66 protein-coding genes are annotated in these 48,060 nt (G+C 68.8%); 40 read left to right on the forward strand and 26 right to left on the reverse strand.

The window, feature by feature from the left end:
• Positions 1-96 precede the first annotated feature (96 nt).
• The 4 genes from ACZ6YV_RS42070 to ACZ6YV_RS42085 all read left to right on the forward strand — a co-directional run bounded on the left by ACZ6YV_RS42070 (position 97) and on the right by ACZ6YV_RS42085 (position 3,600).
• Positions 97-606 (forward strand): hypothetical protein, encoded by a 510-nt coding sequence (locus ACZ6YV_RS42070; RefSeq protein WP_465514980.1) that lies wholly within the window; start codon positions 97-99, stop codon positions 604-606.
• 311 nt (positions 607-917) lie between these two features.
• Positions 918-1,361: a hypothetical protein gene (locus tag ACZ6YV_RS42075; protein WP_465514981.1), complete on the forward strand. Its 444-nt coding sequence runs from the start codon at positions 918-920 to the stop codon at positions 1,359-1,361.
• Positions 1,358-2,866, forward strand: a complete 1,509-nt coding sequence (locus tag ACZ6YV_RS42080) for a relaxase/mobilization nuclease domain-containing protein (RefSeq protein ID WP_465514982.1) — start codon at positions 1,358-1,360, stop codon at positions 2,864-2,866. The genes ACZ6YV_RS42075 and ACZ6YV_RS42080 overlap by 4 nt, the downstream gene beginning before the upstream one ends.
• Before the next feature lie 134 nt (positions 2,867-3,000).
• Positions 3,001-3,600: a GNAT family N-acetyltransferase gene (locus ACZ6YV_RS42085; RefSeq protein ID WP_465514983.1), complete on the forward strand. Its 600-nt coding sequence runs from the start codon at positions 3,001-3,003 to the stop codon at positions 3,598-3,600.
• 13 nt (positions 3,601-3,613) lie between these two features.
• Here the strand turns inward: ACZ6YV_RS42085 and ACZ6YV_RS42090 are convergent, their stop codons facing one another.
• Positions 3,614-4,138: a DUF4158 domain-containing protein gene (locus tag ACZ6YV_RS42090; protein WP_465514984.1), complete on the reverse strand. Its 525-nt coding sequence runs from the start codon at positions 4,136-4,138 to the stop codon at positions 3,614-3,616.
• A 225-nt stretch (positions 4,139-4,363) separates the two neighbouring features.
• A complete protein-coding gene (locus ACZ6YV_RS42095; RefSeq protein WP_465514985.1) occupies positions 4,364-5,188 on the reverse strand; it encodes a hypothetical protein in 825 nt (274 codons plus the stop codon).
• 166 nt (positions 5,189-5,354) lie between these two features.
• Here ACZ6YV_RS42095 and ACZ6YV_RS42100 point away from each other — a divergent pair, with 166 nt between their 5' ends.
• The 3 genes from ACZ6YV_RS42100 to ACZ6YV_RS42110 all read left to right on the forward strand — a co-directional run bounded on the left by ACZ6YV_RS42100 (position 5,355) and on the right by ACZ6YV_RS42110 (position 7,473).
• Positions 5,355-6,335: an endonuclease/exonuclease/phosphatase family protein gene (locus tag ACZ6YV_RS42100; RefSeq protein ID WP_465514986.1), complete on the forward strand. Its 981-nt coding sequence runs from the start codon at positions 5,355-5,357 to the stop codon at positions 6,333-6,335.
• A 73-nt stretch (positions 6,336-6,408) separates the two neighbouring features.
• Positions 6,409-6,618: a hypothetical protein gene (locus tag ACZ6YV_RS42105; protein ID WP_465514987.1), complete on the forward strand. Its 210-nt coding sequence runs from the start codon at positions 6,409-6,411 to the stop codon at positions 6,616-6,618.
• Positions 6,619-6,687: 69 nt separating this feature from the next.
• Entirely contained in the window at positions 6,688-7,473 is a 786-nt protein-coding gene (locus ACZ6YV_RS42110) for a hypothetical protein (protein WP_465514988.1), read from the forward strand.
• A 206-nt stretch (positions 7,474-7,679) separates the two neighbouring features.
• Here the strand turns inward: ACZ6YV_RS42110 and ACZ6YV_RS42115 are convergent, their stop codons facing one another.
• From ACZ6YV_RS42115 to ACZ6YV_RS42135, 5 genes are read right to left on the reverse strand one after another with little or no spacing between them, the layout of a single operon-like run.
• Positions 7,680-8,495, reverse strand: a complete 816-nt coding sequence (locus ACZ6YV_RS42115; protein WP_465514989.1) for a hypothetical protein — start codon at positions 8,493-8,495, stop codon at positions 7,680-7,682.
• Positions 8,492-8,686, reverse strand: coding sequence for a hypothetical protein (locus ACZ6YV_RS42120; RefSeq protein ID WP_465514990.1), 195 nt, complete (start codon positions 8,684-8,686; stop codon positions 8,492-8,494). The genes ACZ6YV_RS42115 and ACZ6YV_RS42120 overlap by 4 nt, the downstream gene beginning before the upstream one ends.
• A gap of 43 nt (positions 8,687-8,729) precedes the next feature.
• Positions 8,730-9,530, reverse strand: a complete 801-nt coding sequence (locus ACZ6YV_RS42125) for a hypothetical protein (protein ID WP_465514991.1) — start codon at positions 9,528-9,530, stop codon at positions 8,730-8,732.
• On the reverse strand, positions 9,523-10,284 hold the full coding sequence (locus ACZ6YV_RS42130) for a hypothetical protein (RefSeq protein WP_465514992.1): 762 nt from the start codon (positions 10,282-10,284) through the stop codon (positions 9,523-9,525). Before ACZ6YV_RS42130 ends, ACZ6YV_RS42125 begins: the two co-directional genes overlap by 8 nt.
• Positions 10,284-11,078, reverse strand: coding sequence for a hypothetical protein (locus tag ACZ6YV_RS42135; protein ID WP_465514993.1), 795 nt, complete (start codon positions 11,076-11,078; stop codon positions 10,284-10,286). The genes ACZ6YV_RS42130 and ACZ6YV_RS42135 overlap by 1 nt, the downstream gene beginning before the upstream one ends.
• Positions 11,079-11,359: 281 nt before the next feature.
• On the opposite strand from ACZ6YV_RS42135, the gene ACZ6YV_RS42140 reads away from it, so the two are divergent.
• The 3 genes from ACZ6YV_RS42140 (at position 11,360) to ACZ6YV_RS42150 (ending at position 13,724) form a co-directional block, all read left to right on the forward strand.
• Positions 11,360-12,901: a DUF6292 family protein gene (locus ACZ6YV_RS42140; protein ID WP_465514994.1), complete on the forward strand. Its 1,542-nt coding sequence runs from the start codon at positions 11,360-11,362 to the stop codon at positions 12,899-12,901.
• 262 nt (positions 12,902-13,163) lie between these two features.
• Positions 13,164-13,355 carry a hypothetical protein gene (locus ACZ6YV_RS42145; RefSeq protein ID WP_465514995.1) on the forward strand — a complete coding sequence of 64 codons (192 nt, stop codon included), beginning with the start codon at positions 13,164-13,166 and terminating at the stop codon, positions 13,353-13,355.
• Between the two features lie 228 nt (positions 13,356-13,583).
• Complete coding sequence (locus ACZ6YV_RS42150; RefSeq protein WP_465514996.1) at positions 13,584-13,724, forward strand: hypothetical protein; 141 nt, start codon at positions 13,584-13,586, stop codon at positions 13,722-13,724.
• A gap of 139 nt (positions 13,725-13,863) precedes the next feature.
• Here the strand turns inward: ACZ6YV_RS42150 and ACZ6YV_RS42155 are convergent, their stop codons facing one another.
• The 3 genes from ACZ6YV_RS42155 to ACZ6YV_RS42165 form a co-directional block, all read right to left on the reverse strand.
• Positions 13,864-14,592 (reverse strand): hypothetical protein, encoded by a 729-nt coding sequence (locus ACZ6YV_RS42155; protein ID WP_465514997.1) that lies wholly within the window; start codon positions 14,590-14,592, stop codon positions 13,864-13,866.
• Positions 14,589-14,870 carry a hypothetical protein gene (locus tag ACZ6YV_RS42160; protein ID WP_465514998.1) on the reverse strand — a complete coding sequence of 94 codons (282 nt, stop codon included), beginning with the start codon at positions 14,868-14,870 and terminating at the stop codon, positions 14,589-14,591. The genes ACZ6YV_RS42155 and ACZ6YV_RS42160 overlap by 4 nt, the downstream gene beginning before the upstream one ends.
• A 108-nt stretch (positions 14,871-14,978) precedes the next feature.
• The gene (locus ACZ6YV_RS42165) at positions 14,979-16,100 is read right to left on the reverse strand and encodes a DUF4158 domain-containing protein (protein ID WP_465514999.1); all 1,122 of its coding nucleotides are present in this window, start codon (positions 16,098-16,100) and stop codon (positions 14,979-14,981) included.
• 129 nt (positions 16,101-16,229) lie between these two features.
• On the opposite strand from ACZ6YV_RS42165, the gene ACZ6YV_RS42170 reads away from it, so the two are divergent.
• From ACZ6YV_RS42170 to ACZ6YV_RS42190, 5 genes are all read left to right on the forward strand, one after another.
• Positions 16,230-16,667 (forward strand): hypothetical protein, encoded by a 438-nt coding sequence (locus tag ACZ6YV_RS42170; protein WP_465515000.1) that lies wholly within the window; start codon positions 16,230-16,232, stop codon positions 16,665-16,667.
• A 284-nt stretch (positions 16,668-16,951) separates the two neighbouring features.
• Positions 16,952-17,659: a hypothetical protein gene (locus tag ACZ6YV_RS42175; protein WP_465515001.1), complete on the forward strand. Its 708-nt coding sequence runs from the start codon at positions 16,952-16,954 to the stop codon at positions 17,657-17,659.
• A 4-nt stretch (positions 17,660-17,663) separates the two neighbouring features.
• A complete protein-coding gene (locus tag ACZ6YV_RS42180) occupies positions 17,664-18,071 on the forward strand; it encodes a hypothetical protein (protein WP_465515002.1) in 408 nt (135 codons plus the stop codon).
• 256 nt (positions 18,072-18,327) lie between these two features.
• Positions 18,328-18,540, forward strand: coding sequence for a hypothetical protein (locus ACZ6YV_RS42185; protein WP_465515003.1), 213 nt, complete (start codon positions 18,328-18,330; stop codon positions 18,538-18,540).
• Positions 18,540-19,112, forward strand: coding sequence for a recombinase family protein (locus ACZ6YV_RS42190; RefSeq protein WP_465515004.1), 573 nt, complete (start codon positions 18,540-18,542; stop codon positions 19,110-19,112). Before ACZ6YV_RS42185 ends, ACZ6YV_RS42190 begins: the two co-directional genes overlap by 1 nt.
• Positions 19,113-19,182: 70 nt before the next feature.
• Here the strand turns inward: ACZ6YV_RS42190 and ACZ6YV_RS42195 are convergent, their stop codons facing one another.
• Complete coding sequence (locus ACZ6YV_RS42195; RefSeq protein ID WP_465515005.1) at positions 19,183-20,448, reverse strand: hypothetical protein; 1,266 nt, start codon at positions 20,446-20,448, stop codon at positions 19,183-19,185.
• Between the two features lie 175 nt (positions 20,449-20,623).
• On the opposite strand from ACZ6YV_RS42195, the gene ACZ6YV_RS42200 reads away from it, so the two are divergent.
• Positions 20,624-20,932: an AbrB/MazE/SpoVT family DNA-binding domain-containing protein gene (locus ACZ6YV_RS42200; RefSeq protein WP_465515006.1), complete on the forward strand. Its 309-nt coding sequence runs from the start codon at positions 20,624-20,626 to the stop codon at positions 20,930-20,932.
• 9 nt (positions 20,933-20,941) lie between these two features.
• Positions 20,942-21,235: a hypothetical protein gene (locus ACZ6YV_RS42205; protein WP_465515007.1), complete on the forward strand. Its 294-nt coding sequence runs from the start codon at positions 20,942-20,944 to the stop codon at positions 21,233-21,235.
• 11 nt (positions 21,236-21,246) lie between these two features.
• On the opposite strand, the gene ACZ6YV_RS42210 is transcribed toward ACZ6YV_RS42205, so the two are convergent.
• Complete coding sequence (locus ACZ6YV_RS42210; RefSeq protein WP_465515008.1) at positions 21,247-22,650, reverse strand: P-loop NTPase family protein; 1,404 nt, start codon at positions 22,648-22,650, stop codon at positions 21,247-21,249.
• A gap of 197 nt (positions 22,651-22,847) precedes the next feature.
• On the opposite strand from ACZ6YV_RS42210, the gene ACZ6YV_RS42215 reads away from it, so the two are divergent.
• Positions 22,848-23,975 carry a type IV toxin-antitoxin system AbiEi family antitoxin domain-containing protein gene (locus tag ACZ6YV_RS42215; RefSeq protein ID WP_465515009.1) on the forward strand — a complete coding sequence of 376 codons (1,128 nt, stop codon included), beginning with the start codon at positions 22,848-22,850 and terminating at the stop codon, positions 23,973-23,975.
• The gene (locus ACZ6YV_RS42220) at positions 23,944-24,807 is read left to right on the forward strand and encodes a nucleotidyl transferase AbiEii/AbiGii toxin family protein (RefSeq protein ID WP_465515010.1); all 864 of its coding nucleotides are present in this window, start codon (positions 23,944-23,946) and stop codon (positions 24,805-24,807) included. The genes ACZ6YV_RS42215 and ACZ6YV_RS42220 overlap by 32 nt, the downstream gene beginning before the upstream one ends.
• 149 nt (positions 24,808-24,956) lie before the next feature.
• On the opposite strand, the gene ACZ6YV_RS42225 is transcribed toward ACZ6YV_RS42220, so the two are convergent.
• Positions 24,957-25,175 carry a hypothetical protein gene (locus tag ACZ6YV_RS42225; RefSeq protein WP_465515011.1) on the reverse strand — a complete coding sequence of 73 codons (219 nt, stop codon included), beginning with the start codon at positions 25,173-25,175 and terminating at the stop codon, positions 24,957-24,959.
• Between the two features lie 97 nt (positions 25,176-25,272).
• Here ACZ6YV_RS42225 and ACZ6YV_RS42230 point away from each other — a divergent pair, with 97 nt between their 5' ends.
• The 3 genes from ACZ6YV_RS42230 (at position 25,273) to ACZ6YV_RS42240 (ending at position 27,002) form a co-directional block, all read left to right on the forward strand.
• Positions 25,273-25,401 (forward strand): hypothetical protein, encoded by a 129-nt coding sequence (locus ACZ6YV_RS42230; RefSeq protein ID WP_465515012.1) that lies wholly within the window; start codon positions 25,273-25,275, stop codon positions 25,399-25,401.
• Between the two features lie 247 nt (positions 25,402-25,648).
• Positions 25,649-26,815, forward strand: coding sequence for an NUDIX domain-containing protein (locus tag ACZ6YV_RS42235; protein ID WP_465515013.1), 1,167 nt, complete (start codon positions 25,649-25,651; stop codon positions 26,813-26,815).
• A gap of 37 nt (positions 26,816-26,852) precedes the next feature.
• Complete coding sequence (locus ACZ6YV_RS42240; RefSeq protein WP_465515014.1) at positions 26,853-27,002, forward strand: hypothetical protein; 150 nt, start codon at positions 26,853-26,855, stop codon at positions 27,000-27,002.
• A gap of 150 nt (positions 27,003-27,152) precedes the next feature.
• Here the strand turns inward: ACZ6YV_RS42240 and ACZ6YV_RS42245 are convergent, their stop codons facing one another.
• Entirely contained in the window at positions 27,153-27,455 is a 303-nt protein-coding gene (locus ACZ6YV_RS42245) for a hypothetical protein (protein ID WP_465515015.1), read from the reverse strand.
• An 82-nt stretch (positions 27,456-27,537) separates the two neighbouring features.
• Here ACZ6YV_RS42245 and ACZ6YV_RS42250 point away from each other — a divergent pair, with 82 nt between their 5' ends.
• The gene (locus ACZ6YV_RS42250; RefSeq protein ID WP_465515016.1) at positions 27,538-27,804 is read left to right on the forward strand and encodes a helix-turn-helix domain-containing protein; all 267 of its coding nucleotides are present in this window, start codon (positions 27,538-27,540) and stop codon (positions 27,802-27,804) included.
• A 75-nt stretch (positions 27,805-27,879) separates the two neighbouring features.
• Here ACZ6YV_RS42250 and ACZ6YV_RS42255 read toward each other — a convergent pair whose 3' ends face one another.
• The 12 genes from ACZ6YV_RS42255 to ACZ6YV_RS42310 all read right to left on the reverse strand — a co-directional run bounded on the left by ACZ6YV_RS42255 (position 27,880) and on the right by ACZ6YV_RS42310 (position 36,551).
• A complete protein-coding gene (locus ACZ6YV_RS42255) occupies positions 27,880-28,290 on the reverse strand; it encodes a hypothetical protein (RefSeq protein ID WP_465515017.1) in 411 nt (136 codons plus the stop codon).
• A complete protein-coding gene (locus ACZ6YV_RS42260) occupies positions 28,290-29,132 on the reverse strand; it encodes a ParA family protein (RefSeq protein WP_465515018.1) in 843 nt (280 codons plus the stop codon). Before ACZ6YV_RS42260 ends, ACZ6YV_RS42255 begins: the two co-directional genes overlap by 1 nt.
• 170 nt (positions 29,133-29,302) lie before the next feature.
• A complete protein-coding gene (locus ACZ6YV_RS42265) occupies positions 29,303-29,875 on the reverse strand; it encodes a hypothetical protein (protein WP_465515019.1) in 573 nt (190 codons plus the stop codon).
• A 373-nt stretch (positions 29,876-30,248) separates the two neighbouring features.
• On the reverse strand, positions 30,249-32,852 hold the full coding sequence (locus ACZ6YV_RS42270) for a DNA translocase FtsK (protein ID WP_465515020.1): 2,604 nt from the start codon (positions 32,850-32,852) through the stop codon (positions 30,249-30,251).
• Positions 32,853-32,943: 91 nt separating this feature from the next.
• Positions 32,944-34,110 (reverse strand): hypothetical protein, encoded by a 1,167-nt coding sequence (locus ACZ6YV_RS42275; protein ID WP_465515021.1) that lies wholly within the window; start codon positions 34,108-34,110, stop codon positions 32,944-32,946.
• Positions 34,107-34,325 carry a hypothetical protein gene (locus ACZ6YV_RS42280; protein ID WP_465515022.1) on the reverse strand — a complete coding sequence of 73 codons (219 nt, stop codon included), beginning with the start codon at positions 34,323-34,325 and terminating at the stop codon, positions 34,107-34,109. Before ACZ6YV_RS42280 ends, ACZ6YV_RS42275 begins: the two co-directional genes overlap by 4 nt.
• Entirely contained in the window at positions 34,322-34,726 is a 405-nt protein-coding gene (locus ACZ6YV_RS42285) for a hypothetical protein (protein ID WP_465515023.1), read from the reverse strand. Before ACZ6YV_RS42285 ends, ACZ6YV_RS42280 begins: the two co-directional genes overlap by 4 nt.
• A 13-nt stretch (positions 34,727-34,739) precedes the next feature.
• Positions 34,740-34,982, reverse strand: coding sequence for a hypothetical protein (locus ACZ6YV_RS42290; RefSeq protein ID WP_465515024.1), 243 nt, complete (start codon positions 34,980-34,982; stop codon positions 34,740-34,742).
• Positions 34,983-34,988: 6 nt separating this feature from the next.
• Positions 34,989-35,240: a hypothetical protein gene (locus ACZ6YV_RS42295; protein WP_465515025.1), complete on the reverse strand. Its 252-nt coding sequence runs from the start codon at positions 35,238-35,240 to the stop codon at positions 34,989-34,991.
• Entirely contained in the window at positions 35,237-35,839 is a 603-nt protein-coding gene (locus ACZ6YV_RS42300; RefSeq protein ID WP_465515026.1) for an RRQRL motif-containing zinc-binding protein, read from the reverse strand. Before ACZ6YV_RS42300 ends, ACZ6YV_RS42295 begins: the two co-directional genes overlap by 4 nt.
• Positions 35,839-36,132, reverse strand: coding sequence for a WhiB family transcriptional regulator (locus tag ACZ6YV_RS42305; RefSeq protein ID WP_465515027.1), 294 nt, complete (start codon positions 36,130-36,132; stop codon positions 35,839-35,841). Before ACZ6YV_RS42305 ends, ACZ6YV_RS42300 begins: the two co-directional genes overlap by 1 nt.
• Positions 36,129-36,551, reverse strand: coding sequence for a hypothetical protein (locus ACZ6YV_RS42310; protein WP_465515028.1), 423 nt, complete (start codon positions 36,549-36,551; stop codon positions 36,129-36,131). Before ACZ6YV_RS42310 ends, ACZ6YV_RS42305 begins: the two co-directional genes overlap by 4 nt.
• Before the next feature lie 203 nt (positions 36,552-36,754).
• Here ACZ6YV_RS42310 and ACZ6YV_RS42315 point away from each other — a divergent pair, with 203 nt between their 5' ends.
• From ACZ6YV_RS42315 to ACZ6YV_RS42395, 17 genes are all read left to right on the forward strand, one after another.
• A complete protein-coding gene (locus ACZ6YV_RS42315; RefSeq protein WP_465515029.1) occupies positions 36,755-37,597 on the forward strand; it encodes a sigma-70 family RNA polymerase sigma factor in 843 nt (280 codons plus the stop codon).
• A gap of 9 nt (positions 37,598-37,606) precedes the next feature.
• Positions 37,607-38,449, forward strand: coding sequence for a protein phosphatase 2C domain-containing protein (locus ACZ6YV_RS42320; protein WP_465515030.1), 843 nt, complete (start codon positions 37,607-37,609; stop codon positions 38,447-38,449).
• 62 nt (positions 38,450-38,511) lie between these two features.
• On the forward strand, positions 38,512-38,709 hold the full coding sequence (locus ACZ6YV_RS42325; protein ID WP_465515031.1) for a hypothetical protein: 198 nt from the start codon (positions 38,512-38,514) through the stop codon (positions 38,707-38,709).
• A gap of 358 nt (positions 38,710-39,067) precedes the next feature.
• On the forward strand, positions 39,068-40,489 hold the full coding sequence (locus tag ACZ6YV_RS42330; RefSeq protein ID WP_465515032.1) for a hypothetical protein: 1,422 nt from the start codon (positions 39,068-39,070) through the stop codon (positions 40,487-40,489).
• A 159-nt stretch (positions 40,490-40,648) separates the two neighbouring features.
• Positions 40,649-40,840 carry a hypothetical protein gene (locus tag ACZ6YV_RS42335; protein WP_465515033.1) on the forward strand — a complete coding sequence of 64 codons (192 nt, stop codon included), beginning with the start codon at positions 40,649-40,651 and terminating at the stop codon, positions 40,838-40,840.
• 26 nt (positions 40,841-40,866) lie between these two features.
• Complete coding sequence (locus tag ACZ6YV_RS42340) at positions 40,867-41,190, forward strand: hypothetical protein (RefSeq protein ID WP_465515034.1); 324 nt, start codon at positions 40,867-40,869, stop codon at positions 41,188-41,190.
• Positions 41,190-41,354 carry a hypothetical protein gene (locus ACZ6YV_RS42345; protein ID WP_465515035.1) on the forward strand — a complete coding sequence of 55 codons (165 nt, stop codon included), beginning with the start codon at positions 41,190-41,192 and terminating at the stop codon, positions 41,352-41,354. Before ACZ6YV_RS42340 ends, ACZ6YV_RS42345 begins: the two co-directional genes overlap by 1 nt.
• 5 nt (positions 41,355-41,359) lie before the next feature.
• Positions 41,360-41,809, forward strand: a complete 450-nt coding sequence (locus tag ACZ6YV_RS42350) for a hypothetical protein (RefSeq protein ID WP_465515036.1) — start codon at positions 41,360-41,362, stop codon at positions 41,807-41,809.
• Positions 41,810-41,890: 81 nt separating this feature from the next.
• Complete coding sequence (locus tag ACZ6YV_RS42355; protein ID WP_465515037.1) at positions 41,891-42,076, forward strand: hypothetical protein; 186 nt, start codon at positions 41,891-41,893, stop codon at positions 42,074-42,076.
• Positions 42,077-42,192: 116 nt separating this feature from the next.
• Entirely contained in the window at positions 42,193-42,675 is a 483-nt protein-coding gene (locus ACZ6YV_RS42360) for a hypothetical protein (RefSeq protein WP_465515038.1), read from the forward strand.
• Positions 42,672-43,334: a RapZ C-terminal domain-containing protein gene (locus ACZ6YV_RS42365; RefSeq protein ID WP_465515039.1), complete on the forward strand. Its 663-nt coding sequence runs from the start codon at positions 42,672-42,674 to the stop codon at positions 43,332-43,334. Before ACZ6YV_RS42360 ends, ACZ6YV_RS42365 begins: the two co-directional genes overlap by 4 nt.
• Complete coding sequence (locus tag ACZ6YV_RS42370; RefSeq protein WP_465515040.1) at positions 43,331-44,311, forward strand: DUF6919 domain-containing protein; 981 nt, start codon at positions 43,331-43,333, stop codon at positions 44,309-44,311. Before ACZ6YV_RS42365 ends, ACZ6YV_RS42370 begins: the two co-directional genes overlap by 4 nt.
• Positions 44,290-44,820 (forward strand): AAA family ATPase, encoded by a 531-nt coding sequence (locus ACZ6YV_RS42375; RefSeq protein WP_465515041.1) that lies wholly within the window; start codon positions 44,290-44,292, stop codon positions 44,818-44,820. Before ACZ6YV_RS42370 ends, ACZ6YV_RS42375 begins: the two co-directional genes overlap by 22 nt.
• Positions 44,817-45,584, forward strand: coding sequence for a GmrSD restriction endonuclease domain-containing protein (locus tag ACZ6YV_RS42380; RefSeq protein WP_465515042.1), 768 nt, complete (start codon positions 44,817-44,819; stop codon positions 45,582-45,584). Before ACZ6YV_RS42375 ends, ACZ6YV_RS42380 begins: the two co-directional genes overlap by 4 nt.
• A gap of 5 nt (positions 45,585-45,589) precedes the next feature.
• Positions 45,590-46,033, forward strand: a complete 444-nt coding sequence (locus tag ACZ6YV_RS42385) for a hypothetical protein (protein WP_465515043.1) — start codon at positions 45,590-45,592, stop codon at positions 46,031-46,033.
• Between the two features lie 60 nt (positions 46,034-46,093).
• Positions 46,094-46,267 (forward strand): hypothetical protein, encoded by a 174-nt coding sequence (locus tag ACZ6YV_RS42390; RefSeq protein WP_465515044.1) that lies wholly within the window; start codon positions 46,094-46,096, stop codon positions 46,265-46,267.
• 558 nt (positions 46,268-46,825) lie between these two features.
• Positions 46,826-47,320, forward strand: coding sequence for a hypothetical protein (locus ACZ6YV_RS42395; RefSeq protein WP_465515045.1), 495 nt, complete (start codon positions 46,826-46,828; stop codon positions 47,318-47,320).
• Positions 47,321-48,060: the final 740 nt, after the last annotated feature.

A 48,060-nucleotide genomic window follows, 5' to 3' on the forward strand; every position in this document is an offset into this window, starting at 1 on the left:
AGGTCCGGACAACCCGAACGATCATCGTCCGGACCTACTTTTCGGACCGCAGCTCAGCGCGGTGAAGCTCCGCAAAGTTCGGGCGGACAGGACAGTATGGACGAGGAAGACCCGCGGATTCGTGAGCGCCTGGTGAGCATCGAGTGCGCGCATTGCGGCACCGAGGTCAGGTACTCGGGGACGGGACGGCGGCCTACGTTCTGCTCGGCGTCGTGCCGGAGCCGCGCGTGGGAACTGCGCCGGGCGGCCGACAAGCTCGGCCGGGAGAGCCCGATGCCGACCGTGGTGCGCGAGGTCGTCGAACGCGAGCGACCAGCTCCGGCTCCGATGGCGCCGCGGGTGGTCGAGGACTGGGTGCTGCTGCTGGAGCAGCTGGAGCGCCAGGTGCGCGACAGTCCGCTGTCGCTGGTGCGCAGCAGGGAGGAGTTCGAGGAGCTTGCGGGCGCGGTGAAGGGCTTGCATGACGCGTTCTCGTGGCGGGATCCCGAGCTGAGGAACACCGCGCCGCCGGTGCGCGAGCAGTCCGCTCCGATCGTTTCGGCCGGCGGGACGTTGTCGCGGCAGCAGCGTCGCGCGCTCGAACGCGAGCAGCGCAAGCACCGCTGAGCCGTCACAACAGAACGACTTCTGGTCCAAGGTATCGCCGTCACCTTGGACTAAGGTATCGCCGTCATCGCGGGTTCCAACCGCCCTGATCCACCCCCAGCGCCCCGCTTGAAGCGTGCAGCGAGATAGGCGCTATCCAGGGTTTAGCGCTCAGGCCGCGCGGCCGCTGGCATGATCGAGGACGACGCCCGGCCGTGCCTACCCCCTTCGACCTGACGTCGTCCGGCCGCTGCGTGCCGGGACGGAGTCCCCCTCTCCGTTCGTCGCGCGGATCCGCGGCCGGTTCGGCTCGAACACAGGGGGTGGGGCGGATGCCCGATTACGTACGTCATCACGGACGCCAGCCGCGAGTGCCCGGCGGCTATCCGCACGCGCTGGAGATCCGGCTCACGTTCAACGACATGACGCTGCTCGCCGTGGCGGCCGCGCGGGCGGAGCTCGCCGACGGCGCCTTCGCCAGCCAGGTCGTGCACCGGCACCTGGCCACTGAGTACAACCTCGTCCCGGCAGACTGGCGTGAGGTGATGGCGCAGCTGCTGGAGCACCGTGCCGCCCTCGCCGGTCTGCGCGGCGACGTCGCCGCAGTCGGGCGGCTGGTCAACCAGATTGCCCGCGCGGTCAACACCGGCGGCTCGACACCGGCGGAGGTGGTGCTGACCCGGATGTCCAACCGGGTGGCCACCGTCCTCGCGGCCGCCGACGAGGGCCTGGCCGACCTCGACCGGCTGACCGCCGAGGCGCGGACCCGGTTGTGATCGGCCGCGTCGTACGCGGGTGGCGCACGCACGGCCTGATCGCCTACCTGTTCGGGCCCGGCCGCCATCACGAGCACGAGAACCCGCACACGATTGCCTCGTGGGACGGCTGCCCGCACCTGCACCAGCCACCGCAAAGCGCCGCGGGTCGGTTCGACGTCGGCGAGCTGGTGGCCGCGCTGACCGCACCGGCGGCCGCGGCCGGAGTCCCGCAACGGCCACCGGACGACCACGACGGCGCGCGGCGCGCCCAGGGCCCGGTGTGGCACTGCTCGATCCGGGCCGCGCCGGAAGACCGCGAGCTCTCCGATACCGAGTGGTCGGAGGTGGTCGCGCATCTGCTGCACCGGACCGGCATCGCCCGCCGCGGCGATCCGGGCGCGTGCCGGTGGGTGGCCGTGCGGCACGCGGCCGATCACGTGCACGTGGCCGCGGTCCTGGTCCGCCAGGACACGCTGCGCCGGGTGCATCCGCGCCGGGACTACCACCGTGTCCGCGAGACCTGCCTCGCCGCCGAACAGCGTTTCGGGCTGCGCCCGACCAGCCCGGCCGACCACACCGCGCCCCGGGCCGCCACCCGCGCCGAGAAAGAGAAGGCCACCCGGCACCATCTGCCCGAGGCCCGCCGGGACTGGCTGCGCCGCCTCGTGCGCGGCGTGGCAGCCCGCACCACGAGCCCGGAGGAGTTCCTCGAGGAGCTGGTCTCCAGCGGGGTGCGGGTGCGGGCCCGGCAGGACGTCCATGGGCGGCTGCTCGGCTACGCGGTGGCCGTGCCCGCCGACTACGCCAACTCGCGATCAGACGAACTGGTGTGGTTCGGCGGCCGCTCCCTGGCCGCTGACCTGTCCGCGACACGGCTGACCGAACGGTGGGCCAGCGCACCACCCGGAGGCCGGGAGCCGCTCAGCAGAGCCGAGAAACACCAGGCCTGGAACTCGGCGGCCGACGTCATCGAGCGGGCCCGCGCCGAAGTGGCCCGCGGTCACGGCGTCGACGGCGTCGCGCACGCCGCCGGCGACCTGCTGCTGAACCTGGCCCACCTCGGCGACGGTCGCCAGAGCATGGTGAGCGCGGCCGAGGAGTTCGAGCGCGCCGCCCGCACACCAGGCCGGGGACAACCCGCGCACTGGAGCCAGACCGCGATCGAGCTGCGCGTCGTGTCCTGGCGGCTGGCCCGCGCCGGAACAGATCGCGGCCACGCCACCGCGGTGCTTGTGCTCGTGCTCGCCCTCGCGGGCCTGGTCGCCGAGATCGCCGCCTGGCGAGCACAGCGGCACCAGATGGCCGCCGCGGCCGCCGCGCACCGTGCCAGCCAGGCCTTGACCACCCGGGCCGCCGACCTGACCGAGCGGTTCCCGCGGTTGAAAGCGGAACCTCGATCGACAGACCCAGTCGTGGACCGGGAACACGAGGAGAAACCCGCACACAAAGGAGCGCCGCCGGCGCATCGCCGCCGTCCCGCCGTCAGCACCGTGCCCACCAGCAGCCGCGGGCCGACCCGCTGACATCGAATACCTGCCCGCACCTGGGTATAGGCAGGTATTCGGTGCGTGGAGGTTCCGTGTGCCGGTCAGAAGTGTCCGGTACCGAACACCCTGTAGCCCGAACGGGCGTTCGACTGGGGGCGCATACTGCGGTCATGTCCGCGCAGCCGTCTCATCACGCACCCGGCGCCGAGGAGTTCGTGCTCCGGCCCATAGGGCGGCACGCGCGGTGCCTAAACGGGCACAACCTCGACGTCGCCGGGCGGGACCGCAGCTGGGACCACGCGCTGTATCTGCCGACGGGGAGCTGCGGTCTGTGCCTGCGTCTGCGGTTACCGCGTGCGGAGTGGCTGGAAGTGGATCATCTCCGGTTTGTCCACGAGGCGCCGGTGACGTCGGCCGCGCTGGTGCTGGCCGCGCGGCCGCCGATGGTGCGCGGCGGGGTCGGGCAGATCCTGATGCGGCTGCGCGGTGTCACCATCGCGGATCTGGACGTCCAGATGTGCGGTGTGTGCCAGGCCGGGGTTGTCGATCAGATCCGGGTCGACCCTCCGTATCTGCGGCGGGGGATCGGGACCGTGCTGCTCGCCGCGGCGCTGGCCCGGGGCCGCGGCTACCGGTGGTCGACCACGGCGATCGCCGACACCGCGATCGCGAAGGCCTTCTGGGCGGCCCAGTACCTGCCGGATGACATGGCTCTGGGGGAGCCGTCGCGGTGTTCGCACATGCTTCTGGCGGTTGGCGAACACGTCTGAGTCCGGGCGGGAGTCATCCGTGTCCGGTGGGGGTTTTGAGTCGGTAGGCGGTGGTCGTGCCCTTGATGGCGGTGGTCACGAACCGGTCTTGTCCCCACGCCAGCCGGAACAGCAGCGTGGGCGAGTCGTGCTCCATCGCCCGCGCGAGCAGGAACTCGTCGAGCTCCTTGAGCTCAATCGTCGTCGGCGGACGCCAGCTGAGGTACTGGGCTACCAGCCGCAGATGCTCGGTGCGGGTCTTCGCCCGGCGGCCATAGGAGCGCAGCTCGCCGGGATCGATCTTCAGCTGGTCTGCGAGCCGGGCCACCGCCACCGGCGGCGCCGTCGATACCGCGTCCGGGACGAATCCCAGCCACGGCAGAGTGCACAGCGCCACTGCCAGGCCCAACCGGTCCGCCGGCCCTCGGCCCCGGCCAGGATCGACGAAGGCGACGTCCGCCGGGGTGAGGGTGAAGAACCGGAACAGCTCGTCCCGGCCGATCTCGGGGAAGCCCCGCAGATGCTCCAGCTCTTCCTCAGCGAACACCTGCGCCGCCACCCACGCCTCCAGCCAGCATCCGAAGATTCCCAGCTCAGAAGCCTACTCAGGCATATCCGCCCGAAATTTCTTGAGTACTACGGGGACCCCGGATACTACGGCGACCCCTTCTGGCCTTGCACAGAGGAACGCGCCTTCAGCGAGCCCCGGTCGGGTCGTCGCAGGCGGCTGCGGAACGTGGGCTATTCCAGGCCCGGCATCGCCTGCGCCTAAAAAGGGGGCGGGTCAGGCCGTCATGAGCTGGGGTCCGAGAAGGTCACGGACCTGGCGGGGAAGGTCGTTGAGCGCGGCACGGGTGTTGGCGCGAGCGACACGGGCGATCTCGGCACCCGGGTGGTCGATCATGCCGCGGGGCGAGTTTCCGCCCAGCCACGACGTGATCGGCGCGAACTGCCAGGGGGTGACGATCTGGCAGGACGCGCGCAGCGCGGCCAGCGCGGCCCGGTAACTGCCATTCCACCCTGCGTAGCGAAGGTTCCAGCGCAGTCTGCCGGTCGCGATCCGCCGGTCGTCCGGAGTGGTTTCCAGGTGCATTTCGCCGCGGGTCTGTGTGTAGAGCAGGAAGTCCTCGACGGCGAGGTTGCCGTAGATGGTCAGCGACCATGGCCGGTGGTCATCGGCGAGCCCTTGTTCCAGGAAGACCTCGGCGAACAGACCATCCTCGCTGAGGAGGAAGATGTGCCGGTCTCCCATGATCTCGCGGTTGTCGACCACGGTGAAGCCTTCTTCGGCGCAGATCCTGAGCACGTCGTCCAGCGGAAGCCCGGCGGTCAGGTCGTCCAGCGCTCGTAGCTCGTCCTGGGTGGTCCACCAATTGGTCATCCCCGACAGCCACACCAGCGTCTCCCGCCGTTGCATGCCGGTGAGCACCTCGGTCCCGAACGGCACATAGCGGTCGTCGACGAGCTGGCCGACATGCTCGGCATCCCTCGCCCGGCGATCCACTCCGATCTGGCCAGGCCGAGTTTCGGCCGGGGGAGTCGCTGGCGCCGGGGCCAGTGTCTGCAGGTGACGCAGCCTCACCAACGCCTGTTCCCGTTCTATGGCCATGTCCGCAGCCTAGCGCCTGGGCCAGCACGAACACCCGGTCCGAAACCCGGCGTCGGGGAAGATCTGCACATGGGGCGTGTGCGGGAGCGTCGCTGGTGATCGTGTCGCTACGGTGGCGCCGAGGCCTGCCCGGTGTGCGCGGCCGGAGTCAGTGAAGGGGCCGTGGATGATCACCTTGTTGTCGGTGAACACCTGGAATCTGTATGGCAGTGACAGCGCGGAGGAGCAGCAGCGGTTCCGGGCGCTGGAGGAGCTGATCCGGTCGCGGGACGCGGACATCATCGCCGTGCAGGAGATCATCTCGACCGGCGAGGCCGAGGCCGCCGCGGCGGGCCGGCGGACCCCGACCACGCAGGACAAGACGCCGGGGGCGATCGCGGGGCTGCGTCGCCTGGCCGAGGCGACCGGCCGCCACTGCGAGGTCGCCGGTGATCCGGCGGTCGCGGTGGGCGGGATCATCCACCACACCGGCCTGTTGTGGCGGGACGGCATTGACCCGGTGCCCGGCACTGTGCAGCTGCTCCAGCGGGACGTCGCGGGGATGTGGCATTGCGCGACCGCGTGCGTGTTCGACGTCGGCGGCCCGAAACTGCGGGCCGGATCGACGCAGCTGTCCCCGTTCGACCAGGCCTGGGCGGCGATGGATGTCAGCCAGCTGATGCGGGTGCTCAACAGCGACGACATCCCCGGTTTCCTCGCCGGCGACTTCAACGGCATCGGCGCCCAGAAGATCATCCACGGAGACGGCTACGCCTGGTACGACGCGAATCCGTACTTCCACGGCGGCGCCCGGGGCGAGTTCGGCACACCATGGCATCCCGATCACGCCTACCAGCTCGACGGCGACGGCCTGCTCGACCGCCAGGCCGCGATCCGGCTCGAGCACCCCCGCATCGGCGGCATGCGCGACTGCGCGCTCATCACCGGCACCCCCTGGACACCCACCGCCGGGTTCCACTCCCAGGACAACCACCCGCGCCGGCGCGTCGATCGCTGGTACGCCACCCGCACCGTCCCCGAGACCGCGGTGACCGGCTTCCGCGTGGTGCCCGTCGACGAGCACCGTGTCCTCATCGACGGCCGCCAGGTCGAGCTGACCGACCACACGCTGATCGAGATCGACGTCGACGAACACGCACTCGCCTGACCCCGCCGATCCGCCCGTGAGGCGAGCACGGAACGCGACCTGGGCCGCGGGTCGCTGACGTACCGTGGCAGGCATGACACGCAAGGAGATGTCACTGCCGCTGGAGTCGGTGTTCAGCGGCCCGGATCGGTCGAAGCCCGATCACGACGTCGAGTTCTTCCTGGCCCAGCATCACGCCGAGCACCTCTGCGGTGCGGAGCCGGACCAAGCCCACGACATGGCGGTCGACTACGTCAACCGCATGAACAGGTACCGCGACGAGACACGCGCCTGGACGCTGTGATCGTCGCCGGACGGGCTGATCGGGCCCGGGAGCACAACCGGAGCTGGCGGAGGCCGGGCAAGAGTGGTCATGCGTAACCACTTCACCCGGGAGGCCTGGGGACGGGATGAACCGCGGCTGTTCGCGATCGTCGTTCCGCCCAGCCAGCCGGAGCAGCCGAGCGGCGGGGTGTACTCGCGGGCGCAGTCCCTGGCCCGCAAAGCACAGAAAGAGCTGGCCACGGCCGCGCCCGCGTTCATCTCGTGCGTGCCCGAGCAGTGGCTGCACATCCCGCTGCTGGACCTGGGCTGGTCCAGCGAGATCTCCGCGGCCGGTTACGACCGGCTGCTGCGCGCGATGGGGGACCGGCTCTACCGGCTGCCGGCGATCGAGCCCTTCACGATCAGAGTCGGCGCGCCCCAGGTCCGGACCGACTCGATCGCCCTGGCCATCGAGGAAGCCGAGCTTCCCGGGGTCGGATGGTGCCTCGCCCAAGGAGCGACCGAAGCACTCGGCGGCGGCCGCCCAGCCGAATTCGACTTCTACGTCGAGGGCGACCCCGGCGACTGGCGCCGGCGGCGAGACCAGCTGCCCGACCCGCACACGACCTTCACCGCGTTCAGCAAGCGGCGACGGCTGCACCTGCCCATCGCCTACGGCACCGCCGAGGACGAGACCGGCGCCGAGGTCGCCGTGCTCGACACGACCCCGCGTCTGCACGGGTATGCCGGGGACTGGGACGAAGCCCGACTCGACATCACGGAGATCCACCTGGTCGACCTCCGCCAGGACCCCGAGGCCGGCCACTACACCTGGACACCACGAGACGTCCTCACCCTGGGCCTCGACGGAGCGCTCCGCGCCCTGCTCACCTAACCCGCGGTTGAGGGCGACAGCCAGCGGAGCCAGGACTCGCGACCCGGACTCAACCCAGGGACGGCTACGCCGAGCTCGTGACCAGCTACAACGCTCTGCTTTGCACCTGGCCGTAGCTTCGGGGAGTCCTGGGCCGTTGTGCGACCTGCCGCGCTGGGTCGCCGCCCGGGACGCGTGACCAGCGGCTGACACCTCCGCGCGACGGGTCAGCTGTCGAGCATCCGGTAGCCGCAGGCGCGCATCCACACGAGAGTCTGGTCGTGGCCGGGGGCGTCCGGGGCGAGCGGCCAGATCCGCTGCCAGGTCGCGTCGCCGTCGACGAGCACGACAAGGTTGAGGGTGTCGCCATCGTCGGGCAGGTTCGCGGAAGCGGGGTAGTGCTCCAGCAGCCACAGCGGCGAACCGAACCGGTCGGCCACGGCTCGGTGGACGTGTTCGGCTGCGTTGGTGATCGAGGTGCCGAGGCCTTGGTCGGTGACGAGGACGAGGTGCCCGCCGGTGGGCACGGTCCAGGCCCGCAGGTGCGCGATCCCGCCGGTCAGTGTCCCGGACGGGTAGGTCCAGAGCGGGTCCTCGACAAGGAGGTACCCGGCCTCGGGCAGCGGGAGCACGGTGGCGGCGGCGTCGAGTTGTGCGGCCAGGCCGTCGGTGTTGTCGGGTGTCCGGTAGCGCGGCTCCTCCGGCCAGGTGGTGTGGAAGATGTGCCGGTCGACCAGCGAGACCATCTCCGCGGTCCTCGGCACCAGCTCGACGCCGATGTGCACCGCCCACAGGACGGAGTCGGGGTCGGCGGGGTCGATCGGTCCGTAGCGCCAGCCGCTGGTCTCACCCCATTCCAGGCGGATGGGGGTGGCGTAGCCGCTGTCCGCGCACTGGCCGGGGTCGAGGTCGAGCGCGATCGCGGCCGGGGAGACCGTGGTCTCGGGGTCGGCGGCCCGGACACCGGCGGCGCGCAGAGCGTCGACCACGGCGCGGGCGTAGGGCCCGGGGTCCGGGGACACCGGGCGGGGTGCGGGGTTCACGGCGCGGCGGGAATGAGCCCGGCGTTGATCGCGGACTCCAGGTAGTTGCGGGCGTCGGGCAGCGAGTCCCGTTGCTCCTGCGCGCTCAGTTCATCCCACGTGGGCGCAAACGTGCAGTCGTGGGCGAGTTGCTGGCGGGCCCGGGCCAGGATCAGGACACGCGGGTCATCGAGCGGGATCTGCGGCAGCATGGCGTGTTCCTCATGATTTCGGAGACTGTTAGGTCAAAGCTGGTCAGTACAGGAACGAGGACAGGATCGCGTTGCCGGTGGTGGAACGGTCGCCGTAGATGGCGGTGTGCCATTCGGTCTGCAGGCGGCGCAGCGCGTCCGTGGCGGCGGTGTCGAGGGTGATGTCGCGGCCGCCGGTGGCGTCGATGAGGTCGAGCAGCAGGGCGGTGTCGGCGGCGGGGGAGGTCCCGGCCGGGTCCGGTTGGCGGATGAGTTTCCCGCGGGTGTCGAGCAGCCGGCCGGGGCGGTGTTCGGTGGCCGGGGTGTCGGTGGTGGCGAGTTCGAACAGCCGCACCATCAGGAACCAGCTGGAGATGGAGGCCTCGATCTCCTCGTTCTCCCTGGCTTCGGCCATCGTCTCGGCGAAGGAGGCGATCTCGGACTGTTCGGCGGTGCGGGATCGGTACGGGGAGGCTTTCGCGTCGGCGATCAGGTCCCGGGCCGCGGCGAGCAGGTCGAGCTGGTCGCGGGTGGCGGTGGCGATGAAGACGCCCATGTGGCCCAGGCCGCCGCCGGTGACGCCGGCGGCGGTGAGGTTCGCCGTGGACAACGAGATCACCGCACGGTCGGGGATGTCGTCGGCGTCGATCTGCCGGATCCAGGGATGCAGCAGGATCGCATCCAGCGCCGTCTCCAGCGCGGGGTCGACCAGCCGCGCGGGCAGCCGCCAGGGCTCCTCGTCGGGAAACTCCGGGTCGTTGGCGCGGCGCATCGCGCCGCCGAAGTCCAGGGCGCTGCCGGGCTGACCGGCCAGGTCGGGGTGGTCCGGGATCAGGATCCGCACTACGTCACGGGGTTCAGGCATTCTGCTGGTCCTTTCCGGACTTGGTCGCGCGGGCGCGGGTTTCGGTGGCGCGGGTGCGTGCCTTGGCCGCGAGGTCGCGGTAGGTGTCGTGGCCGGCGGCGGCCATCGCGTCGGCGAGGACGGCCTCGCGTTCGTAGATCGGGGCCAGCAGCGCCGGTGTCGGAGCCAGGTTCCCGGAACGGAGCTGGTCACGCAGCCGGGACTGGTGGGCGAGCTCGGCGAAGGCCTCCATCTTCTGCATCCGGTCCGACACCAGCCCTGGGCCGGGCCCGCCCGGCTCCTCGCGGCGGCGGGTGATCCAGGCGTCCAGGTGCCGGATCCAGTAGTCGGGGTCGAGCAGCTCGTCCGGGATCCCGACGACGCTGGTCCGGCCAGGGAACGAGGCCCGCCGCTGGGCGGATTCCCAGTCGGTTTCGAGGTGGCTCCAGCGTTTCTCGGCCTCGTCGGCGGTGATCTGCTCGCCGGTGTCGGCGGTGATCGTCTCGGCGATGATGTCCCAGCCGGTGCCCTGCACCCGCTCGGCCAGGACCGCCGCCTCCAGCACGTCCCGCGCCCGGGACATGAACGTGAGAGCGTCGGACAGGCCGAGACCGTCCAGGCGGTTCCGGCCGGGCGGGCCGGTGGGGATCAGCCCGGCGGCGGCATCGGCGGCCTCGGCCGCGGTACGGGCCAGGCGCAGCGCGGTCAGCGACTGCTCCGTGTACGGGGCGCCCTCGACCGGACCGGGCCACGACGTCGGATCGGTGCCGGTCATCAGCTTCTCCCGGTGGTGGGTTCGGCGGAGGGCGCGGTGTCGAGCTGCGCTTGAAGCTCGGCCACGGAGCGGCGAGCGGCGGCCAGGCCGTCGCGGGTCGCTGCGCTGACCCGGGTCTGACCGGCGGCGATCCGCTCCCACGCGCCCAGCATCGCCTCGGCGACCTCGAGGCGATCCTCGACCGACGGCACAGCCGCCACGTCGTGAGCGGCGTCCAGCCACAGCTGATGGGCGCGGGCGCCGTGCCAGCGCTGCTCGGCGTAGGGGTCCATCCGCGTCAGCCCGCCCGACACCGGCGCCACCTTGGGCTCGTCGGCGACGTCGTGCGGATCACGGTGCCGTCGGACCCACTCGTCCAGGTCCCGCGCCGCTTCCTCGGGTTCACGCGCGGCCGGGTGCAGCCGCCACCGCAGCTCGCCGAACTTGCCGGTGTAGCCCGGATACTCCGGGGACAGCAGCTCCTCGCGGAAACCGTCGACGGCCTCGTCGAACCGCTCCTGCGCGGACTGGCGCGTCACGTCCAGCGCGTTCCCGACCTCTTCCCAGGTGAGCCTGCCCAGCCGCGCGTACACCACGGCGGTCTCCAGCACCCGGCGCGCCATCGACGAGAGCCGGTTCGCCTCGTCGACGGTCGACCCGGCCCACGGCGCGGACCCGTCCTCGCGCAGCTCGTGCTCGCCGATCGACACGAAACCCCGCAGGTAGTCGGCCATCTCGGCGGCCTCGGCCGCGAGCACCAGCCGCGCCCGCGTCGCCTCCGTCATCGGCGGAAGCCGCCCTCCCTCTTCACTCATGATTGTCAGGCTAGACCTGCATTTCACTAAAATGCAGGCTCATCCTGACAATCACCCGTTTAGCGGGTCGCGGAAATGTCGGTGCGTGGCGCTACAGTGACCCAGTGCTTCACGGGGCCACCGCACGCTGGCCTCTCTCCGAGCCGATCCCCGCCCACGCCGGGACCCGGTGACCGAGGACAAGTAGCCCCGCTACCGTGCCGCAGCTCGTGGTTTCCGTGGCCGATCGACGTCCGCGGCGAGATGCGTGGGATCACCGCCGCAGGAAACGAGCGATCACCATGCCCAGCACCGAACTCAAGCGCGCCGCCCGCGCCTATGCCGCCGAGCACGGCGTCAAATACACCGACGCGCTGCGCGCCGTCCAGGCCGCCGACGAGCAACCCGCCCACGACCAGGGCCGGATTCGTGCCCGGGTCACCGTGACCGCGGACCCGGACGGGACCAGCCCGTCGCGGCGGTGGGAGATCGTCGTTGACGACCCGCGCCAGGAGAAACCGTTCGCCGAGTGGATCCACCCCGCCCACGAACAGGTCCGGGTCGACGAGCTCGCCGACGTCCACGGCTGGCGCCGCGCCCCGGGCGCCGAGTGGCCAGCCGAGCCGACCCTCGAACCGGTCGAGATCGCCCTGGAGCGCAGCGCGGTCGGGCAGCGCGTCGACGAGGTCGAGCAGATCCTCACCGACGCCGGGGTGAGCTGGCACGAGGCCTGCGAGCCGTACATGGCCGCCGTCGGGCACGAACTCGCCCGGTCAGGGATCGGCGTGAAGGAGTCCTTCGCGTGCGGCAACGAACCCCGCGACGGCGCGATCGACCTTGCCCATGCGCTGCCCGACTACGACTCCACACAGCTGGCCTGGCGCGAGGACCAGGGCTGGTACTACCTGTCCTTCCAACACGGCCAGACCGCCGACGGCGTCATCGACCTGCCGGTCGGGCACCTCGCCGAGCCCTACGACGTCGTCGCCGCGTTCTGCGAGGCCATCGATCATCCCGTCCGGTCCGAGCGGCCGGACTGGCGCCCGCCCGCCGGATACGACTTCGACGCCGTCGCGCCGGACGACTGGTGGGACGTCTCGCCCGCGCTGGAACGAGCGCTGACCTGCTACACCACCTACCCCGGCTGGACACCCGCCAACCCGGTGCCCACGCCCGCTCCGGAGCCGGTTCGTCCTCATCCACTGCGCGATTCCTTCGACCGGGCCGCGTACGACGTGGTCATCGTGGACCCCTTCACCGGCTGCTGGCGGGCCTGGTCCCGCGCCGAGGACACCGTCGTCCGACCAGAGCCCGAGCTGGCAGACGACGGCGAATGGATCTACGACGACGTCCGCGTCGCCGGCGAGCTCTTCGCCAACTACGACGGCGCGCTGCCGGTCCGGACCGGGCGCGCGGACGTCTCGTCGTGGCTGGCGAACCGGCCCACGCCGACCGGGTCGAAACACGACGACATCAACGACTGCCGGGTCTGCCACGACTTCCACAACTACGAGATCCCGACGACGCGGGAGACGCTGGAGCACCGGGGACACCAGATCCGCGCCGTCTACGAGCGGCTGAACGTCCTTGCCCCCGGTAGCGGAGCCCGGGTTCTGGCCGAGCACGACGGCGACGTCCTGGTCCTCACCCTGCGGCTGATCGACCCGGCCACCCGCCTGCTCGGCCTGCACTGGCGATCCGACAGCGACGACTGGAAAGCCATCGTGCAGACCGACGACGCCCCCAGCGAGGAGCACCAGGTCGGGACCCTGCTCGGCCGGGCGGACTGGGAACCGCACAACATCGCCATGACGATGAAGCGGCACGTCAGCTACCACCGCTGACCCCGCTTGCACGACAAGGAAGGGGGCTGCGCGGCGGATGTTCGCCGCGCAGCCCCCTTTTTCGTGTACTGGTCTGTCAGCCGTCGCGGTTCGCCATCCGGATCAACCTCCCTCGAATGCTGCTGGACCCTCCAATGTTGGTCACGACATCGACGGCGGCCCAGAGCCCGAATGGGGGAAGCTCGGACGAGCGCCGCGCCCGCCCGAACGCCACAGCGCTCGGTCCCCCGGTTCGTCGCTGGTGCGTGCCAGGATCGACGTCATGTCCACCACGCCGACTCCGGCCAGCATCGCCCGCAACGCGCTCTACGCCCTCCATCGCAAGCTTGGTGAGAACGCCACGCCGGAGCAGTTGGTGCAGCTCGGCATGCTGGCCGCACAGGTCGAGATCGCCGATCGTCTTGAAGGCATCGAGAGGACGCTCGACCTTGGACTGCTGATCCGCTCCGAGTAGCCGCGCTACCGTGAGACCACGGCCGACACCCGGTCGCCATGCGTGGCCAGCCACTCCAGCGGCCTCGGCCGGAGACCACGCACGCGGCGTCAGCAGGGCGGCCCGGCCCGAGCCCGGACCGTGGCGCCGACGTATCCCCCGAGGCACTTCACCGTCCGTGCTGCTCACGAACCGGTGCGCCTGGCCCCGTGCGTAATCGGGGCGCCGATGACGGGGAGGTTCACCGTCATGTCCACACCCATGGATCGCGACGCCGCCGACCGGATCAGCGCGGCCGCCGAACGCGACCCGGACTCGCCGACCGCGACCAGCGGCTTCGACGACCGGGCCCAGGCCGTCGCCGCCCGCAACGACCCGGACGAGGACTGAGTCTCCACGCGGGGCGGACGAAGCTTCGTCCGCCCCGCGTGGAGACCATCTGGGTTCGGCCAGAGGCGTTCGGAAAACGGCCTGGACATCGAGCGGCCCGGCAGCGCACCGGCTGCCGGGCCGCTCCACCTTTCCGGGTCTAGTTGTCGGTCTTCTTCGGTTTCCGGGTGTTCTTGCGGAGGGCGAGCAGCAGCGGGGAGAGCAGCCCGGCCACGACCAACGGCGCGGCGGTGGGCATCTTGACCGCGAGGAACACCAGCGCGCACACCACACCGAGCAGCAGCAGCGTGACCGGGATCAGCAGCATGACCGCGTGCCGGGCCCGGTTCGGATCACCCAGGACGTAGCGCAGCAACTCGGTCCAGCTGGTGTTCCTGCGCGAGAACGACGACGTGCGGTCGGGAGCCGTCGCCCACCGTTCGGAGGTGGGCAGCCAACGAGTGCCACCAGCGAAGAGAGCGGGGTCATTGTTCTTGACCAAGAGCTCGAACTCGCGGATGACCTTGGCTGCCTCCACTGCGTTCGCCGGCGAGGAGGCTGCGGTGTCGACGACCTTCTCGTTGCTGGAGTGGATGTTCTCCGCCTCCTGATGCAGCTTCTTCCACAGATCCATCACCAGATCGACCTGGGTGGGGGTCAGGCCGCAGGCCTTGACGAAGGCCTCGACCTGGCCGGGGTTGCTGGGCAGACCAGGGCGTTTGGTGTCGGGCAGGCTGTAGGCGGTGGAACGCGGCATGCCCGTCTTGATCGCGATCTGGCCGCAGCTCAGCGGCGAAGTGCCGAGGATCCGGCCCATCAGGGCCCGGAACCCGGCGGCGTCGTCTGCGTCGAACACGAGCTGCTGCGTGCCGGGGATGGTCATGGTCATCGCCGGTCCTCCCGCTCGTGGTGCAGGCGGGCGAGTTCGTCGGCCGCCGAGCGCAGGAACCGCAGGTTCTTGACGATCTCGCCGATGCCGCGCGGGACCGCGAGGACGGCGACGAATACGACCAGCACGCCGGCGGTGATGCCCGCGGCCGCGACGACCGGCGTGTTGTCGTGCAGGTTGAGGTAGATGGTCAGGCCGACGGCCAGCGTGATCACGAAGGCCTCCGGCCAGGTCAGTCTGACCGCGGCCGGAACGGCGCCGCCGGTTGGCGGGCTCACCGCTTTCAACATCATGTTGGTGCCCTTCTGCGAGGAAACGCGCCTGCCCGCCCCGAAAACTCTGGAGAAAAGGGGCGGGCGAGGATGGTGCGTTCCGTGGTTGCGGATTTACGAGCACTCACCGGTCGGGCTGATGCGGCTGGAACCACGGCCCTGTCGGCGACATCCCGGGGTGGGACCGGAACAAGAAAAGCGTCCCGCACGCGCACGCACATGAGAAGACCCCGCGACGCAAACGGTGTCTACCGGTCGCCGGGCGGAGTCCCGTAGACACGACGAAGGCCCCGAGCGGAAATTACGCTCGAGGCCTCGCCTGAGTGCGCGGCTAGTTCCAGCTAGACCGCAAGTCCCTGCTCCACCGCAACCACGCAGAAGGGCTTCAGGACCCTCACCGCCCCACTCCCGGGCGGAGAAGACACAGCACACGCACGGTACGACACGGACCGGGGCAAGCGACGCGATGGCCGCGGGAGGACGTACGTGGTCATGATGCCTCCAACCCTGGTCGAATCTTTCCCAATGCGGTTGCTCGACCAGCTTGTAGCTACTGCGGCGCGACGACAACGGCCCGTGGACACCTGGACACCACTTTCCGGAAGTGGGCAGGTCAACAGTGGTGTGGAGCCGTCCACAACGACCGCGTGGACACCACTGAACACGCATCGGTGAACGCCCCGCGCCCATCTCGCCGACCAAGTCGCCCGCCCTCCGGAGGGCCACCAGCAGAAACCGCGTGCAGACGCGGCGCCACGGCGACTCCGGTGTTACCGGGCACACTGGCGGGATGGTCACTGACGCCGGCGACCGCGCCATCCGCGTGTATTTCTGATCTGGGGCACCGCCGCCAGCGCCGGCGGACTCGCCGCGATCGCGATCCGCCATAGCGGACGTGGTGCTGAGTGCCACGGCGGCGGCCTGGTCGGCCACCGAGCACTCGGTGAACCCGAAGAACTCGCGGATCTCCGCGCGGTGGCGCTCGTGGGTCCGGCCAGTCCAGCCGTAGGACGCGAGTTCCGCAGCGTCGACCTTGACCTGCTTCGCGACGAACTCCACCACCTGGTCCGGCAGCTCAAGCCGACCATGCGGAAACCGGCCCTGCCGGGCGTAGAACCGCACCAGCAACCCGAACGCGAGCGCGTTCCGGCCCCGCTTCCCCTCGACCAAGGCAATCTCGTCGCCGAAAAGGGTCCAGTGCTCGATCAGCTCGTCCTGCTCCAAGGCACGCGGCACGCGCGGAGGCTATCGCTACCACAAGAATCGGCCCTGACCAGCCCACTCAGCCCAAATGGCGGTTTATGACACCGTCCTTAACGACAGGCCGACCTGGAGCAGCACCGCGAGGCCACCCGGCTCGGCCACGTGATCCAGGAGCGCGAACGCGAGATTGAGCTGCTCGGCCTGCAAGTCACCACGCCGACACCGGAGTGGCCCGGCGGCTGGCTCATCGGCTCGGCGGCCGGGACCGGCGCCGACGCCTGGATCGTGCCGTTCGACCTGCGCTCCACACCGGACCCGGTATGGCGGGACCGCGCCTCCGCAGACGCCGCCCTCGACCAGCTTCGCGGTGACGACCCGCCGCCGCTACGCGGGACCCGCTCACCGGCCAGGTTCACCCCGGCCCGGCCCAGTACCTGGATGCCGCCCGCCATCGACGGCGACACTGGCGACTACCAGGTCTGCTGGGTCGGCGCCACCCGCAACCACATCGAACCCGGCGGACTCGCCCACGAAATCCCGCTTGACCTCATCGGCTGGACACAGTTCCCGCCCCGCTCGGCTCCCGACACGGCACGGTGATCCACCGCTCTGGTCTCGTTGGCCACGCACCCGGCGTAACGAGCCGCGGCCGGACGACGACTTCGAGGAACCTGGTCCCCTGGCCGCTCCTCCCCCTCGCTGCCAGGGGACCAGCTCGCCGCTCCCGCGCGCCGCCCGCGTGACGAAAGGGGCTCTACGTCCTGCATTTCACTCACCGCAACGAGATTCATTCGATGGAGCAGAGGGTGCGACAACCGTTCATTGTCGTCCCAAGTCGACAACGAACGGTTGTCAACGTCCTTGTGACAACTTATCGTTGCCGTATGAGTGATGTGTCTGTACCTGGTGCCGGCGAGCGGCCCGTTCCAGAGCCCGCCTCGGCAGAGGTTCAGCTCTCCCGGTTCATCCTGGCCAAGTCCGATGCTGGGCTGGGCGTCGATTCTGCGGAGCTGCTGCGCGGAGTCACGCTCGCGATCAAGGACTCCGGACCCCAGCGGGGTCCCGACCTGCCCGGCGCCGCCACAGTCACCGCCGCCGACGCGTTGGCCGCGCTCCGGCTCGTGCCCGAACAGCACGCGGAACTCGACCGGTACGAGGTTCTGCTCACCGAAGCCGCCTTGGACCGCGGAGAGGACTTCGGGAGCGTCGGTGCCCTGTTCAATCTCTCCCGCCAGGGGATGCGCCAGCGCTACCTCCGGTTGGGCGGCACCCGCTCCTGGGCCCGCCAGGCTCCCGAGCAGCTCCGCGTCAAACTGCTGGGCGAGCTACGTCGCGCCGTCGACCGGCTCAGGGCAGCGAAAGGCGAAGACGAACGCCTGCGGACGGGCACGCTGCTGGTGGCGACCCTCGGCATGAGCCTCAACAGCGACGCCTTCTCCGACGCGGAACTCCAAGCCCTGACCGGTGTTCCCGACACCCTCATGGAGCGCGCCCGCGAATTCGCTGCCACGCACAAGCACCTTCCCCCCGAAGGCAAGCGGGCGCCCAGAGCCGGGCGAGCCGACCGGCAACGGCAGGGGAAGGCACAGTGACGTCATGAACGGTTGGCTCCAAAGCGGTGCCTGGATCGGCACGATCCTCGGCGGGTTCTCCGTCCTGGCCGGGGTGGTCGTGTGGATCGGGAAGCAAATTGACGAACGGCGCGATCGCCGCCGTGCCCGGCGGCACCGTGACTGGCATGGCTACATCGACATCGGCGGGGTGTCGAGCTGGTACGTCCGGCTCGCGGAAACACCCGGCGAACCCACAGGCCGGGTCGTGCTGGAGGTCCTCGCCGCGCCCGACGGCGCACCGGACGCCAACCGCGCCCATTCCCTGCGCCAGCAGATCGCAGCCGACGGCATGCTCGCCCGGATACCCACCCCGGCCGAAGACGACTTCCTCAAATCACTGGGCCGCCAGCGCGGCCGCGGGAACGACCCCCAGGGCTTCCCTGTCCGCTGACCACATCAGCCAGCCCTATTTGACGGGGCAACGAGGGATGGCGAGCCCCTTGACCCCATCGTCGTCTCCAGCAACAGCGACGACTCAGATCGACCTGCCTGATATGACTGTTCGGAAAACGATCGTCTGCCGAACACGAACACCCGGCACGAAGCGCAGGGTGTTTCGCCAGTTCGAACTGTTCGGAAACCCGTTCGTTTACTGGTAGGCTCGATCCAGGCTTACGAACACGTTTTCCGAACGAATCGAGGCGGAGATGAGCACGAAGAAGGGCGGCCGCGGCGACGTGGCCGTCGAGACGGCGCGGCTCGGCGCGATGCTGGCGGGCAAGGGGCTGACGCCCGACGAGGTCGCGACGTTCATGCGGGACGAGGTCGAGCCGGTCCTGGGCGACGCCGCGCAGCGGGTCGGGAACGGCACGCCGGTCGACGAGATCCAGTTCGACGTCCAGCACCGCGGCCGGCCCTGATGGCGCTCGTCGGACTCGTGCGGGTCAGCACGAGCAAGCAGGAGACCCAGCGGCAGCACGACGCCCTCGACGGCATCTGCGAGCGGGTTTTCGAGGAGAAGATCAGCGGCAAGCTCGCCGTCGACGCCCGGCCCGGCCTGCGGGCCGCGCTCGACTTCATGCGCACTGGTGACCTGCTCGTCGTCCAGGACGTCGCCCGGCTCGGCCGCAACCTCCTCGAGGGCCTGATCGTGCTCAACGACCTCTTCCAGAAGAAGATCGCGGTGAAGGTCCTGGAGGGCATCGCCGCCGGCGAGCACACCGAACGGAACTTCATCCTGGACATGGCGCTCGCCCTGGCCGAAGACCGCCGCCGCGACATCTCCCGCCAGACCAAGAACGGTCTCGACGCCGCCGCCCGCCGCGGCCGCACCGGCGGCCGCCCCACTGTCGTCGACGACGACAAACGCCGCGCCATTCTCGCCCGCCGCGCGGAAGGCCAGTCCCTGCGCGAGATCTCCAGCGGTGTCGGTATCAGCCTCGCCGTCGTCCACGGCGTCGTCTCGGCGGATTCCATCGCGAACTCGTCCTGAACCATCGGTGTCCAGCATCCTGCCTGCTTGGGCGTTGGCGTCGCCTAGCCGTTCCGCATTGGCTCCACCACTACTTCGGTCCTCCGGTTCCTCGGAGGGTGACGAACCCAGGTGTGCCGGTGCCGGGGTCAGGCGACCAGCCGATGATGCGTACTTTTCCGAGGACCCGTGAGGCGTCGGTCGCCCAGTCGACGGCTTCGTCGTCGGGCATGGTCTTGCCCATCGTCTGGGAGAACAGTTTGACCAGCTGCCAGCCGTCGGCGGTGAATCGCAGCGCAAAGCTTCCGACGGTCAATGCGTGCGTGGTGTGCCAGACAGCTGGATCCTTGCCGCGGCGCCAGCCGATCAATCGCTCGACGACGGTAGGGTCGTCCAGCAGTACCGCCAGCTGGGCTTCAGCCCAACCGCGTGCCTGTTCGAACGAGACGATCTGGGCGGGCGCGGTGTCCAGCAACTCGCCGACGGTCGCTTCTCCTGGTCCGTAGTGCAGCAGGTAGCTGCTGACCAGGTCGGGGACGGCCAGGTCGTCTGACAGGGCTGGCGGGGTGGCGCCGCGCAGGCCGATCCACCCCATCATGACCTGTCCTGTTCGCATGAGATCGATGAACTCGGTGAACGGGCGCTGCTGCAGTTCGCTCGGTACCACGGCCGTGGTCACCGCCAGCAGGACACCGCCGAGGTCGCGTGCCGCCTCGCGCCAGGGCACGTCAGCGCCGCAGGACCAGCTCAGAGGGACATCGCGGAACATCACGGTGATGTCCCCGCCGGAGGCCAGATCCGCTTCCACGTCCGGCACCGGGCGGTCGACCTGCAGGTCCTTAAAGGGGGTCTGCAGTCCCTGCTCGCGGTACAACCAGGTGGTGGTGGCTACCCAGACACCGTTGTCCCACCGGATCATCAGCGATTCGAGGTTCGGATTGACCAGCAGCATCGGCCGGTCGTCCCGGACCTTGGTGCCGTCTTCGCCGACGACGACGCCGGGAAACATCACCGTGGTGCAGTCGTAGGAAACCAGTGCCGCTTTGGTCAGGCTGATCTGCGTGCACAGCTGCGCCGGACGGCAGCGCTGGTGGTGCAGGTGAGCCTGAGCCATCACGATCATGTCGTCCACGACCAGCGATGGCCGGTCCGCCGGATCGCTCGACAGCTCGTAGCCGCAGGTCTGGCAGTCGCGAAGCCACAGGTTCGCCGCCAGCATGTCCAGGCCGTCCGCGCCGAGCTTGCCCGCGGTCTCCGGATCTACCACGAACGGGTAACCCGTGACATCGATCCCGCCCGCAGGAGGCCGGGGCGGGCTGCCAGCACGCCGATCCCGGGTCCGCTTGCCCTTCCCCATCTCACACTCCATTTCGCCTTGCGTGATCACGTACGGCGTTTGACTAGTTACGGAGACGATAGCGAGGTTCTTGGTTCCTGTGGCGTGAATTTCCTACTGTTGGATTTTCCAACCGGCGCGAGCATGATGGAATCACTGGAAACAAACTTTCCAGGACAGCGGAGGTGAGTACGCGATGGACGACGACTACGCCGGGCGGGGGGACAGTGTGGTCGAGCGCGCCCAGCTGCGGAAGAAGTCTCAGCTGACCTTGCCGGGCGCGGTCCGCGACGCGCTGCACTTGTCCGAGGGCGACGAGGTCGAGTTCACCGTGCTGCCCGACGGCGATGTGGTGCTGCGGGGCATGACCACGATCCCCGCCGACCAGAAGTGGTTCTGGGAGGAGTCGTGGCAGGCCGGGGAACGCCAGGCCAGCGAGGACATCGCCACCGGCAATGTGCGGACCTTCGACGACCTCGATGACATGTTCGCCGCGCTGGACTGAGCCGGGACGATGCCACGCTGGGATATCACGTCGCAGTTCGAACGCGACCTGAAGAAACTCTCCCCGGAGAACCGATCCCGGTTCCAGAAGGTCGTCAAGACCGAGTTCGTGCCCGACCTGCGCACTGGCACGTTCCGCCGCGGACTCGGCGTGAAAGGCGTAGTCGCCGCACGCGGGGTGTTCGAGATGCGCTGGGCACCCGATGGCCGATGCACGTTCGAATACGGCCCGGAGAGCGTGCCTGGCAACCCGCACATCATCTGGCGCCGGATCGGCACCCACGACATCTACAAGAGCCCCTGACCCGGGCTCACTCAATCTCGCGACGTGTACTTCCGCAGCGCCTCGTAGTAGGACCTGCTCAGCGGGAAGCAGTTGGTGCGGCACAGAGCACGCAGCAGATTCACCCGGCCGCCGAACGCCTCAAGGTCGGGGGAATCGGTGGCCACAACGAGCCCGACGCTCAGCCGCGGTCCCTGCAGTGCGATCGTCTCCGCCGCGGCCGCGATCGCCGGATCGCGCAGCACCAGCTGCGCGTCGTCGATCACGAGGATCAGCCCCGGATCCTCGGAGGTCGGAGTGAGGTTCGTCTGCCCAGCACCCCCACGGCGCAGCACCTGCTCGGCAACCGCGTGCACCATGGCGACGGTGTGTTCCTCGGTCCGCGCCGCATTCCGGACCCATCGGCTGAACGGCCGTGCGAGACCGTTGCGGTCGGCCGGGTCGGCGATCGCGATTCCGAACAGGCCGCTGCCCAACGCCTCCATCACGACAAGGCGCAGCGAGTTCGTCTTGCCGGACTCCGGCGGCCCGGTGATCAGGCCGTGCTCACCGCCGACACCGGGGGTGTGCAGCTGCCAGTGATACGGGCCGTCCATCCCCAGGCCCGCCTCGAACCGGCCGGTCTCCGCCGAGTAGGTCAGCGACCGGAAGGGGACAAGATCCGGCAGCCAATCAGCGTCATCGGTTTCGCCGGCGGCCGCGATCTCGCTGTCCGTCAGCGCGGCATGCCCGGTCACCGTCGGCGGCGGAACCCTGGTCTCCAGCGGAACCTCGGCCACCGCGATGTCGCCGGTGCGGATCACGCGCTTGATCTGCTCAGGGTTCTCCATGCGGCTGGGATCGAGAGCACTGGAGATTGCCAGCACCACCGATCCCGTTCGCTCGATCTCCACGGCCAGATCCGGATGGAACGTCTCAGCCGCGCAGTACCAGATCCGGATCCCGCAGCGCACGATCAGCCCGCCAGCAGTGAGCCAGGCGGCCACCTGATCGGGATGTCCAGCCGCGATCGTGCTGCCGTCCGGTCGCGCCAGGCCAAGCGGCGACAACTCGGCGATCGTGGTCGCCCGGTAACCCCCGTGCTCGTTCGCTAGCTTCACCACCTCATGCGATGGATTGACCAGCACAGTCGGCCGGAACGGATCTCGAGACGGGTTGCCGAAGGGAACACTGATCAGCCGGGCGGACGTCGTGACATAGCGGAGATCGAGGTCCTTCGGCTGTGTCGTCCAACGTGGGCGCTGGCACGCACGGTGGTGCAGCGAGGCGGTGATCTCCACGAAATCGGTGACCACCACGACGGGTACTTCGCCCTCGAGCGGACTCCCGCAGGTCTGGCACATATCCGGCCACAGGTTCCGCGAAAGCTCCTCCAGACCCGTTCGGCCAAGTGTGGCCTGGGTATAGAAGTCGGTGCCCATTCTCGGCACGGCCATGAGCCGAATCCCCTCCCCGGTTTCACGCGCTCTACGACGTCACACAGTAGCCGGGATGTATGCCGATTCCGTTCGGAGGAGCTAGCCGTGCCTTGACAGCGAGCATCGCATCGTCAAGCAGCGATTATTTCGAGAATTGCAGCGCTTCTCGCACCTAGAGGGCGAGAAGCGCTGCAAACTGGCGTAAGCTTTGCTGCATGGAGATGCGACAGGCGCTGGATCTGATCAGTGGTTTCACCGCTGATCAGTGGGGCTTGGTCACGTCTCGGCAGGCCAAAGGGCTCGGCGTGGACGACTCCACGCTGCACAGGATGGAGAAGGTCGGCTACCTCGACCGGGTCCGTCGCGGCGTGTACGCGTCCACCACCGCCGCGGTTCCTGCCATGCGCGAGGAGCAGGCCGCGTGGCTCGCCCTGAACCCCGCCGTGGCCAGTTGGGAGCGGCCGCGGGTGGATCCGGACGGGGGCGTGGTGTCTCACCAGTCCGCCACCCGGATGTACGGCATCGGCGAGCTGGTCAACGACCGGATCACCTTCACCACACCGCGGCGACGGACCAGTCGCGATCCGGATCTGTGGTTCAAGCGCGCCGAACTGCCCGAGGAGGACGTGACGCTCGTCGACGGACTCCCGGTCACCACCGCGGCACGCACGATCTGCGACCTGCTCGACCAGCACCTCGACGGCAGCCACATCGGCACAATCATCCGCGAAGCCGTGCAGGCCAACCTGGTCGAGCTCGACGTCCTGGCGGCCCGGATCGGCCCTTACGCCCTGCGCTACAACATCCGCCGGCCCGGCGACGGCGAAGCGCTCCTGGAACACCTGCTCGCACAAATCGGCGAAAGCATCGAGCGGCTCACGCACCGCCCGGCGCCGCCGCGGGCCGCCTCGCGGGACGACATGACCTGGTTGGCGAAGCTGGTCCAGCTGAACCTCGGCGACATGAGCGGCGTCGCGAAGAGCCTCCCCACGCCTCTCAACGCGAAGATCGCATCCCTTGTCCTGGACCAGCAGCCTGCCCTGGGCGAGATCGCGAAGATGGCGTTGCCGGGCATTGATGACATCGCCCTAGGCCCGAAAATCGCTGCCCTTGGACCGGACTTCTTCAACGGCTTGCTGCCGAAGAGTTTGGCGAAGGGGGGCACGTTCGAGGCCGCTGCCCGGATCGCCGCCGGGGGTGCCGTGGCCAGCGGACGGTCGGGCACCGGCGAAGATGATGCGCATGGCAGCACCGAAGCGCCCGATGACGCCCAGGGCCTACCTCAATTCCCAGAAAAGCCGGGCCGCGAACATGGCGAAGGAAACCGGCGGCAGAGCGAATGAGCTGCTGGACCTGCACTTCCACCGCCGCCTGATCGCGCGGGTCTTCGACGGTGACGACGCCGGGAACTGGGTTCTCAAGGGCGGCCAGGCCCTGCTCGTGCGCTGGCCGACCGCCCGCTACTCCGCCGACGTCGACCTGCTCAGCGCCGAAGACACCACCGACGACGCGGTCGAGGCGTTGACGATCGCTGCGGCCCGGCGCCTGGACGACTACATCTGGTTCGAGCACCGCTCCACCTCACCGCAGACCCACGTCGAACGTCCGACCCGCAAGGTCAAATTCATGGCGATGTTCGGCAACCAGGCACTCAACCACCAGGTCAGCGTCGACGTCGTGGTGTCCGGCCACGTCCCGCGCGGCGAGATCACCACCGAACCGCTCGAACCGCCGTTCAACACCGACTGCGCTCCCTGGCCGCTGGCCCGTGTCTTCCCGTTCGAGGACCACGTCGCCGAAAAGATCTGCGCGATGTACGAGCTCTACCGGGCCAACGCTGCCCCCTCGACTCGCTACAAGGACCTCGTCGACCTGATCCTCTTCGCACTCAAAGTCCCGCTCCCCGGTCCCGAAACTCACCGGATCCTGCAAGACGAAGTCGACCGGCGACGGAAACGTGGCATGGTCCTCGACCTGCCTGACCGATTCCGCGTTCCCGACGAAACGACCTGGACCCCCGGCTACGCCACAGTCGCCGCCGGCGTCCTCGAACTCCCCGAGAACCTGCGAACCCTCGCCGACGCGGCCCTGCTCGCCGACGTCTTCCTCACCCCGCTCCTTCAGCCCGACTCCCCCGCCGGCCGGTGGAACCCGGACGAACGTGTGTGGCGATAGCCGGAGAACGGGCAGCACCGCGGCCGCGAGCACGTAGAAGTCCTCGGTCGTGTCCTCGTGAAACGACTCGTCGGCGAAGGCCTGCGGCAAGGGGCATCCGTTAAGCGCTGAAGGGGGGCTCCGACAGGTTGCTTCCACGGCCACCCAGGTCACGCTTCGCGCTCGGCGGCTTGGGCTTCGCGCTCGGCGGTTCGGAGGATCGAGTCCACCGTGGGCCCCTTGACCTTGAGTACGGCGGCGATGCGGTATTTCGACCAGCCGGCAGCCCGTGCCGCAACGACGGCTTCTTGCCGTCGGGTCCGGGCTTTCTTGGCGTTGTCGACGTCTGCCTGGGCGGCGACCAGTTCTGCCTCTATGACTTCGTCCATTATCGAAGCCTATACCACTGTGCCTACACCACTTGTCTTACGCACACTGGTGTGCTTACACTGGTGTGGACAGTAAGAGTGATCGAGGAGGAACCAAATGGCCGACAGCATCCGCGACGCCGCAGCCGAAGAGCTGAAGGGTCGTTCCAGCGACGAGTTGAAGGACATGAAGGCCGACGACTACACCGGCCTGGTGGAACAGGAGCTGCAGCGCCGCAACGGCTAAGTAGCGCGGCTATCGAACCCCGCCTCCGGCTTCGGCTAGGGGCGGGGTTCGACGTACACATCTGGTCCACATCCGATCCACGTCCCACCGGCACGCTTCTCGTCGATGGAGTGTCGTGGTGTCCACTTTTTGTCCAGTGCGCCGGTGGTCGATGAGGCCAACTGGGTGACAGGTGGCAATCCCGCTTGCCTGACTGTATGGACTCTCGTACAGTCAACTGTACGAAATTCGATACAGAGGGGTTGTCATGCTGAGGACTCAGGACGGTGTCCAGGCTCGTCGCGGCGGGCTGGACCTGACCATTTCGCTCACCGCCGACCAGGCCGAAGCGCTGGGCGTGTCCGCTGGCGAACTGGCCGAGGCGCTGGACACGGTGCTGGTCGCGATGGCGGCCTGGCGCTCGGGCAAGGACCCCATCCCGGCCGGTGGGGTGTCGATGAAGGATCGCCCGGTCACCGCGGGCGTGGACTGGCAGGACTGGGTACTCATGGACACCGCCGCGCTGCTGGCCCGGCTGGAAGGTGTCCAGGCGGCGGCGATCCGGGCACATGCCGAGCTGGGCGGCAGCTACGGCAAGCTCGCCGCGAACCTCGGGGTCCCGCGCGCGACCGCGCAGTCCCGCCGCGGCGAGGTACTGGACAGGAAACACACTCCCGCCGAGTTGTGGGCGACCGGTGGCTACGGACCGGTCGACCACCCCGGTGCGAAGGTGCCGATGAACATGCGGTCCTGGTCGGTGCCGTGGCACAGCTACCTGCCGGTCGACATCACCCCGCCCGAACTGCGTCCCGAGGGCCTGGTCGCCAGTGTCGCCGACGGCTGGGCCGAACCCTTCGAGACCCCCGACGACGTCCCGGACATGCGGGCACGTTGTGCCGCCGCGTTAGTGCCGTTCGACCTCGACGATCGCCACTGGCCGTTGAACCCCAACGGCCGGACCGGCCGGGCCGGCCGCAACCTCGGCAAGTGGGGCGAAAACCAGGCCGCCGATCCCATCGTGGTCGCCGGCGACGGCACCGACCGGAAGATCCTGCTCATCCGCCGCGACGACATCGGCGTGTGGGCCGTCCCCGGTGGCATGGTCGATCCCGGCGAGACCGCCCCCAAGGCCCTCGTCCGCGAACTGCGCGAGGAAACAGGCGTCGACCTCACCGACACCACCCCGGTCATCCTCGGCCGTTTCGTCGTCGACGACTGGCGCAACACCGACCACGCCTGGGTCGCGAGCACAGCCGCGCTGTTCCAGCTGCCCGGCGTCGTCACCGCCACCGCCGGCGACGACGCCGCCGATGCCCGCTGGTTCCGCTTTATCGACGTCGACCAGCTCGCCGACCAGCTCGCCGACGACGGTGGTCTCTACGAAGCCCACCTGCCCCTGCTCACCCAGGCCGCGAACTACCTCGCCACCCGCTGACCCGGATCCCGAAACCCAACCCCTGAAAGGACACCCAGTGGTCAAGGTCGAGAGCTGGACCCGCAACGGCGACAAGCTCACCGAGCACAACCTCACCGACGATGAAGCCCGCCAGCGCGAAGATGCCGCGTTCGTCGATTCCAGCAACATCGCGATCGTCTCGATCACCCCGGATCAGGAGGACTGACCAGACATGGACGCGCACACCTGCCCCGTCTGCGGAGGCGGAGGCGGCACGGACGGATGGCCGTCAAAGAACTGCTACCGCTGCGGCGGGTCCGGCCAGGTCGAGTACTGAAACAACCACCTCGCCGACAGCCACAAGCGGCTCCCGCGCTCAAGGCGCGGGAGCCGTTGGGTTCTCAGGACCAGGCGAGCGCAGCAGGCACACCGTGCACGGCATGCCCGACATCCCCTCGAGGAGATCGACCGTTCCCGGCCGGATCATCAGATCGCAGAACGTGACCAGCTGAACGGGTCCGTCGACGCCGGCGGGCAAAGGCGCGAGATGCACCTGGCGATCGCTCTCCCCCGCCACCCTGCCGGTCGGCATGATCGCCCCCGGGCGCAGCCGGACGCGAACGATCGGCGCACCGGATACGGGCTGCTGACCTGCTGGTTCCGGGGAAGACTCGCGCATTTTATGACTATAGACATAAGGCTCATCACCTTGTGGTGATCGTCTCTGGCTCCATCGCCATTAGGTCGATAGTCATTGGCCCGTGCCCAGCCCGCCCGCCTCCGACTTCGCCGTAGCACTCGGCGAGCGCCTGCGCGCCGCCCGGCAAGCCCGGACACCGAAGTGGAGCCTGGAACGCCTCGGCCGCCGCAGCCGCGTCCACTGGACCTACATCGGCCAGATCGAACGCGGCGAAGTCCACCCATCCGTCCTGGTGCTCGCCCGCCTCGCCCACGCCCTGGAGATCGACCTCGGCGAACTGATGGCCGGCCTTCCCACGCCGCCACCCGGCAAAGACCCCGACGAGTAGGTCCGGCCCGTGCAGCACAAAGCCGGGGCCGATGCTCGAGTGACGAGCGCCGACCCCGGCCCAGGCGGTGAAGACTCAGTTGTTCTGGGTCTTGGTGAAGAAATCCAAGTCGATCGCGGGGCCGACCTGGTTCGCGACGTACTCGTCGAGGGCGAACCGGTTCTGCACGAGGAACTGGATGATCAGCTCGCCGACCTGCCGCTGGTCGAGCCGGTAGCGGGTCGCGAGCACGTTAGTCATCGTGCGCGCGGTGTCGTAATGGCTCTCCGAGACCCGCAGCCCCCACACCTTCGGCTCGGGCAGCTTCTGCTTCGCCGTCATCTCCAGATCGCCCTCGGCGGCCGGCGTCGGGCCCGTGAACAACGGAGGTGTTTCGGTCCTGCCCTCCTCCCCGCCCGGCAGCGCACCGCGTCGCCGGGTGCGGGTTTGCTCCTGCTTTTCGCCGCCCGGGAGCGGGCCGTTGCCGGGCGGGTATTCGTCTGCCACTAGATCTCCTCGTTGATGGTGGTGGTGGCGAGCGTGTGGATGCGCTGCACGATCGGCTTGTAGTGCGCCTTGAGCGCTTCCTTCTCGGCGGAGTCATCCATGAACTCGACCGGCTTGAGCTGGTCATCGAGCCGGGAGAGCGTGGCGCGCAACGGCACGGTGCCCCAGTGCCGGTCCTCGCCGAGCTCGCTGATGATCCGCTTCGTCCAGTGCTGGTGGTTCTTCGTCTGATCGCGGGCACCGTTGATGACGTACCCGACGACGTCGAGGTCTGGCACCAGCAGTTTCGACTTCACGTAGTGCAGCTGCGCCTGGGTACGACGCAGGCCGCGGTACGAGCGGAACGACGGCTGGGTCACGAGCATGACGTCATCGGAATCAGCCCACGCCATCTGCGGAAGCACGCCCAGGGAAGGCGGACAGTCGTAGATGGTCACGTCGACGTCGTCGTCGGTGCCTTCGAGCGCCGCGCGCAGCCGCAGGTAGTAGTCGAGATTCGGCGCGACCTGGTTCGCCTCTTCGAGATCGAAGCGCGACGGGATGAACGTCAGCTTGTCTTTCCACGGAACCTTCCAGCGGCACTCCTGGATGGCGCGGGCCGCCGTTCCGGTCACCAGGCGCTGACGTGCGTACGCGTCGGTGATCGCGTCGTAGATCGAAGGCTCATCCTCTTCCGTGTCGACCTCGAAACCCAAGGCGGCGGAAGAGTCGGCCTGGGGATCCAGATCGATCACGCGGACTCGAAGCCCATACATGACGATCAGGAAGACGGCGACGTTGATGACCTCATTCGTCTTCCCCACGCCACCCTTGTTGTTGCACACAGCCAGCTTGTAACTCACACGTCTTCTCCTCCGACTCGCCCGATCCCTACATGCTTAAGTTCTTAAGCCCGTAACGATAGCCCTTAAGAACTTAACTCCTTAACTCCCGCACGTGACATCGGCCTGTCGCGAACATGAAGACGGCCCGCCAGCGAGTACCGGCGGACCGTCTGTTCGGTGTCTGCGGATCAGGTGAAGTAGCGCCTCCGGAACGCGAGCAGGGACAACAGGCACCAGATCAGCCCGGCCATACCGGCCGCCACAGGTCGATGAACGTCCAGTGAGCCGTCCCATGCCATCGCGACGGTCGCGAGACCAAAACCGGGCCATCCGAGGAAGCGTGCGGCCCGGACGCGCAGTGCGGACATGAGGAACAGTGCTCCGCCGGAGATGGCCCATGTCAGCGCAAGACCGGTCGCACCGACAGCGAGGCCTTCGCCGTGCGAAGTGATCCAGTTGCGGACCGGGTCAACCGCGATGTCGACGACCGGCGAGGTCGCGACCGACGAGGCGAACTCGGCGGCCTTCTTCATCCCCAGGCTGACGAGGTCCACGAGTGCGACGATCGCGGCGATGATCAAGGCGATCAGTCCGACACCGGCGACCGCACCGAATCCGATGCCGATGATGCGACGCCACAGCGGCAGATCGGCTCGCTGGGCATGTCCGGCGAGCGCGTAGCGGAGATCGTCGAGCCGGATGACGAGCCTGCTGTTGAGAGCGTTCACTCGGGTCCGGAATGACGGGGTCTGCTGGTCCATGCTGGAGTCCTTCTGGGAGTCGGGAATCTGGCTGAGGTTGGGTCGCGACGCGATGGCAAAGCCCCTTCTGGATAGGCGTTCATCTTGCGCGCAAGATAACTCTTGGTGATCATCTTGCGAGTTCGGTCGGACAGTTGGCCTTCGTGGAAAAAAGGTGCCCCTGAAAAGGGGGCGACCTGCGGATTTAGAGGCTCTGCCGTTGAGCCGCAGGCTTCGCTCCGGAACCGTCGGACAGTTCGATCGACGCAGATCAGATGCTTTGGGCAACCGTCCGCGCGAACCGTCTGAGCCCCTCAAACCGTCTGCGGCCGGAAGACGGTTCCGCAGACGGTTTCGACGCCTCTCGAACTGCGCCAACGAGTGGCAGGCACGGTTACTCGCTGTGCTGGTTTGCGGGGTTTTCTGGGTAGACAGGTCCGCCGTTCGTGATGCGCTCGGCGGCGGCGTGAATGTCGGGGACCCGCCTGCCGACAGGGCTGCCCCGGCCTGGACCGGTGGCTTTCGCGATGCCGAGCTTGGTCATCTCCCGGCCGAATGCGGTCATGGTGATGTTGGCTCGCGTCTGCTCGCTGAGTGCCTGTTCGTACAGCTCCTGCGAAGGCACGAGTTCGCGCTCTTCGCCGGTGACGTACTGGTGGATCTCGGCCAGCACCGCGGGCAGCGCGACCGGCTCGGCCGGGGGAAGTGCCAGGGCAGAAGCCAGCCGCAGCAGTGCCTCGTCCAGCTGGGCCTCAGGGACCAGGACGTCCCGCTGCCCCTCGGCGTTGGTGACCGGTCCGACGATGCCGTGCTGGGCCAGGTGGTCCATCAGCTGCTGGGCGTCGTGCCAGCCGATCCGGAGCTTGCGCTGCAGCATCGACGGCGACCCAAACTGGCTGGTCACGACCAGGTCCACGGCCTGAGCCGCGACCGCGGCCGCGTTCTCACCCAGCTCCGGCAACGCCGCCTCGACCTCGGCCTGCTGTGCCTGGACGTCGTCCTCGTCGACGTCGGGCACGACCAGCTCGTTCTCCGGCACCCAGGCCAGGGCCTCACCGCGCAGCAAGCCGAGACGCTGCCGCTCCGCCCGGCCCCGTTCGGCGATCTCGCCCGCCTGAGCTGCGGAAATGTAGTCCCACTTGGCCTTGAGCAGCGGGGCCTCGCCGGGCTGGGGCATGCCGCGGCGCAGGATGCCGATCCCCTGCCGCATCATCGAGTCGGCCGAGCAGTCCCAGCCTTGCGAGGCCTTGCCCTGCCCGAGGATCGAGTTCGATTCCTGCGGCCCGTCCAGGTAGAGCCCGATCCGGGAGTTCATGACCTTGGTGATCGCGCGCGGCAGGCCGCCGGTGGACTCGTTCACGTCCTGCGTGGCCAGGATCATCGGGATCCCCCCGGCGCGACCAGGGGTTTTGATGATCCGCACGATTTCTTCGGTGATCAGCTGACCGACGGTGGCCTCCCTACCGTCCGCGCCCATCCACGGGCCCGTCTGCCGGTTGGAGGTGAACAGGTGCACCTCGTCGATGAACACGCAGGTCAGCGCCAGGTCAGGATCGGCGGTGTTCTCGTGGATCCGGCGATTGAGCTTGTCCTCACCGAGGCGCCGGATCTTGCCGAACCGGCGCTGGCCCTCGAGGAACAGCTTCCGCAGCAGGTGCAGCAGCTCCAGCGCGATCTCGTCGTCGTCGCCCTGCCGGAACGTTTCCGCGATCTGCGCGTACGGGGTGTTGTCGGCGTTGTCGGGCTTGCCGTCGAACACCGCCAGCCGCGTGTACGGATCGAGCACGGCCGGGGTGAGCGCGACCCGGATGACCGACGTCTTCCCGTAGCCGGGCATGCTCGCGACCAGCAGGTTTCCCTGGAACAGCGACAGAGTGACGTCTTCACCGGTCGGGGTGGCGCCGAGCCGGTTGTGCTCGTACGGGCTCAGCGTCCCGGCGGCCTTGTTGACCAGCGGCGACGCCACCGGGTGCCCATCGAACGGGTCCTCGGCGAACACGGTCATCGCGAGACGCCCAGCGTGCCCGCGCACCAGCGACAGGAACACCGTGTCCACCGACGCGCCCAGCGCCGACGCGATCTCGGCGTGCTTCTTCCGTACCTGAGCTGCGGAAATGCCCGCCGGGAACTCCACGACCGCCTTCCACCGGTCACCGGAGAACGTCTTCTCCACCAGGCGCAGTGCCTGTCCCGGCTTCGTCACGTCGCCGGCGTTGTTCGTCGTCGGCGTCCGCAGAACCCCGGCCGCCTGGTAGGCGCCGGTCAGAGTGATCTCGTCTGGTACACCCGAGGTCGACGGCGTGCGGAACTCGCCACGCTTCGCCGCGGCGATCCGCGCCTCCCGACGTCGGGTGACATGCCCGCGCAGCCAGCACGCGGCCGCGATGGCGGCCGCGCCGCTCCAGATCACCGGGTTGGCGTCCGGATAGATCAGCAGGTCACCGGCCACAGTGCCGCCCGTGACGGTCGCTCCGGCCAGGCTGATCAGTGCGGTTCGTTTCGTGGCCTGCTGGATGGTTTCGTGATGATGGGACTGCGGGCCCTTGTCCCGGCGGCTGTCTTCACGCAGGTGCGCCACCATGAGCCAGTCCAGGTAGCGATTGACCAGGATCTTGACCCCGAGGAACGGATCTGTGGCGGCGTTGCGGATCGACATTCCCACCGCGCGGCCAGCCCGCTTGGTCGCCGCGCGACGGACCTGGCGGTTGGGCAAACGCTCGGCGGCGCGGTGCGACAGCGCGATCGCCTGCTGCGCTGACGCCTGCCGGAACTGCAACATCCGTTGCCCGCGCAGCCGGGCGTCGATCTCGGCGTTGTCCTCCATGGGAACCAGTTCCGCGTCCATCGGCTCGTCGGTGACTTCCAGTGAGGTTTGCGCTGTTCCCACGGGGCGCCCGGGGTGGGAACCGGCAGAGGCGGAGGCGGGCACAACACGGCCCGCTGAAGGCAGGTAGACGACGTTCTGTTCGTCCATCGAATGCTCCTGAGGGGTGCTCATGTTGTGCGGGACTCCGTCTTGGAAGAGGTGAGTAAGGGGTTGGGCGCCGGGTGGTGGCCGCGGGTCAGAGTCACGGCCACCACCCGGCAGATCACGCGGCGACCGGGACGCCGTCGCCGTCGTCGTCGAGGTTGTCGAGGTAGGCCTTGCGGACCTCCCCGGCGAGCTGGGTGCGGCAGCCGAGCAGGTTCCTGACCTCGTTGCGGCTGGGCTGGGCGGGCAGATCGCCGGTGGCGACCGCGCGGTGGACCTGGTTGAGGAACTCGGTGAAGCGCTTGTCCCGGGCGCCGGGATCGAGGCGCTTGAGCAGGTCCCGGAACCGGGTTCCCCGCCCCTCGGCGTTGGTGTCGTCGGCGGCGTCCTGCGCTGTTCCCAGGGTGTTCCGGATGCCGGTGGCCTCGACGCTGTCGAGGTAGCGGGCGGCCGCGTCGGCAAGGGTTTCGCCGAGGTCGGGAACCGGAAGCGGCTGGGCGGGAACCACGGCCTCGACGAGCACCGCGCGGCGGGCGATCCGTCGGCGCAGGGTCACCGTGCCCGCCCGGTAGACCAGCCGGGCCTGCCCGTCGACGTCGAGTTCGGCCACCGCGGTGCGGGTGGCGGCTTTGCGGACCGCGAGCTCGCGCTTGGCGGCGGCGTAGCGGATCTTCGAGTCGGCGCGCTCGGCTCGGGTCATGCGCGGCCCGGCGGTGATCAGCTGGTGCGCGAGCACACCGGCGATCGCCACCAGCGCCATGACGACGCCGTAGTCCAGGCGTCCACGATCACCGGCGAAGCCATGGATGAAGTTCAGCGTGGCCTGGACCCCGGAGAACAGCCACACACCGGTGACCAGGTGCCAGGTCGGGGCGCCGGGGTGCCGGCGGCGGGTGATGGTGTTCGCGGCGGCGAAAGCCCAGGCGGCGGCCTCGCTGAATGCGGGGAGAAGCCAGCCGGTCGGGCCGAAGACCTCGGAGCCGTAGATGGCCATCGCGACCCAGGACAGGATCCCGGGGACGACGATGATCGGCACGAACATCAGGTCCAGGTAGTGCGCGGTCATCCAGAGCCGCAGCGCCGCCCAGCGCTCCGCGCGGTTGTCGCGGGCGATCTCTTTGTCGCGGCGGGCCTGATCGGCGGCCGCGGCCTGGTCCAGACGTCGCTGCTCGCCGTTCGCGCGGCGCTCGGCGATCCGGGACTGGGACTCGGCGAGCTTGGTGTCGCTTTTCAGCTTCGCGGCCAGCTTGCGGTCCTCGCGATCCTGTTCGCGGTAGGTGCTCATCGGTTGCCTCCGTTCAGCTCGGCGGTGAAGTCGTTGGGGTGGATCAGTGGGGCGAGGCCCTGGAACTCGGCGCGGCCGCGGAACCAGGGGTTGCGGCCCCACTCGATGACCGTGTCCCGGTCTGGCCAGCTGCCGACCGCGACCGCTTCGCCGTCGACGACGAACACGGCGGTCCAGGACGACGCGATCTGGCCGAAGCGAGAGGGCTTGTTCACGCCGATCGCGTCCCCTCGGAGGCCGTTGCGTCGTCGTCCTGGTCCTCGTCGACGTCGGCGGCAGGGGCGGCGAGCTCGTCCTGGACCGCGTCCAGGTCGATCGCGACCTCGTCCTCGGCGGCCTTGCGCTTCGCGGCGCGCAGCTCGCGACGCTGCCGTTCCACGCGGTTCGCGCGGTTCGCGCGGAACCGTGAGAGGTCGTCGACGGCGGCGTAGCCCAGCGGCGCCAGCGCGGCCAGCAGCAGCCAGCCGGTGAAGATCCCGGCGGCCACGGCGATGACGAAGACGGCGACCAGCTCCGGGGCGTGCCAGCCGAGGTAGGAGATGGCCTTGTCGGTGCGGGTCAGGTCACCCGAGATCACACGGTCGCGGGCGGTGGTGGGCAGCGAGTTCTTGCTCATGACAGGGGTCCTTTCAGGCGGTGGGGCGCAGGGGCGCGAAGAAGTCGTTGTGCGGGCGGCGCGGCCGCTCGCCGGTATCGGCGGGGACCGAGGCGGCCAGGGTCTTGTTGACGCGGACCATCCCGATCTCCAGCACGCGGGCCAGCAGATGCAGCGGGATCCGGACCAGGTGCAGGGCCACGAACAGCACGACCAGGCCCAGGAACCGGAGCAGGGCGGCGGTGCCGAAGCGGTCGAGGACGTCGAAGGCGGACATGTCAGATCACCTCGGTGTGAGAGGAAGGGGGCGAACGGCTTCGGCTTCGAGGGCGATCCGCTCGGCGTGGTGGTGGGCATCGCGCGCCATCGCCGCGAGCCGCGCGGAGGCCTCGGCGTGGCCCAGCTCGGTCTCGAACCGCGCCTCTTCGGACAGCACGCGGGCTTTCGCCCGGTACCAGGCGGTGCACTCCTCGACCGACGCGTCCGCGCCCGGCCGGGCCACCGCGAGCTCCACCAGCTGCTGCATGCCGCTCATGCCACCGTCACCGCCCCGCGAAACGACGCGGATGCCGGGACCTCGGCCCGGCGAGGCAGCGGGATGACCGGCGCGAGCGCCGCGGCGGCGCGCTCGTCGACGAGCGCCTGGTCCAGCGCGGCGTGCTCGGCGGCCGACAACGTCGGCTCCCCGACCAGCAGCTCGTGGATCGCGTCGTCGATCTCGATCAGGCCCAGCTCGTAGCGGCAGGCCTCACAGCGGCGCCCGTACCGGAACGGCAGGTCCCGCCACGTCCGCTCGCCGCAGTCCCGGCACACTCGCCGCGCCGCCGTCGCCTTCGCGATCGACGCCCGCTTCGCCGGCGTCTGCGGCCGCACCGGCACGCACTCGCTGATCTGCCACAGCGACGACCAGTTCGTCTTCCCCGAGGCCGGGTGCTTCGTGAGCAGCACCGCGACCGGGTCCTTCCCGCCCGGGCGCAGCCCACGAGCACGCAGCTGCCGCGCGGTCGCCAGCACGTCACGAGGCGCACTGTTGCGCTTGAGCAGCGGCAGGCCCTCGTGTTCGCCGTAGACGAACTCCTGATCCGGCGACCACGGCACCGACGCCAGCCGCAGCGAACCCAGACGGCGGCCCATCACGCCACCGCCCGCTTCGACCCCAGCTTGCGGCGCTCGTCGGCAGACAGACCGCCGAACACCCCGAACCGAAGACCGCTGGCCAGCGCGTCGTCCAGGCACTCCGCCTTCACCGGACACACCGCGCACACGGCCTTCGCCTGCGCGATCGCCCGCTTGGTCTCGGACGTGCGCTCGCTGCCCACCGGGAAGAACACATCGGCAGCACGAGCCGCGATCTCCGGAGCGATCTCCATCAGGCGAGCCGTCGAGCACGCCGCCCGCTCACGCCAATCCCCATCGGTACTGGTCATGCCACACCGCCGAGGGCCGCACGCAGCGTCTTCGCGGTCATCCGGCGCTCGCGGCGGACCGCGAGCTCGCCGTGCGCGGGCCACATGCCCGGCAGCGCCGCGTCGGTCAACTCGGCGTAGACGTCGGCCTGCTCCTCGAACTCGTCGAGGACCTCGTCCAGCTCGTCGACCACGGCGACCGGACGCCGGTACGAACCCAGCACCGGACCGACCTCGTTCGCACCACGGGTCCGCCGCAGCTGCAGGTCCTGCAACTCCATCCGAGCGACCATGAGCAGCTGCTCGTCACTCAGCACGTCTTCGCCGTACTGCTCCAGATCCACCTGCGAAAACGGCACCACGCGAACCACCGCCGGGCTCGCCGCGGAAACCACGACACCGGCAAGAACCGTCGTGTCGTCTTCGATAACGTCGAACATGGGTCGGGCTCCTTTACGTGTCTGACCTGGTTCCAGGCCCTCGCTGGGCTGCATCCCGGCGAGGGCCCTTTGTCTCGGCGCAACCCCTCAAAGACCCGCAAGGGGGGTTGCCATTGATCAAAGTAGGCAACCCCCCTTGCGTAGGTCAACCCCTGTGGCAAGATTGGCCGCGAACGTTGGCACCCGAGGACCGGAGACCGCCTGTGGATCACTACGAGGAGGAGCTGGCCGAACTGGTCAGAGCCGACCCGCTTACCCGTGCGCGCAAGGTCGGGGACGTTCTTGCACGTCAACAGGACTTTACGAACGAACTCAGCCGCATTCGGCGCGAAGCCCTGCAAGACCTCATTGCTAAGGGCTCGACACAGGGCGAGCTGGGAAAGCTGCTCGGGATGAGCCGGGCCAGGATCGGTCAACTGCTCACGTCAGGACCCCAGCCAGAGCGCGCCCTCTTAGGCACCGGAGCGCTTCACTTCGCCATCGGCGGAAAGTGGGAAAGCGGCCGAACGAACCCATCAGCAGTGATCAGCGCGGAAGCCCTCGCGGCCTACAACGTGCTGTCCAAACTCGCCAGTGACTACAGGATGACCACCGAGTACGAGATCGTGCCACCACCCGGCATCGTGGGCCTGAACAGGGCAAACCTGGTCGTCCTGTGCAGCCCGCGGCTCCTGCCCCTCGTAGGGCAGATGCTCGAATCGGACCCGAACCTCGGCTTCGGCAATGGCTCACAAGGCTGGTTCCTCAAGGACCACAACCAGGACAAGGTCTACCGATCGCCCTCCGACACGGGCGAGCACGCCGACTACGCCTACGTCGGCAGACTTCCCCGGCCTGACGGAAAAGGCACGTTCCTCTACCTGGCCGGGATCCATGCGATGGGCACCCTGGGCGCGGCGCACTACCTCGCGGCCAACGTGGACGAGATCTACCAGCAGGTCAAAACCAAGCGATGGTCCGCTCTGATCTCCTGCACCTACGACGGCGACAGCCGGGAAATCAACGAAGTAAACGCGATTTCACCGATCTACGTCGCCGACAAGTAGGGGATCACCGTGTTCTTCACCAGCGCCACCGCACCCGGGAAACCCGGTGTCCCCAACGAGGACTGGGTCGCCGCGACCTCAGACCTCATCGTCGTGCTCGATGGCGCCACCATCCGTACGGACACCGGCTGCCACCACGGCGTTCCCTGGTACGCCAGGAAGCTCGGCGCCGGCATCATCGCCGGAGCAGCAAGCCGAACACAGACCCTGACAGGTGCGCTGGCCGACGCGATCTCCTCGGTGCGAGCGCTGCATCCCGAGTGCAACCTGGACCACCCAGGCACTCCATCCGCCGCCGTCGGGATCATCCGCCTGGAAGAAGACAAACTCCGCTACGCAGTCCTGGCCGACGTCTCGATCGTCCTCGACATCGGCTCAGAGATCGTCGTGATCAGCGACGACCGCGTCAGCCAAACAGCCAGCGACGAACGGAAAGAAGCGGACAAGTACCCAATCGGCAGCGCGAAGAAAGACGAAGCGCTGGTCTCCATGAAGCACAAGGAACTCGCCGCACGAAACCGGCCGGGGGGCTACTGGATCGCGGCCGCGGACCCTGCTGTGGTGTCCCACGCCATCGTCGGCGAGTACCCACGGAGCGCAATCCGCCGAGTCGCGGTGCTAAGCGACGGGGCCGTCCGGGCCGTCGAGATGTTTGGGTTGATCAAGGACTGGAAGACCGCACTGGACGTACTCGAGATCGATGGCCCAGAGGAGTTCATTCGGGCAACTAGAGAAGCCGAACTGGCGGATCCCGTTGGACAGGCACATCCCCGAAACAAGCGGAGCGATGACACGACAGCCGTCTTTGCCTCAGTCGGTAGCAGCCTGAACAGCCTTGGAGAGCTGGCATGACACGGCGATCTACGCGGCGCGCCTACTCGTTTTCTGACGTCAGGAACGGTAGAACGAGCGGCATGGAGCACAAGAAACCCGGGCGGCGCTCGAAGGGCGACCGTGATCGGCACACCGTGCGCCTGCCAAAAACGTTGTCGAAGGCAGCGCAGAAGAAAGCCGAGCAACTCGGGATGGACTTCAACGAGTTCGTCGGACGACTGCTCGCAGCTGAAACCGGCGAGCCATACGACCAGCAGGAGCAGCTGATGACCGCATAAATAAAGACGAGGCGTCGCGGTTGCCAGCCGCTCGCCTCGTCGTTCGCTTCAGGCGACCTACCAAGTCGCCGTCCTCGTACTGATTGGTTCTCGGGTTACCAGCCCGGTCGCCGTTCAGGTGGTCCGGTTACCAGCCGAACCTCAAATCCCCTCCCAAGGGACGCCCCTCACGGGGCTTTTCGAGTACTGCCCCCGCCACAGGGGCCTTGCACTCATACGAAGGGAGACCTTTCGCGTGCCCAGGATAAACCCTGGGTCCGGAGCGCACCAGAGGCGCGCCGACCTACCCTGTTTTACCTGCGGAAACGCCGTTGCGGAGCTACGGCGTGACCTTCCGCTGCGCTACTCCAGCCCGGAGATGGCGACCCTGTGCGGTCGCTGCTGGGCGCAGTTCGGCGGAAAGGCCTGCGCGGCCGAGATCGGCGCCGCCCCGACGGCCGCAGTGCCCGTGCGGGCCGCCGAGGGCCCGACCGAGTGGGCGCGGCTGCTGATGGCCGTGCCCTGGGTCGAGAAGCTTCGCCGCGACGCCCGCCGCCGTCTGCAGCTCCTGATCGAGACGCTGCGGAACTGGTCGGACTGGTCCACGTCCGAGTGCTGGCCGACCTGGGCGCGGCTGCAGGCCGCCACCGGCTTCGCCCGGTCCACGCTCGCGGCCTGGCTGCGGCAGCTGTGGATCGCGGGCTGGATCGACCGCGTCGAGCCCGGCTCCACACCGCAGTTCCGGCCGATGGCCAGCCCCATCGAGGGCAACAGGGCGGCCGTCTACGGCCTCCTGGTCCCCGCCTACGCCGAGCACATCGAGCCCCAGGAACAGCTTCAGCGCTACCGGATGACGATCGCGGAGCTGCGCGACAAGATCACCCAGCTCAAGGCCACTGAGGAGAAAACCTGGACCCCCTCGTGTTCTTTTGATCTTGAAGAGTTAAAGATCGTTGTTGGTCACCTACGTACGCGCGCGAGCGAAATTTTCCACAGGTCAGCAGCGGTTTCCGAGGTCGAAGAACAGACAATTGAGCCGCTTCGCGGCCGCATTGACGAGAGGGTTGGTCAGTTTGCGACGAAGGTCCCGGCCACGAAGGCTGAGATGTACGTTGCGGCCGCTGAGCTGCGTCGTCAGCACCCCGTTCTGGGCCGGCTGAGCGTTCGGGCCATCCGGTCGATCTGCCGCTCCTGGTGGTGTTCAGACTGGTCCAATCGCGACATCCTCCACGGCCTGCGCTACCGGCCGACCGGTTGGTCAGGAACCGAATCCGGCCACGTCGAATACGCCGTTATACACCCGGCGGGCTGGGTCCGGAGCCGCCTGTCGACCTGGCGCGACGACCGCGGCCGCCCGCTACCCACCCGCCACACCCGAAGCCTGACCAAGTGGGTCGCAGGGCTGGACCAGCAGGTCTCCCGCGAGGCCTTCGGCGTGATCGGCGCGCGGCTGCAGGACGAGCACGGCCTGCTGACTCCGCAGGTCATCACCGACCACGGCCGCCGATGCGGCGACGAGCTCGCCGCGGAACGCCACGCCGAGACCACCCGGGTTGCCGTTGTCGCCGAACGGCGTGCCGCCGATGACGCACGCCGCGCCAAGCTCACGCAGCCACTCCGGACCCCCCTGCAAAACAAGCTCATCGCCCAGGCCCACGCCCAGATCGTCGCCCCCACACCAGCCCCATCGACGAGCACGCCCGTCGACGAGCTCGAAGGGCTCGACCCCGCCGAACGACGCCGCCGCAGCCACGAACGAGCCCGCGCCTACGCCGCCCTGAACCGACGAAACGGCAGGTAAGAAGCGTATAACACGCTATTCGGCCTAACGGTAGCCATCCGGCATCTGGGTGATCAAAAGAAACCGGCATTGACCCCCGCAAGGGGGGTTGCGTAGCTTGATGGCAACCCCCCTTGCTGCCCGCAAGGGGGCGGGTGCTCAAAAACTGAGGAGTTGCACATGCGGCGTCGTATCCAGCGGTTTCGGGAGGAGTGGGCGGCGGCGTCGGCTGCTCTTGAGCGGAACGCCGCGACCCGGTCTCGTCGAGCGGCGGTCGTGAGTCCGAAGCCGGTGTCCACCGAGGAGGTCGTGGTGATGAACGCCGCGACCGTGGCCGGGAACGTCGCGAACTCTGTCGCCACTTCCGAGTGATGTCTGTCCTGAAAGGACTTGTGTTCATGCCCGATTCCATGCACAGCAACGACAACTATCCCTTGGCGCATTCGGGGACGCAGGCTGAGGCCTCGATCGAGTTGGTGGTCGCGGTGTTCGGGGCGCTGGTGAAGGCCGGTTTCCCGGACGCGAAGAGCCCGGAGGACTTCTACGGGCTGCGAAGTGCTTTGAGCGAGTTCTTGTACGGCCCGCCCAACTCGGCGAGTAGCGGCCGCACGGTCACCCGCACCCGGGGAGGCGGGGTGTCGGTGGTTATGCGGAGCAACGTGATCGAGTCCGGCGCCGAGGTGATCGGGCTGCGTATCGACGGCCCGCTCGGGGGTCTCTGATGGGCAAGGTCTCTCGCCGGTGGGATCGCGCTCCGGAAACCGATCGCGACACGAGGTTCTTCGATCTGCGCGAGTCCGGTTACACCGGGCCGATCGACCAGGACGGCAATCCCGTCACCGCGGGTCCGGCCTTCGAGATCCTGCGCGAACTGGCCGGGGGATAGGCGCGATGGCGAAGTACACCGATGAGGAAGCGGCGACGCTCGCGTTGGCCGCGCACGAGGTCGGGCACGCGATGGTGTGCCGCGCGTACGGCCTCAAGGTCGTGAAGCTGTGGATCCGGTCCGACGCCGGACAGACCCAGCACGACGAGCCGGACATGACGAACCAGACCCAGGTCGACGGGGCACTCGCCGTGTTCTTCGGCGGCCTGGAGGCCGGCGCCCTGTGGGCCCAGCGCAACGCCGGGATGTGGCGGGGCGAGGCCCTGCGCTGGTCACACCAGTGCTCGGAATCCGACATGGCCGCCTACCGCAGTCTCTGCCGCCACGGCTCGCTGTCGAAGGCGAAACACCAGGACATGGCCCGCCGGGTCATTCGCGGCAACTGGGGCCGGATCGACCGGCTGGCGAAGAAGCTCGCCGCCGACGGCCAGTTGTCAGGACGCCACTTCACCTGAGTCGGCCCTTCGGACCAAGAACGTGCCGCTCGCCGAAGTCCAGCAATCCCCGCAAGGGAACTGACAGGAAGAGAGAAATCCATGTTCCGCAAGAAGGCGCCGGAACCCGTCCACGGCTGCACCGTCGCGGAGGCCTCCACGCTGCACCGCCGGTTGGACATCTGCCAGTCGTGCCATCAAGGCGGCGGTGCATACGTCAAGGGCAAGTGGATGACGTGCGACGACTGCGACGGCACCGGCCAGAAATGGGTCACGGTTTCCAACTGAGCGCAGCCGCGTCACTTCGCCAGAGTCTGCCCTCGGCGGGCGGCCCCTCCAACCAAGAACGAGCCGCCCGCCGGGGCCCAGCAACCCCATCCCAGCAAGGAAATGGAGCCACATCCATGATGACCGATCGCGCACTGCGCCGGACAGCGGTCCTGGCCTTGACCTGGCTCGGCGGTGCCGCCGGCCACGAGGCCGGTGACTACCTGGTCCAGCGCGACGTCGATGCCCGGTCCAAACAGCACCGTGATCCGGGCGGCCGCCGTGCCCTGCGCTCCCATGTTTTCTCCTACGCGGCGACCCAGTTCGTGGCGAAGTGGCTCGTCTGCCGTGTGGCGGGGGCCGGCGTCCCGGCCCGCGCGCTCGTCTACGGCGAGCTGATCGACGCCGTGCTGCACGCCGTTATCGACGACGGCCGCCTTCTCAAGGCCTTCGCGACCTCGACCGGCAAGTCCGGGTTTCATGAGCTCGCCACCGGGGGCGTGTGCGGCCGGGCACTGATGGATCAGGCCGCGCACAAGGCGCTGCAGGTCCCGCTCGGCGCGATCGTCACCGCCCTGACCACCGCTCGCATCGACGCCCGCAAGGAGGCAATGCGATGAACCAGCGTGCTTTCAATGAGCTTTTCGCCGAGATCTCTGCCGGTTTCGACGTAGTAGTGGACCAGCACGAGGAGCACCACGGCGCGCTGACGTTCGCGGCCTACCGGGCCGCGCGGCTCGCCGGCGAAGGGCAGTTCGGCGTCGACGAGGTGCGGGTGGCGTTCCTGATGGCTGCTCGGTACCTGGTCGCCGCACCCTGCCGCTGCACAAGCAAGTATGTCGTCGAGCTGCTCAACGACGTGCTCGCCCTGGCCGTCGTCGATGCCGTTCTCGCGCCGATCACCTTGATCTCCTTCGGCTACCCGCACCTCGACGGCGGACCGACACCACAGGCGGATCGTGTCGAAGACGTCCGCGACCGGCTGCGTGACCCGGCCGCGGCCCGCGACATCCTCGACCTCGACGGCCGCGACGAGCGTGTGCAGACCGTCGTGCTGAACACGCCCGGCGCCCGCGAGCTGCTGGCCAACCTCGCCGACTACTCCCGGCTCCCGGCCGGGCCGAGCCGGATCGCGATTGGCTGCGCCGGTGGTCGCCACCGCGCCGCGGCGCTGGTCGAGCTGCTGGCTTTCGAGCTGCGGTCGCGTGGCCGCGTCGTGGAGATCGAGCATCGGCACGTTCACCTGCCCCGCGTGATCCGGGCCGGTGAGCGTCGATGAGGCGAGTATCGCGGGCCGACCGGGCCAGCTGGTGGTCCGCCGAGACGCTGCTCGACCTGGGCCGTCTGACGGCGCTGTGGCTGGAAGGCAGGATCGGGTCCCAGCCGGGCGACGAGCCCGGACGCGGTCCAGGCGACGAAGTCTCGTCACTGGCCGACATCCTGGCGCGGGTCAACCGCGCGGGGTTCGTCACCGGCGCCTCGCAACCCGGGGAGTCTCCCATCACCGCGGGTGACGGGTTGATCTGGGCACGGCGGGCCACGGTGACCGGCTTCCTTGCGGAGGATCGTGCCGCTGCGCTGGCGATCGAGGCTATTCAGGCCGGGTTCCAGGTCGCTTTCAACCGGCCTGCGGCCCGGACGAGCTGGTTCACGCGTCCCGCCGAAACCTGGATTCCGGTGACTACCCGCAGCGGCAAGCCGATGTGCTTGACCGGCGGATATCTCTCCCGCCGCCGGATCCGCCGGTGCTACGGCGACCTGTGCAACCGGGCCGCGGTCAAGGCCATCACGGCGGCCGCGCAGCTCACGATCGTCAACCCCGACTACGCGAGCTGCTCGGACCTGTGGGACTTCCTCGACGACTGGTCGCGAGCGCAGGGCGCCCAGGTCGCCGAGCTCGACGAGAAACGGGCGGGGGAGCGCGGCACCACGCAGCTGCTGGCCGTGCTCGCGGCCGCGCCTGAGGCCACCGCCTACCTGGCCTGGGTCGAGGGCGGGCCGTCGGGCTATCCCGCCGAGCTCTACCTCAACGCCGGTGGCGTCCTGGCCTGCGAGATGACCCGCTGGCCGGTCCACGAGCAGGACCTGCCGCTGCTGCGGCACGTCCCGTGGGCCGAGGACGCCTACCGGCCCGCGCTCCCGGCAGACCAGACCCCGGCCGAGGCGATGGAGATCCTCGCCGACCGCGTCCAGGCCCTCACCACACCGACGACACCGTGGAACGGAGATGACCCGTGGAACACCGAAACCTGCTGACCACGCCCCGGCCGCTCGACACCAGCACCGGACTCACGGTCATGATCGGCGCCCCCGGCTCCGGGAAGACCTTCTTCCTGCAGCGCGAGTTCGAGACTGGGCGGATCGACAACGTCCTGTCCCTCGACGACGCCCGCGGCGAGCTCGGCGTCGGCCCGCACGACCAGAGCGTCACGCCGCAGGCCGTCGCGCACGTCGTCGAGCAGGCCGGGATCCTGCTCGCCGCCGGCGCCCCGGTCACCATCGACGCCACCTCCACCACCATCTCCGACCGCAAGACCTGGCTCGACCTCGCCCGCGCCCACGGCGTCCCGGCCCGCGCCGTCATCGTCTGGGTCCCGCTCAAGGTCTCGCTGTTCCGCAATGCCCAGCGTCGGCATCCGGTGCCGTCGGAGTTCGTGTGCGAGTGCCACCACCGCGTCACCGACCTCACCGTCGGCACGCTGCGCGTCGAAGGATTCGCTGCCGTGTCCGAACTCAACTCGCATCTCCGAGGAGGACGAGCATGACCACCACCCTCATCGTGCGGCGAGCCGTCGGCGGGCTCGTCGCGGCCGCCGTCCTGGCCGCGACCGCCGCCTGCGGCCTCGACATCGCCACCGGCGGCGCGGCCACGCTCGCCTCGCCCGGCTCGCCCGGCTCGTCGACGAGCACGCCGCGGTCGGCGGCCGCGGTGGCCGGGATGCCGACCAGCCCGGCCGAGACGCTCGCGCTGCTGGACACGCTCCGGATCGCCCCGGAAGACACCGGCGCCCACTACGACCGCAAGGACTGGAAACACTGGATCGCCCAGCCCGGGTTCGGCCGCGGCTGCGACACCCGCGAGATGATCCTCATCGAGCAAGGACACAACGAAACCCCCGCCGGGCCCGCCGCCGTCACCCGCGACCCGGTCACCTGCGAACCCGACGCGGGCCAGGGCAATCATTGGGTCAGCCTCTACGACGACGTCCTCGTTACCGACCCGGCCGCCGTCGACGTCGACCACGTCGTCCCGCTGGAGCAGATGGCCCGCTCCGGCACCCGCGACTGGACTCCCGCCCAGCGGCAGGCCTACGCCAACGACCGCCACGTCCTCGTCGCCGTCACCGCGAAGTCCAACCGAGCCAAAGGGTCGAAAGACCCGGCGAAGTGGATGCCGCCGAACCCCGAGTTCCGATTCGAGTACCTCCGCAACTGGGTGTGGGTGAAGGCGACGTACAAGGTCACCGTCGACCAGGCCGAGCACGACACGATCGCGGGCCTGCTTCGCCGCATGCCGAAGGGCCGGTGACCGCGATGGCACGCGCCGACACCACCGCCGACCTGGACCTGCTGGCGGCCGCCTACCACGAGGCCGGGCATGCCGTGATCCACAAGCTCAGCGGCGGCACCGTCCAGCACATCAAGGTCACCAGCAACAGTGCCTACACCCGCACCATCGAAGACCGCCCGGACACGAAAGACCCGCTTCCGTATCTGGTCATGGTCATGGCAGGGCACGCCGCCGAGGCCCGCTTCTATCAGCGCAACGGGTTCGGAAGCTGGAAGGCAGACAGCATGGCCGCCGCCCAGGCAGGTGGCGATCGCGCCAACTTCCGCCGCCACTCCCGCGGCACCGGCGTCTCCCGGGACAAGGCCCTTGCCGAGGCCAAGCGGCAGGTGCAGCGCCACTGGGGTCGCATCGAACGGGTCGCCCAGAAGGTCGCCGCCACGGGGCACCTGTCCGGCTCGCAGGTCTGAACAGCAATGAGACCGGCGACGGCCGGATGACCGGCTGACTCCCGGAAAGAAGGCGACAGGATGAGCCGACGGAAGAAGCCCAGCGACGGGATCGCGTGGCATGACGAACAGGGACAGCTCGAAGCGGACCTGCGCACGCTGAAGAACATGGGCCGCGACATCGCGCGGGCCGTCAAGAACGTGATCGCCGACGAACGCGAGCGGAAGAACCGCCCGGACCAAACGAACACGTAGCAAGCCTCGCGTGGAAAAGGGGGGCCCGCCGTCGAAGGACGCGGGCCCCCCTTTCCATGTCGGGGGACGGTCCGCATCCTCTCGCCGGGCCGTCGACGTTTCGTCTCGACGCCGGGCGTCATGACGGGGAAGATGCCGGACGCCCGCGCCGAGAGCGAAGAAGAACGCCAGGAAGGTCGGCCCGGCGACCGGCAAAAGGATCCGCTGACAAGAAACGGAACGGCGATCCGGATACGAGAAGATCAACAAAATGAGCTAAGGTATCGTCACGAAATTCCGGCCCCGGGGACCGGTCCGGCCGCGCTCGCCGCCGCTGGACGAGGACGCGACTATCCGCTCCAGCCCCTGCCTGGCCGTCGCGCACCCCTCTCCCACCTGCATGTTTTCCCAGTCCGCCTCATCATGCCTTCGCCGCGGCCTTCCCGGTCGTCGTGCCCTGCCACGCCTGCCACTGCTTTCCAAGATCCACTACGACAGCACCTCTTGCATGCGCCATGCGAGCCGGTTTCGTTGTTACGTTTTACATGGCGGAGGGGTGCGAAAGGGAGGTGCGGTCAGGTGCGCGATAGCGACGGAAGGCTGGTGAGCGTCGAGTGCGGAACGTGCGGGGAGACCGTCTACTACGAAGGCACCGGACGGCATCCGAGGTACTGCTCGCAGGCCTGCAAGAGCCGCGCGTGGGAGCTTCGCCGCGCCGCGCGACGGCTCGATCGGCCGGACCCGGCGCCGAGGGTGGTGCGCGAAGTTGTCGAGCGTGACGTCGTCCGGGCGGTCACCACGACCCGGCCGCCATCGACGCCGAAGTCGTGGACGGCTCTGCTGACCGAGCTGACGCGCCGTCTGAACGACGAGACCGACGAGCTGCACGAGAGTGACTGGGAGCAGATGCGGGAACTGCGCGGGGCGATCCGGGAGCTGCACGCCGCGGCGTTCGGTCCTCAGCCACCTTCGCCGAGCACGTCCGGCCACACGCATACACCGTTGGCGCCGGCGGCTGGCCTGTCACGGCAGCAACGCCGCGCCCGTGAACGCACCGAGCGCAAACGCGGCTGACACGCGTTGCCTACGGCCCCGCCGATCCGATATCCACCGGCCCCGCCGTTCCTGCTACCGCTTAAGGCGGATCCCCCTGGGCGCGGCGTCGGGGCAGGTCGTGGCGGGTGCTGGGGGGATCCACCGGGTACCCCGACTCCAGGGGTGATCACCATCAACAACCACGACACCTGTCTCGCGGCCGCGGTCTGGCGCGAACCCGGCTAATGGGTCTCCTCGGCGGGAGCAAGATTTCAGCCAAGGCGGTCTTGCTGTTCCGTCGTACCTCGCGGCCGCGAGGTCGTTCGGGGTGTCGGCGGCGGCTGGTGATCATGAGCCACGTGACGGCGGGTGCCGCGCCGCCGGTGCTCGCGAGGACGGATGCCCGCGTTTCCTGCCCCGCCGCGAGCAAACGCGCCCGCAAGCGGGGCAGGAAACACCGCCAGCCTTCCACACTCTCCACGTCTGCCCACCGCTCCCACTTTCACTCCGACACCACGACCTCCCGCCTCGCCGACGCCGCCAGTACCGCCACCACCACCACCACCGCCTCCTTGCCTGCCAGCGCACCCCAGCCCTGCCCGACAGCACGTCTTGCAGATCCTCTGAGTCCGGTTTCGTTGTGACGTATCGTCGCGTCCGGGGCCGCGGTAAAGGGGAGGGTATGTGTCCTGTCCGGCGCGACGCTTCGGGTTCCGGAGCAAGTCTTCGGGTGGTCTTCGGGTGTTCGGGGCTACCGTTCGGGTCGGTGAGGGCCTGCT

Source organism: Amycolatopsis sp. NPDC102522, from assembly GCF_055584485.1.

What these genes read in the sequence shown, in the direction of transcription:
- ACZ6YV_RS42070 (WP_465514980.1), top strand. Translation starts at nt 97, where the DNA reads ATGGACGAGGAAGACCCGCGGATTCGTGAGCGCCTGGTGAGCATCGAG.
- ACZ6YV_RS42075 (WP_465514981.1), top strand. Translation starts at nt 918, where the DNA reads ATGCCCGATTACGTACGTCATCACGGACGCCAGCCGCGAGTGCCCGGC.
- ACZ6YV_RS42085 (WP_465514983.1), top strand. Translation starts at nt 3,001, where the DNA reads ATGTCCGCGCAGCCGTCTCATCACGCACCCGGCGCCGAGGAGTTCGTG.
- ACZ6YV_RS42095 (WP_465514985.1), bottom strand. Translation starts at nt 5,188, where the DNA reads ATGGCCATAGAACGGGAACAGGCGTTGGTGAGGCTGCGTCACCTGCAG.
- ACZ6YV_RS42100 (WP_465514986.1), top strand. Translation starts at nt 5,355, where the DNA reads ATGATCACCTTGTTGTCGGTGAACACCTGGAATCTGTATGGCAGTGAC.
- ACZ6YV_RS42105 (WP_465514987.1), top strand. Translation starts at nt 6,409, where the DNA reads ATGACACGCAAGGAGATGTCACTGCCGCTGGAGTCGGTGTTCAGCGGC.
- ACZ6YV_RS42110 (WP_465514988.1), top strand. Translation starts at nt 6,688, where the DNA reads ATGCGTAACCACTTCACCCGGGAGGCCTGGGGACGGGATGAACCGCGG.
- ACZ6YV_RS42120 (WP_465514990.1), bottom strand. Translation starts at nt 8,686, where the DNA reads ATGCTGCCGCAGATCCCGCTCGATGACCCGCGTGTCCTGATCCTGGCC.
- ACZ6YV_RS42125 (WP_465514991.1), bottom strand. Translation starts at nt 9,530, where the DNA reads ATGCCTGAACCCCGTGACGTAGTGCGGATCCTGATCCCGGACCACCCC.
- ACZ6YV_RS42130 (WP_465514992.1), bottom strand. Translation starts at nt 10,284, where the DNA reads ATGACCGGCACCGATCCGACGTCGTGGCCCGGTCCGGTCGAGGGCGCC.
- ACZ6YV_RS42135 (WP_465514993.1), bottom strand. Translation starts at nt 11,078, where the DNA reads ATGAGTGAAGAGGGAGGGCGGCTTCCGCCGATGACGGAGGCGACGCGG.
- ACZ6YV_RS42140 (WP_465514994.1), top strand. Translation starts at nt 11,360, where the DNA reads ATGCCCAGCACCGAACTCAAGCGCGCCGCCCGCGCCTATGCCGCCGAG.
- ACZ6YV_RS42145 (WP_465514995.1), top strand. Translation starts at nt 13,164, where the DNA reads ATGTCCACCACGCCGACTCCGGCCAGCATCGCCCGCAACGCGCTCTAC.
- ACZ6YV_RS42150 (WP_465514996.1), top strand. Translation starts at nt 13,584, where the DNA reads ATGTCCACACCCATGGATCGCGACGCCGCCGACCGGATCAGCGCGGCC.
- ACZ6YV_RS42155 (WP_465514997.1), bottom strand. Translation starts at nt 14,592, where the DNA reads ATGACCATGACCATCCCCGGCACGCAGCAGCTCGTGTTCGACGCAGAC.
- ACZ6YV_RS42175 (WP_465515001.1), top strand. Translation starts at nt 16,952, where the DNA reads ATGAGTGATGTGTCTGTACCTGGTGCCGGCGAGCGGCCCGTTCCAGAG.
- ACZ6YV_RS42180 (WP_465515002.1), top strand. Translation starts at nt 17,664, where the DNA reads ATGAACGGTTGGCTCCAAAGCGGTGCCTGGATCGGCACGATCCTCGGC.
- ACZ6YV_RS42185 (WP_465515003.1), top strand. Translation starts at nt 18,328, where the DNA reads ATGAGCACGAAGAAGGGCGGCCGCGGCGACGTGGCCGTCGAGACGGCG.
- ACZ6YV_RS42190 (WP_465515004.1), top strand. Translation starts at nt 18,540, where the DNA reads ATGGCGCTCGTCGGACTCGTGCGGGTCAGCACGAGCAAGCAGGAGACC.
- ACZ6YV_RS42195 (WP_465515005.1), bottom strand. Translation starts at nt 20,448, where the DNA reads ATGGGGAAGGGCAAGCGGACCCGGGATCGGCGTGCTGGCAGCCCGCCC.
- ACZ6YV_RS42200 (WP_465515006.1), top strand. Translation starts at nt 20,624, where the DNA reads ATGGACGACGACTACGCCGGGCGGGGGGACAGTGTGGTCGAGCGCGCC.
- ACZ6YV_RS42205 (WP_465515007.1), top strand. Translation starts at nt 20,942, where the DNA reads ATGCCACGCTGGGATATCACGTCGCAGTTCGAACGCGACCTGAAGAAA.
- ACZ6YV_RS42210 (WP_465515008.1), bottom strand. Translation starts at nt 22,650, where the DNA reads ATGGCCGTGCCGAGAATGGGCACCGACTTCTATACCCAGGCCACACTT.
- ACZ6YV_RS42215 (WP_465515009.1), top strand. Translation starts at nt 22,848, where the DNA reads ATGGAGATGCGACAGGCGCTGGATCTGATCAGTGGTTTCACCGCTGAT.
- ACZ6YV_RS42220 (WP_465515010.1), top strand. Translation starts at nt 23,944, where the DNA reads ATGGCGAAGGAAACCGGCGGCAGAGCGAATGAGCTGCTGGACCTGCAC.
- ACZ6YV_RS42225 (WP_465515011.1), bottom strand. Translation starts at nt 25,175, where the DNA reads ATGGACGAAGTCATAGAGGCAGAACTGGTCGCCGCCCAGGCAGACGTC.
- ACZ6YV_RS42230 (WP_465515012.1), top strand. Translation starts at nt 25,273, where the DNA reads ATGGCCGACAGCATCCGCGACGCCGCAGCCGAAGAGCTGAAGGGTCGT.
- ACZ6YV_RS42235 (WP_465515013.1), top strand. Translation starts at nt 25,649, where the DNA reads ATGCTGAGGACTCAGGACGGTGTCCAGGCTCGTCGCGGCGGGCTGGAC.
- ACZ6YV_RS42245 (WP_465515015.1), bottom strand. Translation starts at nt 27,455, where the DNA reads ATGCGCGAGTCTTCCCCGGAACCAGCAGGTCAGCAGCCCGTATCCGGT.
- ACZ6YV_RS42265 (WP_465515019.1), bottom strand. Translation starts at nt 29,875, where the DNA reads ATGGACCAGCAGACCCCGTCATTCCGGACCCGAGTGAACGCTCTCAAC.
- ACZ6YV_RS42270 (WP_465515020.1), bottom strand. Translation starts at nt 32,852, where the DNA reads ATGAGCACCCCTCAGGAGCATTCGATGGACGAACAGAACGTCGTCTAC.
- ACZ6YV_RS42275 (WP_465515021.1), bottom strand. Translation starts at nt 34,110, where the DNA reads ATGAGCACCTACCGCGAACAGGATCGCGAGGACCGCAAGCTGGCCGCG.
- ACZ6YV_RS42285 (WP_465515023.1), bottom strand. Translation starts at nt 34,726, where the DNA reads ATGAGCAAGAACTCGCTGCCCACCACCGCCCGCGACCGTGTGATCTCG.
- ACZ6YV_RS42290 (WP_465515024.1), bottom strand. Translation starts at nt 34,982, where the DNA reads ATGTCCGCCTTCGACGTCCTCGACCGCTTCGGCACCGCCGCCCTGCTC.
- ACZ6YV_RS42295 (WP_465515025.1), bottom strand. Translation starts at nt 35,240, where the DNA reads ATGAGCGGCATGCAGCAGCTGGTGGAGCTCGCGGTGGCCCGGCCGGGC.
- ACZ6YV_RS42300 (WP_465515026.1), bottom strand. Translation starts at nt 35,839, where the DNA reads ATGGGCCGCCGTCTGGGTTCGCTGCGGCTGGCGTCGGTGCCGTGGTCG.
- ACZ6YV_RS42305 (WP_465515027.1), bottom strand. Translation starts at nt 36,132, where the DNA reads ATGACCAGTACCGATGGGGATTGGCGTGAGCGGGCGGCGTGCTCGACG.
- ACZ6YV_RS42310 (WP_465515028.1), bottom strand. Translation starts at nt 36,551, where the DNA reads ATGTTCGACGTTATCGAAGACGACACGACGGTTCTTGCCGGTGTCGTG.
- ACZ6YV_RS42325 (WP_465515031.1), top strand. Translation starts at nt 38,512, where the DNA reads ATGGAGCACAAGAAACCCGGGCGGCGCTCGAAGGGCGACCGTGATCGG.
- ACZ6YV_RS42330 (WP_465515032.1), top strand. Translation starts at nt 39,068, where the DNA reads ATGGCGACCCTGTGCGGTCGCTGCTGGGCGCAGTTCGGCGGAAAGGCC.
- ACZ6YV_RS42335 (WP_465515033.1), top strand. Translation starts at nt 40,649, where the DNA reads ATGCGGCGTCGTATCCAGCGGTTTCGGGAGGAGTGGGCGGCGGCGTCG.
- ACZ6YV_RS42340 (WP_465515034.1), top strand. Translation starts at nt 40,867, where the DNA reads ATGCCCGATTCCATGCACAGCAACGACAACTATCCCTTGGCGCATTCG.
- ACZ6YV_RS42345 (WP_465515035.1), top strand. Translation starts at nt 41,190, where the DNA reads ATGGGCAAGGTCTCTCGCCGGTGGGATCGCGCTCCGGAAACCGATCGC.
- ACZ6YV_RS42350 (WP_465515036.1), top strand. Translation starts at nt 41,360, where the DNA reads ATGGCGAAGTACACCGATGAGGAAGCGGCGACGCTCGCGTTGGCCGCG.
- ACZ6YV_RS42355 (WP_465515037.1), top strand. Translation starts at nt 41,891, where the DNA reads ATGTTCCGCAAGAAGGCGCCGGAACCCGTCCACGGCTGCACCGTCGCG.
- ACZ6YV_RS42360 (WP_465515038.1), top strand. Translation starts at nt 42,193, where the DNA reads ATGATGACCGATCGCGCACTGCGCCGGACAGCGGTCCTGGCCTTGACC.
- ACZ6YV_RS42365 (WP_465515039.1), top strand. Translation starts at nt 42,672, where the DNA reads ATGAACCAGCGTGCTTTCAATGAGCTTTTCGCCGAGATCTCTGCCGGT.
- ACZ6YV_RS42370 (WP_465515040.1), top strand. Translation starts at nt 43,331, where the DNA reads ATGAGGCGAGTATCGCGGGCCGACCGGGCCAGCTGGTGGTCCGCCGAG.
- ACZ6YV_RS42380 (WP_465515042.1), top strand. Translation starts at nt 44,817, where the DNA reads ATGACCACCACCCTCATCGTGCGGCGAGCCGTCGGCGGGCTCGTCGCG.
- ACZ6YV_RS42385 (WP_465515043.1), top strand. Translation starts at nt 45,590, where the DNA reads ATGGCACGCGCCGACACCACCGCCGACCTGGACCTGCTGGCGGCCGCC.
- ACZ6YV_RS42390 (WP_465515044.1), top strand. Translation starts at nt 46,094, where the DNA reads ATGAGCCGACGGAAGAAGCCCAGCGACGGGATCGCGTGGCATGACGAA.